Source organism: Brevibacterium aurantiacum (genome assembly GCF_007558825.1).
GTDB classification, from domain to species: Bacteria; Actinomycetota; Actinomycetes; order Actinomycetales; family Brevibacteriaceae; genus Brevibacterium; species Brevibacterium aurantiacum_A.
On sequence record NZ_VLTK01000005.1, the window covers coordinates 115344 to 172680 of the forward strand.

A 57337-nucleotide genomic window follows, 5' to 3' on the forward strand; every position below is an offset into this window, starting at 1 on the left:
GCAGCTGGCCGAGCACCGGTCCAGCCGCGGCGAGCAGGCGGTCCTCGCCGGCGGCCGAGGAGAGTTCGGCCAGACGTGGGCCGAGGACGAAGCGACCCTGCAGATCACGTCCGACGATGCGATGGAATTCGAGCGCAACGGCCAGACGGTGGGCAGTGGGTCGGGCGAGTCCGGTCAGTGAGACCAGCTCGGCCAGTGACGCGGGCCCAGCCTCAAGGGCGGAGAGAACCATTGCGGCCTTGTCGATGACTCCGACGCCGCTACCATTGCTTGTCATAGACACTATTGTGCGCGTCTCAGTGGGCGAGATGCAAGTTCGAAATGCGATACGGGCGAGTAGGTTTCCTATACGAACTCGTTGAGCGCACATCGCGCACTCGTCGAGCGCTCAAGTCGAATGTCACCCACGCCCGAACACGGGCCGTCACAGCAGTAAGCACGTACAGGCAATCCCTGTACCAGCGGGAGGAATCATGCCACGCACTTTGGCCGAGAAGGTCTGGGCCGACCACGTCGTATCCCTGGGCGAAGACGGTGCGCCCGACCTCATCTACATCGATCTCCACCTCGTCCACGAGGTCACCAGCCCGCAGGCATTCGATGGTCTCCGACTCGCCGGGCGCCAGGTGCGCCGCCCCGACCTGACGATCGCCACGGAGGATCACAACACTCCGACCTGGGACATCGACAAGCCCATCGCCGAGCCCACCTCTGCCACACAGATCGAAACCCTGCGGCAGAATACGAAGGAATTCGGGATCCGGCTGCACAGCCTCGGCGATGCCGACCAGGGAATCGTCCACGTCGTGGGCCCACAGTTGGGCCTGACCCAGCCGGGGACCACCGTCGTCTGCGGCGACTCGCACACATCCACTCACGGCGCCTTCGGTGCCCTGGCACTGGGCATCGGCACCTCAGAGGTCGAGCACGTGCTCGCTACTCAGACGTTGAGCCTCAAGGCCTTCAAGACGATGTCGATCACCGTCGACGGCGAACTGCCCGAAGGCTCGAGCGCCAAGGACATCATCCTTGCCATCATCGCGAAGATCGGCACCGGCGGCGGGCAGGGCTACGTGCTCGAATACCGCGGTTCGGCGATTCGCGCGCTGTCGATGGAAGCACGGATGACCATCTGCAACATGTCGATCGAGGCCGGAGCCCGCGCAGGCATGGTCGCCCCGGACGAGACCACCTTCGACTACGTCAAAGGCCGTCCGCACGCACCCGAGGGCGAAGACTGGGACGCCGCGGTCGACTACTGGAAGACCCTGTACACCGACGAAGGTGCCACCTTCGACCATGAGGTCGTCCTCGAGGCCAAGGACATCGAACCGTTCGTGACCTGGGGAACCAACCCGGGCCAGGGACTGCCGCTGTCGGCCTCAGTGCCCTCACCCGATGACTTCGCCGACGAGAACGACAAGGCATCGGCCGCCAACGCTCTGGCCTACATGGGTCTGACGCCGGGCACCCCGCTGCGTGAGATCGAAGTCGACACCGTGTTCCTCGGTTCGTGCACGAACTCACGCATCGAAGACCTGCGTGCCGCCGCCGAGGTGGTCCGCGGCCGGAAGAAGGCCGAGAACGTCCGCTTCATGGTCGTTCCCGGATCGGCGAAGGTTCGCCTGCAGGCCGAGGACGAGGGCCTCGACGTGATCTTCAAAGACTTCGGAGGTGAGTGGCGCTTCGCTGGCTGCTCGATGTGCCTGGGCATGAACCCGGACCAACTGGCCGACGGTGAGCGCTGTGCCTCGACCTCGAACCGCAACTTCGAGGGCCGTCAGGGCAAGGGCGGGCGCACCCACCTGGTGTCCCCGCTCGTGGCCGCGGCCACCGCCGTGCGCGGGACGCTGTCCTCGCCCGGTGACGTCAAGGACCTCCCACGCGACGCCGAACCGGTGGCGTGGACGGACAATAAGCCCACCTTGACACTGACACCGACCCCCACCTCGGCGAACGCTTAAGGACTGACGACTGATGGAAGCTTTCAGCACACATACCGGCATCGGCGTCCCGCTGCGTCGCGCCAACATCGACACCGACCAGATCATCCCGGCGAAGTTCCTCAAGCGGGTCACCCGCACCGGATTCGAAGACGCGCTGTTCTACCGGTGGCGGACGAATGACGACTTCGTCCTCAACGACCCCGACTTCTCGGCCGGCTCCGTCCTCGTGGCCGGACCTGATTTCGGCACCGGCTCATCGCGTGAACACGCCGTGTGGGCACTGAAGGACTACGGTTTCCGCGTCGTCCTCTCCTCGCGCTTCGGCGACATCTTCCGAGGCAACTCCGGCAAAGAGGGTCTCCTGGCAGCTCAGCTGGAACAGGACGACATCGAATTGATCTGGAAGATCCTGGAGAACCACCCGGGCACCCCGATCACCGTGGACCTGAACGCGAAGACCGTGACCTGCGATTCGGTCACAGTGACGTTCCAGATCGATGACTACACGCGCTGGCGCCTCCTCGAGGGCCATGACGACATCAGCCTGACCCTGGCCAAGGAATCCGAGATCTCCGATTTCGAGTCCAATCGGGCGACGTTCAAGCCGACGACTCTGCCCGCGAAGGTCTGAACTTTCCGCAGCGAAAGTCTGAGGCTTTCTCAGTGAGAGTCTGAACCCTTCTCAGTGAAGGCTCGAATCGTCGAACGCGACGGTCTGAGAGCCGTGACACAGAGGACCCACGCCGCGTCTGCGCTAGTCTTGGACGAGTCCGGACTAGTCTGGGCCACGTCCGGATCCTACCGGGTGCAAGTGTGACGCAGGGAGGAACATGCTCGAAGTTCGCGGCGGTAATCCGTTAGGTGGAACCGTCCAGGTCAGAGGTGCCAAGAACTTGGTTCCCAAGGCCATGGTCGCCTCATTGTTGGGAGAGACGCCCTCCGTCCTGCGCGGGGTGCCGCAGATCAGGGACGTTGAGATCGTCACCGGTCTGCTCGAGCTCCATGGGGTTCGGGTCACGCCCGGGGTCGATGGACAGCAGTCCGACGGTGAACTTCACTTGGATCCCTCCGATATGGCACAGGGATCGATCGTCGACATCGACGCACACGCCGGTTCCTCACGGATCCCGATCCTCTTCTGCGGACCTCTCCTGCACAGCCTGGGCCAAGCGTTCATCCCGGATCTTGGCGGCTGCCACATCGGCGATCGTCCCATCAACTTCCACCTCGATGTGCTGCGGCAGTTCGGTGCCGAGGTCGACAAGACCTCCGGCGGCATCATGCTCACCACCCGGGGACGACTCCAGGGCACGAAGGTCGAACTGCCCTTTCCCTCTGTGGGTGCCACAGAGCAGGTTCTGCTGACCGCGGTCCGCGCCGAAGGTGTGACCGAGCTGCGCAATGCGGCCATCGAACCCGAGATCATGGATCTCATCGCCCTGCTCCAGAAGATGGGCGCCATCATCACCGTCGACACCGACCGTGTGGTGCGCATCGAGGGCGTGGACACCCTGCGCGGCTTCATCCACCGCGCACTGCCGGACCGCAATGAGACCGCCTCGTGGGCCTCGGCTGCGCTGGCCACCGGCGGAGACATCTTCGTCGAAGGTGCCTCCCAACCCGAGCTCATCACCTTCCTCAACGTCTTCCGCCGCATCGGCGGCGAATTCGAGGTCGAGGAGACTGGGATCCGCTTCCGCCACCCAGGTGGCAGGCTCACGTCCTTCGCCCTGGAGACCGACGTGCACCCGGGCTTCATGACCGATTGGCAGCAGCCGCTCGTCGTTGCCATGACCCAGGCCGAGGGCTTGTCTATCATCCACGAGACCGTGTACGAGAACCGTTTCGGCTTCACCCACGCTCTCGGTGAGATGGGCGCCCAGATCCAGCTCTACCGCGAATGCCTCGGTGGTACACCCTGCCGCTTCGGGCGCCGCAACTACCAGCATTCGGCCGTGGTCTCCGGGCCTACCGAACTCACCGGAACACGCATCGACGTGCCCGATCTGCGCGGTGGGTTCAGCCACCTCATCGCAGCCCTGGCGGCACGCGGCACCAGCCAGGTCCACGGCATCGAGCTCATCAACCGCGGATACGAGAACTTCCTCGACAAGCTTCTCGGTCTCGGGGCCGAGGTGGCCGCATGAGTGCGGTGACCGAGCCGGACTCGAATGATCACGACCTCGTCTCCTTCGACCCCGCCTCAGTGCGTGCTCAGAACCGGGCCGGCACCATCGCCGCCACTGCTGCCTTCGGTCTCATGCGCACGGCCACGAAGATGACGGTGACGGGGGCTGAACATCTGCCGGCGCAGGGCAAGGCCGCCATCATCGCCGCCTACCATGCGAACCACCTCGACCCGATCCTCGTGGGCCTGGCTCTCAAACGTCACGGCCGGATGCCGCATTTCCTGGCGAAGTCATCTCTGTTCTCCGGCGTTCTCGGAACGATCCTCAAGACGATCGGCCAGATCCCCGTGCTGCGAGCCTCGGGACAGGCCGGGGACTCGCTCGAATACGCCAAAGATGCTTTGGCCAACGGCCAGACCGTGGTCATCTACCCCGAGGGAACCTTGACCAAGGACCCGGACTTCTGGCCCCAGCACTTCAAATCCGGCACTGCACGGCTCGCCCTTGAAACCGGGGCACCGATCATTCCCGTCGCCCACTGGGGGCTCAACGGAATCTATCCGCGCGGATCTCGGCTGCCGAGGTTCAAACCTCTGAGCCACAGCTGCGTCGTCAGGTTCGGGCCTTCCCTCGACTACGAGGACCTGTGGCCCCACCGCGAAGAGAAGAGGGCCAAGACGGTGCTCACCCACCGTCTGACGAACATCATTGCAGCGATGGTCGGCGAGCTTTCGAATCGTGAGCTGCCGGCGAGATTCCACAACAAGGAGGTCGGCGAATGAGCGTCGAGAAGACCGCAGTGCTGGGCGCCGGATCATGGGGGACAACCTATGCCGCCGTCGTCGCCGACGCTGGATTCCCCGTCACCCTCTGGGCTCGCCGGTCCGAGGTCGCCGAGGAGATCACCTCCTCACACACCAATGAACGGTACCTGGGCGACCGGGTCCTGCCTGAGCTGCTGAGCGCGACCGCCGATGACATCGCCGCCGTCGCAGACGCCGAGGTCATCATCCTCGCCGTTCCCGCGCAGACCCTGAGGGAGAACCTGAGCCGGTGGAAGCCGCACCTGCGCCCAGGCGTGAAGCTCGTGAGCCTGATGAAGGGCATCGAGGTCGACACGGGCAAACGCATGTCCGAGGTCATCGCTGAGGTCGCCGAGGTGGACTCGACCCAGATCGCGGTCGTCTCCGGCCCGAACCTGGCCCGTGAGATCGCCGATCGTCAGCCCACAGCCACCGTCGTGGCCTCGGAGAGCATCGAGACCGCCGAGGTGGTCGCTGAGATCAGCGCGAACGGCTACTTCCGGCCCTATACCAACACCGACGTCGTCGGCGTCGAGATGGGCGGTGCCGTGAAGAACGTCATCGCCCTGGCAGTCGGCATCGCCGACGGTCAGAAGCTCGGCGACAACTCGAAGGCCTCGATCATCACCCGCGGCTTGGCTGAGACCTCTCGTCTGGCCGCTGCCATGGGTGCCCAGCCGCACACACTCTCGGGGCTGGCCGGACTCGGCGACCTCGTCGCCACATGTGCCTCGCCACTGTCGCGCAACCGGACATTCGGGCGCCACCTCGGCGAGGGCATGAGCCTGGATGATGTCATCGCTCACACTTCTCAGACCGCTGAGGGAGTGAAATCGGCGCCCGCCATCCTGGCCTTGGGACGCAGGTACTCGGTCGACCTGCCGATCACCGAAGCCGTGTGTGCGGTCCTCGGAGGACAGCTGAGGGTTGACGAACTCGCCGGTTTGCTGTTGTCTCGGAAGCGTAAGCACGAGGGACCACCCGCCTGAGCAACTCAGGCTGTCCGGCACCACATCGCACGACCACTACATCGCACGACAAGGAGCAGACATGAGCGTCAACTCACCGTTTTACAACCTTTCCGAAGTTCCGACATTCACTCTCACCAGCACGGACATCGAGAACGGGGGCGAACTGAGCGGACCGCAGCTCTCGGGTGCGATGGGCGTCGACGGCGGCCAGGACGTCTCCCCGCAGCTGTCCTGGTCGGGATTCCCCGAAGAGACCAAGGCCTTCGCCGTGACCTGCTACGACCCGGATGCACCCACCGGCTCCGGTTTCTGGCACTGGGTCGTGACCGACCTCGACGCGTCGACGACCAGCCTGCCCGCCAACGCCGGCGATCCCTCGGCGGACCTTCTGCCTGCTGGAACAGTGACCCTGCGCAACGATGCAGGCGAACCTCGCTTCGTCGGTGCCGCCCCACCACAGGGCCACGGACCGCACCGTTACTTCTTCATCGTCACAGCACTGGCGGAGCCGCTTGGCCTCGACGAATCCGCCTCACCGGCCTTCGCCGGGTTCAACATGTTCTTCAAAGGCATCGCCCGTGCATCCCTGGAATGCACGTTCGAGCTCAAGTGAGTTAGAGTTTTCCAGTCCGTACAAACGGTCACGCGCGCTAACGACCAAGGATTTCTATGCCTGAATCTGATCACCGGCCACTCGTCGCAGTCCTCTTCGGCGGACGATCGAGCGAACACGCCGTCAGCTGCGTCACTGCAGCCGGGGTCATCCAGGCCATCGACACCGACGCCTACCGTGTTCTGCCGATCGGCATCACAAAGTCCGGCGTGTGGCGCATCGTCGAAGACTGGTCGACGATGGCCTTCGACCCGGCCGATATGCCCGAGGTCGTTGACAACGGAACCGAGGTCATCCCACCGGTCTCCGCGCAGGGCTCACCTCTGCTGCAGCGGGACGCCGAGGGGCGGTACACCGAACTCGGATCCGTCGATGTCTACTTCCCTCTCCTGCACGGTCAGTACGGGGAAGACGGAACCTTGCAAGGCCTGTTCGAACTCAGCGACACGGCCTACGTCGGCTCCGGGGTCTTCGCTTCGGCGGCGAGCATGGACAAGCACTACACGAAGTCCCTCATGGCCCACGCCGGAATTCCGACGTGCCCCTGGGAGCTCGTGACCGAAACCATGTGGGAATCAGAGCAGGCCGACGCCGAGGCTCGGATCACCGGACTTGGTCTGCCCGTATTCGTCAAACCTGCACGGGCAGGATCGTCCATGGGAGTCAGCCGCGTCGAGTCCGCCGCGGGTCTGGATCAGGCACTGCGCTCTGCCTTCGAGCATGACTCCAAGGTCATCGTCGAACCACAGGTCGTCGGCCGTGAGATCGAGTGCGCGGTGCTCGGCTCGGTTCACGACCGTGAGGTCCGCGTCTCGTTCCCCGGAGAGATCGAAGTCTCCGGCGAGCACTCCTTCTATGACTTCGAGGCCAAATACCTCAACCTCGCCGATGCGCAGCTGACCTGTCCGGCGCGCGTCGATGAGAAGACGACGGCCCGGATCCAGGAACTCTCAGCCCAGGTCTTCCGGCTCTTCGACTGCACAGGACTCTCACGAGTCGATACCTTCGTCACAGATGCCGGTGACGTCCTCATCAACGAGATCAACACGCTCCCGGGGTTCACCCCCACCTCGGCGTACCCGTTCATGTGGTCGAACTCGGGCATCGAGTACCCGGCGCTCATCTCAGAGCTCATCACCATCGCCCTGGTCGACCACGCCCGCACCCACTGAGTCCCGAGCCGCGAACGCGCTGAGTTCACCTGCAACCCTGAGCGCACCTGCTCAGCTGTCGAGGTCTTGGGCTCCCACACACTTGGCCTCAGACTTCACAGCAGTCAGCGCCGGTGAGATCGCTGCGAGTACATTATTGCCCGATTCCGCCTTGCGGTTGACGAGGACCTCGACTGCGGGGGTGCGACCGTAGCTGGTGAAGACCCATGTGTCCTCCTCCTCGGAAGCCTTGGAGATCCAGTCGACGCTGCTCACGCTCACGCACTGATCGGTGGTTGGTCCGGGTGGGGTGACCCCGCAGCGGACCACTGCGATGTTGGGATCTCCCCACGCCTTCGTACCTTGGGAGGATGTCGTGCGTGACTTCTCGCCGGCGATGTCATCGGGCATACGCAGCATGATGTCGGCGCAGTCGGGATTCTGTGCGTCCTGAGCAGGCTCGACGACGACCGTGCGCTCACACCCTGCCAGGCTGATACCGGCCACCACAGTGGCGATGGCGGCCAGGCCGATGGTGCGCGCCTTCCGAAGCGTAGGTCGAGGCGACGGGCGGAGGCGACGAGATCTCATACAACTACCGTATCTCCCGATAACCTTGAGCAATGACCCGACTGTCCGAACTTGGCGAATCACACGTGCTCGAACGCATCCTCTCTCACAATCACAGCGGCTCGCAGGTGATCATCGGACCCGGAGATGATGCCGCGGTGACCGCGGTGGACGGCAACCTGGTGTCGACCGCGGACATGCTCGTGGAGAACGAGGACTTCACCCGTGCCTGGCTCGACTGGGGCAGGCTCGGGATCAAAGCCGCAGCACAGAACCTCTCCGATGTGTGCGTCATGGGCGCCAGACCTCATGGGCTGCTGGTGTCGCTGGCCGTGCCGAACTCGACCGAGATTGAGGACCTCGAAGCGCTCTTCGCCGGGATCGTCGCCGAGGCGGGGCGTGCCGGTGAGGACCTGGGCTGCGAGATCCCGATCATCGGCGGAGACCTCTCGTCCTCGGGCCTCATCGTCATCGCGATCACCGCTTTGGGCACCGTCGCCGATCATGCAGCGATCACCCGCTCAGATGCGCGGCCGGGCGACTCGATCTACCTGGCAGGGACCATCGGACGCGCCGCAGCCGGATTGGATCTCCTCTTCGCCGGTGTCGACGGGGATGCTGAACTCGATGAGAGCCTCACGTCGCTCATCACCACCCAACTGGCTCCACAGCCGGACTATGCGGCTGTCCTGCAGATGGGAGCGGCCTCGGCGATGATCGATGTCTCCGATGGGCTGAGCACGGACGTGGGACGGATCGCGTCGGCCTCGGGAGTCCACGCTCGCATCGACCGCGCCTCACTCCAAGAGCTCATCGATGAGCTGCTGCCTGCCGCACGGCACCTGGCGGGCGCCATCGAGGGTGCCCAGTCAGGCGAAGGGACCGCACAGGCTGCCGCAGAGGCCGAGGAGTTGGCGTTGGCCTGGGTGCTCAACGGGGGAGAGGACCATGGCTTCGTCGCGTCGTCGGCGCAGTTCGACAGACCTCCGGTAGGCTGGCGGAGAATCGGAGAGATGAGAGTCGGCAACGGGGTCAGTCTCGACGGCGCACCGGTGCCGACGAGCGGCTTCAGCCATTTCGGGAAGTGACATGAGCGGACCCAATCAAGCCATCGGCCTCAACGGGCGTCTGGCCGCCAGGTGGGCTCGGCGGGCCGTTGATCGTCTGCGCAAGGAACGTGTCGAAATCGACGAACTCAACGTCTTCCCTGTCCCAGACGGCGACACCGGCACGAACATGTACCACACCCTGCGCGCCGCCTACCTGGCCGTCGAAGAACTCACCGGACCCGTCACGCTGCCCCAGGTCGTCGCGGCTCTCGCAGAGGGGGCAGGACGCGGTGCTCGCGGAAACTCCGGACTCATCCTCGCAGTCGCACTCCAAGGCGTCGCCGATGCGCTGGAGGGCGTGACCGTAGCGACGCCCGAAGCCATGGCCGCAGCCCTCGAACTCGCCTCCGCCAGGGCCCGGCAGTCCGTGGCCCGGCCTGTCGACGGCACCATGCTCACGGTCCTCGACGCCATGGCCACGGAGGCTGCAGAGAAGGCCGAGAATGGGGCGAACCTCATCGACCTCATCTCCGCGGTGCGCCTACGCTCCCGCTCGGCACTGCGTGAGACCACAGGGCAGCTCTCAGTGCTCCGCGAAGCCGAGGTCGTCGATGCCGGTTCGACGGGGATCGTGGAGCTCTTCGATCTCCTCTACGCCACGGTCACCGGTCGGACACCGCAGGATTCGATGCTCGTCGAAGTCACCAAGTCACCGCGCATCATCCATCAGGCCAGTGCCGATGAGCTCGAGATCGTTGCCATCCTGGCCACGTATCCGGCATCCACCGATTCCGAAAAGACCACGAACACCCTCGCCGAGGCGCTCGATGACCTCGGCGGGACATCGATCGTCATCAACGGACCCAAGGTTCACGTCCACGTCGCCGACGAGGCCACCGCCGTGACCATTCTCGACCACCTCGCCGGCTACGGCATCGCCCGTCTGGACATGGAAGACCTTCGTCTGCACGAGGAAGAGGGCGAAACCCACCTGGTAGCCATCGTCTCGGGCACCGGGCTCCTCATGCACTGCGCGCTCAACGGGGCAAGTGCCCTGACACCGGATTCCGGTGACGTGCGGGCCATGACCAGGGACATCATCGCAGAGGAAGAACGTGCGGTCATCGTCGTCCCCAGCTCGACGACCGTCCTGAAAGCACTGGGACACGTCTCCGGCGGACAGGTGGTCCGTTCCCGCAATGTCGCCACTCTGCTTTCGGCGCTCGCAGTCCATGATCCCTTCGCCCCGTCCGCGGAGATCTTCGCCGATATGACCGAGGCTGCTGCCGGCACCCGTGTGGGCACCATCGTCTCGGCCGAACAGCTTGCCCTCAATCCGCCTACAGGTGCCCTGCCGGTCATCGACGATGTTCCGGGAGCGAGTTCGGATCCTGGATCAATGCTCGACTCCAGCACGGTGGGCATGCGCAGGATTCCGCTCTCTCATCCCTCGCAGTTCTACCGGGTCTTCATCGACGGGAAGGTGAAGACCCAGAGTACCGAACTCACGACCCTGGTCGAGAAGCTCGCCGATCGCCTCCTGGGCGCTGGGGGAGAGCTCCTCACCGTCGTCCACGGTCCCGGGTGCGCACCCGATGTCCTCTCGCACCTGCGGGACTGGATCCGCAAATCACACTCTCAGGTGAGGTTCCAGGACATCGACTCGAGGGACCGGGCGACGCTCCTCATCATGGGAGTCGAATGAGCGCCCGCCTCGACGACTACTTCACCGCCCGAGACCGCGGTGCGCTCAAGAAGCGAGGGATCACCTCGGTGGCGGATCTCTTCCGCTTCTTCCCGCGCAGATTCCTCGTGCCCGGAGAGAAGACGCCTCTGGGTGGGCTCCCCTTGGGGGAGACCGCAATCCTCCAGGCCGAGGTCATCTCAGTAGACACCCGGCGCATGCAGAAGCGCCGCGGCACCATCACCGATGTGATCGTCCACGACGGACAGCAGTCGATGAAGATCGCCTTCTTCAACCAGCGCTGGCTGGACAGCCAGCTGGTGCCCGGACTCACCGTCGTCTTCGCCGGAAAAGTCGAAGAATACCGCGGTCAGCTGACCCTGAACTCGCCCACCTGGCTCAATCGGGACGAACACGATGAGAAGTGGACCCCGGAGGACCTCAACTCACCGTTCCCCGTCTATTCACGGGTCAAGGGCATCGCGCAGACTCGACTGTGGAAGGCCATCAAGGTTCTCCTCGACGTCGCCGATCCGGACGAGTTCGAGGACCCGCTGCCGACCGCCATGCGAGAGAACCTCGATCTGCCCGACCTGCGCACCGCATTCAACGACATGCATCGGCCCAGGTCAGCGGCGGCTACGGAGAAGGCCAAACAGCGTTGGAAATGGGAAGAGGCGCTCGCCCTGCAGGCAGAGTTCGTCTCCCGCAAGGCCGATTACGAAAAGCTCGAGGCCACCCCTCTGCTCAACGTCGGAGCCAGAAGCGAACGGTTCGACAACAGTCTGCCCTTCTACCTCACCGCCTCACAGCTGCGAGTCGGAGAGGAGATCGAAGCAGACATGGGCCGGAGGACGGCGATGCATCGCCTCCTCCACGGTGACGTCGGCTCCGGCAAGACCGTCGTGGCGTTGCGGGCGATGCTCACTGCCGTCGATTCGGGAGCTCAGGCCGCGATGCTCGCGCCCACTGAAGTGCTCGCCACTCAGCATTTCCGCTCAATTGAGAGCCTCCTCGGCGACCAGATGGCGCTCAGTCCTCTGCTCTCGGGCGATGATCAGGTGCGAGTGGCGCTGATGACGGGGTCGATGCCGGCCCGGGAACGTAAACAGCTCGCACTCGATCTCGCCACCGGTCAGATCGACATCGTCGTCGGCACGCATGCGCTGATGTCGGATACGACGATGTTCGACAAACTGGGCCTCATCGTCGTTGACGAGCAGCATCGGTTCGGCGTCGAACAACGTGAGGCATTGCGGGCGAAAGCCGGACTCAAGGTTCCGCACACGCTCGTGATGTCCGCGACGCCGATCCCGCGGACCGTGGCGATGACAGTCTTCGCCGATCTCGATGTCTCCACTCTCGACGAGATGCCCGCCGGCACCAAGGACATCACCACCCACGCTGTGTCACTGGGGGACCATCCGAATTGGTTGGGCCGGGTCCTCCAGCTCATCGGCGAGGCGGCCGAGGACGGCCGCGGCACATTCGTCGTCTTCCCGCGGATCGACCCCTCCGACATCGAAGATCCCGAAACGGGCGAGGTGGTCGGGAGCAGAGAGGGAATTGAGGACCTGCGGGACAAGCTTCAGAACTCCGATGAGCTCCGATCTCGTTCGATCGAACTTCTCCATGGGCGGATGTCTCCGGTGGAGAAGGACCGGACGATGGCTGCGTTCGTCTCCGGCGAGACCGACATCCTGGTCTCCACGACCGTCGTCGAGGTGGGAGTCGACGTGCCGCGGGCGACCATGATGGTCGTCTTCGAAGCGGAGCGATTCGGTGTCGCTCAGCTCCACCAGCTGCGCGGTCGTGTCGGACGAGACGGCAGTGCAGCCATGTGCTTCCTGCTCACCCAGGCTTCCGAAGCCGATGAGAGCTTCGAGCGCCTGAGTGAGGTCGCAGGCACCCTCGACGGCTTCGCCCTGGCCGAGTACGATCTCGGCACCAGGGGAGAAGGCGATGTGCTCGGAGCCTCGCAGTGGGGAGGATCGTCGCTGAAGCACCTGTCTATTCTGCGCGATGCGCCGATCGTCGAAGAGGCGAGAACCATTGCGGAGAAGATCATCTCCGTCGACCCCGATCTGAGTTCACTGCCGGCCCTGCGTACCTTCATCAATAGAGTCCTGCCCGCCGAATCGGCTCACTTCATCGAGGCGAGCTGATGTCGGACCACCCCACTGAGGAGGAAGCGCAATGAGAATCATCGCTGGTGCGTTCAAAGGATCCAAGCTCGTCGCACCGGGCGGGTCCAATACCCGCCCGACCTCAGACCGGGTCAAGGAATCCCTGTTCTCCATGCTCGACGGCTACGGGGTCCTCCAAGCGGCGAATGTCCTCGACCTCTTCGCCGGCTCCGGCGGACTGGGGTTCGAAGCAATGTCCCGGGGTGCGGCCGAAGTCGATTTCGTCGATTCGGCCATCGCTTCGGCTCGGGCGGTCGCGTCGAATGCCCAGAAGCTCGGCATCGATCACTCGACTCGGATCCATTCCTCGGATGTCGTCTCCTTCCTCAGCTCCCAGCGTGTTCTGGGACTGCATGCGTCGGTGCAGCGGCGACCCGAAGGACACGCAGGAGCGGACGACGGGGGGCGAACACAGCTGGGCAACGGCCTTGATGAGGTTCAGGACGGCCAGGTGTTGGAGGCGCGCAGCGATCGCGATGACGATGAGGGCCGCATCTTCGACCTGGTGTTCATGGATCCGCCCTACCCGCTGGGGGAGGACGCCGTGACCCAGATCCTGGGTCGACTCGCTGGGCTCCTCGACATGGAATCCATCGTTGTCGTCGAGCGGGCATCACGAGCGCCCGAACCGACGATGCCGGCCGCCCTTGAGGTCTTCCGTTCGAAGACCTTCGGTGAGACCGCACTGTACTTCGTCCAGCTCAAGGCCGAATCTGAAGAGGCAGCCGATGTCGCCAACGGAGTGGGTGCAACGGCAGCAGACGAGTCGGTGTGAGCTCTCACCGTCCCTGGCACCGCACACCCTTGGTGTTCGCAGCCTGCGGGGTGGGTCTGCTGCTCCTCTGTGTGGCCATGGTGCTCATCGCCAGTGCAGTCGTCGTGAGGATCTGGCGGCTCGTGCACCGCATCCGCAGCTGAGGTTCGTCGCAACGTTCGTGGGCCTCGGCTGATCGATCGTGAGGCTACTGCACGCTGGAGAGGAACGTACGCGTCCGCTCATGCTGCGGATTGTTGAAGATCTGATCCGGCGGGCCCTCTTCGAGTACCTGGCCGCCGTCGAACATCATCACCCGGTGTGAGACTTCTCGGGCGAACTGCATCTCGTGGGTGACCAGGAGCATCGTGATGTCGGTCGTCTCTGCGATATCGCGGAGGACTCCGAGGACATCTCCCACAAGCTCGGGGTCGAGAGCGGAGGTCACCTCGTCGAGGAGGAGGATCTCCGGACTCATCGCCAGTGCCCGTGCGATAGCCACACGCTGCTGCTGACCGCCCGAAAGGCGAGTGGGGTGCTCATCGGCCTTGTCTGCGAGTCCGACCTTGTCCAACAGCGACTTCGCCTCTGCCACGGCATCGGCCTTGGATCTGCCCAGCACGTGGATGGGCGCCTCGATGATGTTCTCGAGCACCGTCATGTTGGGGAAGAGGTTGAACTGCTGGAAGACCATTCCGATCCGCGTCGTCATGGCGCGGGTCGTCTTCGACGGCAGTTCGACTCGCTTGCCGTTCTTCTCGGTGTGGGTCAGCGGTTCGCCGTCGACGAAGATGTAGCCGCCGGTCAGCTCCTCCAAGGTCATGACGAGGCGGAGGATCGTCGTCTTTCCCGAACCGCTGGGCCCGATCAGGGTCACACGCTCCCCGGGCGCGACAGTGAAGTTGAGGTCCTTGAGGACGGTGGTCTTGCCGAAGGACTTCTCCACTTCTTTGAACTCGATCGCCGGTGTGGCTGAGCTTGCGGGGTCTGCCGTCGGAGTTGATGAGGTGCTCTCAGTAGGTGGCAAGGCGCTTGTCCAATCGTTGGATGAGCAGGGACGTCGGGTAGCTGGCGGCGAGGAAGATGATCCCGGCCAAGGTGAAGGCCTCCGTGTAGGCGAACGTGGAACCACCGAACTGCTTCGCCGAGGTGACGAGTTCGACGACCGAGATTGCGAACAGGAACGGGGTGTCCTTGAACATGGCCACGGCGTAGTTGCCCAATGACGGGATCGTGGCGCGCAGAGCCTGCGGGAGCACGACAGCGGTGAATGTGCGCACCGGCGGCAGAGACAGAGCCGTTGCGGCCTCGTGCTGCCCAGGCGGCACGGAGTCGATGCCCGCACGGTAGCTTTCGGACATGTACGTCGAATAGTGGATGCCGATGACGATGCAGCCGACGGCAAGCGCCGGAATGCTGACCAGGCCGGGGATGTCCGAGAACGCGAAGTAGACGAACATCAGCTGCACGATCAGCGGCGTATTGCGGACGAAGGCGACGAGCAGTCTGACCAGCCAGTTGATCCAACGGGGCAGCGTGCGGATCGCAACGGCGATGAGGAGGCCCAGAATTGCGGCGATGACGGTGCCGACGACGGTGGCGATGAGTGTGTTGACGAATCCTTGGAGGAGGATCGGCAGTGCTTCGACCGCGAATTCCCAGTTCCAGGTCACAGGGCACCTCCGTATCCGACGTTCCCGGAACTCGGGCCGGAAACGGTCGTGGCACCGGCCTCGCGCTTCGATTCCGCGCGAGCATCTCGACGGGCTTCACGTCGATCGGACCGGGAGTTCGGGCGTCGGCGTCCCAGCCGTTTGGTGGCTTGGCGTTCGAGAAGGTTCATGAGCTCCTGAATCAGCCAGGCGATGACGAAGTAGATGACGAGGCCGACGGTGAACGCGAAGACGGTGTCGCCCGTTGACTGCCGCAGTTGTTGGATCTTGTCCGTGAGGTCGCTGAGCGTGATGAAGAAGACCACTGCCGTGCCCTTGAGGAGCTGGATGAGCAGGGTCGCCAGGGACGGGATCATCAGGGCCCACGCCTGGGGGAAGATGACGCGGATCATGCGCCTGGTCGGTGAGAGGCTGAGGGCGATGGCTGCCTCCCACTGGCCGGGGTTCACGGTCTTGATCGAGGATCGGACCACCTCGGCGGAATAGGCACCGTAGTTGAGCGATAGGGCACCGATACCGCACATCAGGGGATCGAGTTCGACTCCGAGAAGCGGAAAGACGTAGAAGAGCCAGAAGATCTGGACGAGCAGAGATGTGCCGCGGAAGAACTCGACGATGATCCTGGCAGGGATGCGCATCCAGGCGTGAGGAGAGGTCATGGCGAGTCCGAGGATGATCGCAATGATGATGGTGCCGATCGAGCCGGCGATGGTGAGGATGAGCGTTGTCTGAATTCCCTCCCACAGCTGTGGGAGGGAATTCAGCAACGTTGTGACATTGTCAGTCATGATCGGGAGTGACCAAGGACCGGATCAGGACTTGGCTGTGGGCAATTCGCCCTTGCACAGCTGGTCGGTCGTGATCTCGCCGTCAGGGCGTTCTTCCTTCGTGAAGCCGAAGTCGCCGACGACATCGAGGTACTTCTTCTCGTCGCCGACGATCTCGTCGAGCTTCTCATTCCACTTGTCCCGAAGTTCGGTGTCATCTGTGCGGAAGACCGTGGCGCCAGCACCGATCTGGGGAACTCCATCGATCTCCTGGACGAAGGATTCGCTGACCTCGACCCCGGCGTCCTTGTTGTTCTGCGCCATCCAGTTGAGCGAGATGCCGGTCAGGGCGAAGACATCGGCGCGGCCCGTGGTCACAGCGTCCATGCCGTCCTGGGGAGTGCCGACTTCCTGTGTCTTGAGGTCAAGGGACTTGGCATAGTCGGACTCGACTGCTCCGGTCATCGTCGCGAGCTTGACGCCCTTCTTCTTGACATCGTCGAGGTTCTTCATTCCATCCTGCTTGCCCTCCTTGGTCATCAGGGCGGTGGTGTACATGAACTCAGGATTGCCGAAGGCCGCCTGTTCGCAACGGTCGGGCAGGATCGACATTCCGGCGGAGATCGCGCCGAAGCGATCGGCGTTGAGACCGGGGATCAGTGAGCCGAATTCGGTGTTGACACCCTCGACGTCGTCGACGCCGAGCTCCTTGAAGACAGCCTTCGCCATAGCCACGGAAGCTCCTTGGAGTTCGCCGTCCTTCTCGAAGCTGTATGGTGCCTCACCAGCGAAGCCGACGGAGATCTTCCCGTCATCGATGGCCTTCTGGAGTGCGCTCTTATCGGAATCGCCTCCACCGCATGCTCCCAGTGTGAGCGTCAGGGCGATGATCGAGGTCGCGGCGGCAAGCCCCTTGATGGCTTTCATAGCTGTCCCTTTCATTGAACGTCGACACATCTTCGTGACATGCGTCTCAGGAACACTATTCAATACTTTCGTTGTCCGGATGTCACACTGTCAGACAACGTTATATGATCGTGATATGCCTTCACCCCCGACTTCGGAGCTCCCTGTCCTGCGCAAGGTCATCAGATCCTCGACAATCGACCTCATCGCCGATCAGATTCGGAACGCCATCTACAGCGGCTCACTGGCGCCAGGGCAGTCCATCAACGAGGTGCGCACAGCAGAGCTCCTCGTCGTCTCCCGGCCCTCACTGCGGGAGGCTCTGCAGCGACTCGTCAGTGAAGGGGTGATGACACACGCGCCCGGCCGCGGTGTCTGGGTCAAGCGGATGACGTCCGACGACATCGATGACGTCTATGCCGTCCGCGAGGCCATCGAGGCGCAGGCCGTGAAGATCGTCATCCGATCGGGCAAGCCGATCGCCCGCATCCACCAGGCGCTGGCCGCACTCGAGCTGGCGATCGAAGAGAACGCCGCCCGCGCCATCGGCGACGCCGACCTCGACTTCCATCACTCGATCGTCGCCTGCTCCGGGTCGGTCAGGCTCAGCGATCTGATGAAGGTTTCGATGGTCCACACCCGGCTGCTCTCACTCTCCGACCCGCGTGGATACGAGGTCAGGTGCGACCTCATCGAGACACACAGGGAGCTGAACGAGGCGATCGCAGCCGGGAACGAAGCACGGTCCCTGGCGGTCGTGGGCAGGGTCATGGCCGGAGCCGCTGCCCGACTGCACAACCCGCTGACGGAACCCGAGGCTGTCATCGTCAGGGCCGACGATCAGGACAAGCTCGTCGACGACCAGTGGTCACAGCTGAGGGATACGATGAAGGCATGAAGGTTGTCTGCCCCGGTTCCTATGACCCGATCACCATGGGTCATCTCGATGTCATTGCTCGCAGCGCCCGACTCTTCGACGAGGTGGTCGTTGCCGTCGTGCACAATCCCAAGAAATCCGGACGTTTCGATCCCGAGGTCCGCGCCGATCTCATCCGCCGCTCGCTGGAGGAGGATGAGCGGACCCGAGAGACGAGGAACGTCACCATCGAGACCGTCGCCGGGGGCCTCCTCGTCGACTACTGCACCTCCATCGGAGCCCCTGCAGTGGTCAAGGGGCTGCGCTCGGGCACGGATTTCGCCTACGAACTGCCGATGGCTCTGATGAATAAGCATCTGAGCGAGTTGGAGACCATCTTCGTTCCAGGCAGCCCCGAGTACGAACACGTCTCGTCCTCGCTCATCAAGGAAGTTCACTCCGGCGGCGGGAACATCGAAGGTCTCGTCCCGGGCGCAGTGCTGTCGGCGCTGAACGCCAGCCGCTGACGCATGCCGATTCCCTCTTCCTCCTCTCGGGCGTGGTTCCTCGGCCTCATCTTCCACACCGTGGTCGCTCATGCCACCTACAACGGCGTGCGCGTCCTCATCTCCTACCGGACCCTGGAACTCGGCGGCAGCGGAGTCGTCCTCGGTCTCATGACCGCCTGCTATTCCCTCGTGCCGCTGCTCACGGCACTCCTCGTCGGCCGACTCGTCGACCGCGGATACGCCACCGCTGTGTTGTGGACGGGAACGATCCTGTCGATCGTGCCCGTCGGACTCGCAGCGATGGCACCCAACCTCGGCGTCCTCCTCATCGCCACGATGTGCCTGGGCCTGGGACAGCTGCTGACCACCGTTGCATCGCAGGCACTGATACCACAGAGCTTTCCCGCCTCGGCCCTGACCTCGAAGTTCGGCTACCTCACCCTCGGCGTCTCGATCGGGCAGACGATCGGTCTGCCCGTGGCAGGTGCCATCGCCGGCGCGACGGACGGTGCCCCGCAGATCGTCAACGCCCTGTGGTTCATGACGGGGATCTCCGCGCTGACGCTGGTTGCTGCGGTCATCGTCATGCTCCGCGGCCGGACACCTCACGTCTCCCGCGCCGATGCGGCCAAAGGTGCCCGTACGCCCTGGTCCCTCCTCTCAATCCGGGGGATGAAGCCCGCGATCCTCGCCTCGATGACCACCCTGGCCGCCGTCGACCTGATGACTGCTTACCTGCCGCTCATCGGCCAGCAGAACGGGCTGTCGGTGACGACTGTGACGTGGCTGCTCACCTTGCGCACACTGGCCTCGGTGGTTTCGCGGCTGATCATCGGGATGCTCACACGCAAGTGGCGCAGCCTCTCGCTGCTGTGGACCGCCTCGGCGGCGGCAGGTGTCTGCATCATTCTCATCCCGGTGTTCACACAGCCGTGGATGCTGGCGATCCTGCTGATCCTGGCCGGATTCTGCTTCGGACTCACCCAGCCGCTGACGATGACCTGGGTCTCGACTCTGTCGGACCCGGCCAACCGGGCGGCGGTTCTGTCGATCCGCCTTGCCGGCAACCGACTCAGCCAGGTGGCGATCCCCTCGGCAGCCTCCCTGCTCACCATCGTCGCCGGGTCCGGGATCGTGTTCACGATCTCCGGGGCACTGCTCTTGGCCGCCGGTGGGGTGACCTGGCGCAACCAGCACGAGAAATGGTGACCAGGAACACCTGCGCAACCTCGCAGGCTCGATTGGTAATGACCGCCGATGATGACTAGAATGGTGAGTCGCGTGTGAACGCAGGAGTAAGCATCCTCAATCACGTAAAGGAGGAGTGAGCATGAAGAAGCAGTCTGAGTTCGTCTACGATCTCAGGTCGATGGGATTGCTCGGTCATCCTGGTGAATGGGAACGGGTGAACACCACCCTGTCTGCTCCAGCGGATCTCAAGATCGAAGTGATCGGGGTCGCAGAAGGTTCACCACTGACACTCGAGCTGATGTTCGAAAGCGTGTCGGAGGGAATCTACGTGTCGGGCACAGTCTCGGCCACGGCCCGCGGCGAAGATGTGAGGACTCTCGACGAAATCGAGTTGCCTATAGATGTCGACATCCAAGAGATGTATGTCTATGAGCAGGCCGATGGCGACGAGGATTCCTACCTCATCGACCGCGATCAGCTCGACCTCGAGCCCGCGATCAGAGACGCTGTTGTCATGGCTCTGCCCTTCAGTCCGTCAACGGACCGGAGCGAAGAGTTCAGCTTCACCCTCGGTGAGGACCTTGAGGTCGACGACAGCGAATCGGATTCGCCGTTCGCATCATTGAAGAGTTTGTTGGATGAGAAGAAAGAGAGCTAGACGTGGCTGTTCCAAAGCGTAAATTGTCGCGCAGCAACACCCGCCACCGTCGTTCGCAGTGGAAGGCACAGGCTCCCAGCCTGGTCAAGACTGTGGAGAACGGTCGCGTTGTGTACTCGCGCCCTCACCAGGCCAAAGTTGTCGAAGACGCAGCCGGCACCCCGCTGTTCCTTGAATACAAGGGACGCAAGGTCGCTGACGTCTGACCTGTGGACACTGACACCACAGCAGAACTGCAGAAGAGTCTCGGGATCGATATCGATCCCGAGACTTTTCGTCTGGCCCTGACTCACCGCTCCTTCGCCTTCGAAGCCGGCGGAATACCCACGAACGAGCGTCTCGAATTCCTCGGCGACTCCGTCCTTGGCCTCGTGGCCACCGAGTCGCTGTACTACGACAACCCGGATCTGGCCGAAGGTTCACTGGCCAAGATGCGCTCCGCCGTGGTCAACACCAAAGCCTTGGCGTCGATCGCGCGCAGACACAAGATCGGCCCCCACATTCTTCTGGGCAAGGGCGAAGAGCTGACAGGCGGCCGCGACAAGGACTCGATCCTTGCCGACACCGTCGAGGCCCTCATCGGTGCGACCTTCGTTGCCCGCGGACGTGAAGAGGCCTTCGCCTTCGTCCACCGCCTCATTGATTCGATGCTCTCCGATGCGGTGAATCTGGGTGCCGGAATGGACTATAAGACGACACTGCAGGAAGCAGCGGCCGATCTTGATCTGGGCGCCGTGAGCTACGAGATCGTCTCCTCGGGACCCGATCACGCCATGGTCTTCACCGCCACCGCCCTGCTGGGGGACAACGGCTGGGGCACCGGCGACGGCTCTTCGAAGAAGAACGCCGAAGCAGCAGCCGCGGAAGTCGCCGTCAAGGCCATCCGCACCATCTATCCGGACTACACGCGCTGAGGCATTTCTGATGCCCGAGCTTCCCGAGGTAGAGAGCGTGCGCCTCGGCGTCCATGAATGGACTGCCGGCACCACCATCACCGGCGCCGAGGTGATCGACCCCCGGATTCTCGGCACCACGTCCCAGCGTCGCATCGATGCTTCCGCAGCCGTCGAGTTCGTCGCAGCGGTGTCCGGGCGGCGAATCATCGGTGCCGAACGTCGCGGGAAGTTCATGTGGCTGACCCTGGGTGAGGACCGTGGTGCTGGCCCGGCTGCCGAGCCGGCTGCCCCTGAACTCAGCCTGCTCGTTCACCTCGGCATGAGCGGACAGCTGCGCGTCCACGATGCCGCTGACGAGATCCACAAGCATACCCGGGCGATCCTCCGCCTCGAGCGGGGGAGCGAGAGCCTCCAGCTGCGTTTCATCGACCAACGGATCTTCGGCCATCTCGGCGTTCAGCCTCTGGTGCACGCCTATGGTCGGCTCGTGCCCGCCTCGGCGAATCACATTGCAGCCGATCCTCTGGAACCGGCTTTCGAACCCGGCCTGGCTCTCGAGCAGCTCTCTCATAAGCGCACGGTGGTCAAATCAGCGCTGCTCGACCAGTCCCTGGTCAGCGGCATCGGCAACATCTATGCCGATGAAGCACTCTTCAGGGCTGGTATCCACCCGCTTGCGATCCCCGCTCGCACTCGCAAGTCCCGCCTGGCCGCCGTCCTTGACTCTGCGTCGCGGGTGATGAGCGATGCGCTGGCCGTGGGTGGGACCAGCTTCGACGCCCTCTACGTCAACGTCAACGGGGAGTCCGGATACTTCGACCGTGCCCTGCTCGTATACGGGCGCGGCGGCCAAGAGTGCGTGCGCTGCGGCACCGAGATCGAGAAGATGACGATCGGGGGACGAGGCAGCCACTTCTGCCCGACCTGCCAGCGCCCGCCGCGGTACCGCTGAAGCCGCCGCCGAGACTGCGTCACGCTGTCGCCCGGGCCTGCGTCGGCATTCCTACCCCGGGCCCGCGTCGGCCCTCGTGTACCGATGCGACAGGCGAAAGGCGGCCGGCGAGACTCTCTCGAGTCGTACCGGCCGCCTCTGGCATTCACCGATGTCGCGCGGTCAGCGCCGCGACAATGGGTTACCTGATGGTGTCGCCGTGCTCGTGATCGGCATCGTTGAGATCAGACAACTCTGACGAACCTGACTCGGCGTCTTCATTGTCTGCTGCGATCACGTCGGCAGGCAGTTCGGAAGTCTCGAGTCCGAAGACCTCGCCGTTGTGCTCGTCGACGGCGGTGGCCACCGACTGCTCGAGGATGTGACTGGCCAACTGACCCTGAATGATCAGCGGATCTCTCGACAGGTCTCTCCACAGCGCCACACAGAGCAGCAGCATGACGAGGACGAACGGCAGCGCGGAGACGATCGTGACGTTCTTCAGCCCCTCGAGAGCCTCGGCTGGATCGGAGCCCCCGGCCAGAAGCATCACCGCTGCCACGGCGCCGGTGGCCGTACCCCAGAAGATCACGAGGCCCTTGCCTGGCTCCTGCACACCGTTGGCACTGAGTGTGCCCATGACAATGGACGCGGAGTCGGCACCAGTGACGAAGAAGATCGCGATGAGGATGACAGTGACGATCATCAGGATGATGGCGATGAGGTTGGGCAAAGGCAACGCGCCGAGGAGGTCGAACAGAATCGTGTCCATGTTGATATCGGGTTCGCCGTCGACGATCTTTGCGAGTGCCTTGACCGTGCCCTCGCCGCGTTCGGCCCGTTCCTGGATGCCGATCGCACCGCCGCCGAAGACCGCGAACCAGATGGTCGAGACGACTGAGGGGACGATGAGGACGCCGGTGACGAACTGACGCACCGTGCGGCCGCGCGAGATGCGGGCGATGAAGAGACCGACGAAGGGCGACCATGAGACCCACCAGGCCCAGTAGAAGACGGTCCATGAGGACAACCAGCCATTGACGTCCGGTCCGTTGGCTGCGGTTCGCGACGCCATCTGCGGCAGGTCCTGGATGAATGAGCCGATCGAAGACGGGATGACGTTGAGGATGAAGAGGGTGGGCCCCCCGATGAAGACGATGAGCGCGACGATGAGCGCGAGGACCATGTTGATGTTCGACAGCCATTGGATGCCCTTTTCGACACCTGAGACGGCCGAGGCGACGAACGCTGCGGTGAGTATGGCGATGATGATGACGAGCACAGGAGAAGTGACTGTGGACATCAGGCCCGCCGACTCGATGCCGCCGCCGATCTGAATCGCTCCCAGGCCCAATGAGCATGCGGAGCCGAAGAGCGTGGCGAGGATGGCCATGACGTTGATGACCTTGCCGCCGACGCCGTTGACGGCGCGTTCGCCGAACAGTGAGGTGAACATCGAGGAGAACAGCTGAGACCGTCCGAGGCGGAAGGAGCCGTATGCGATGCCGAGGCCGACGATGGCATACATCGCCCATGGGTAGAGGGTCCAATGGAACAGCGTCGTACCCATCGACGTTCCCATCGCCTCAGCGGACGATCCGTCAACCGTCGCCGGCGGAGGAGACATGTAGAAGAACAGGGGTTCGCCGACTGCGGAGAAGACCAGTCCGATTCCCATGCCGGTGGCGAACATCATCGCGATCCACGACGAGGTCTTGAACTCGGGAGTCTCATCGTCCTTGCCCAGCGGGATCCGCCCGAACTTCTTCAGGGCGACGACGATGACGAAGATGGTGAAGATCGTGGCCGCGATGACGAAGAGCCAGCCGAAGTTGTCCATGACGCCGGTCAGCAGGGTACCCGCGACAGTGCCGAGGCTGTCTGGAGAGATGAATCCCCAGGCGACGAAGGCAACGGCAAGGATGCCGGCTGTGAAGAACACCATCTTGTCGAGACCTTCGCGTTTGAAGGGTCTGAGCTTGGTGGTCGGATTCTTCAGGTGCTCGATCAGCTCCTGAGTCTTGGTGTTGTCACTGCTCATAGGGATGCTTGCCGAATATGTCGGCCGCAGTGATCCTGCAGGCGGACGTGATCGGCGCTCCTTCCTGTTCAGGTACTGCATGGTGATTCTTAGACGACATGACGGTGTAAGGACGGGACATAGGCAGGCGGTAGGAAACGCTGGATCCAAAATAGACCCGTTTCGACGGATTCCCATTAGGTGAGTGGAAAAATCTTCACTATTGAGACAAAATTCGGATCCAGAATCCGCTGCACCGACCTCTGACATGCCCAAGGCCCCGTCGTATACGACGGGGCCTTGATCAGCTCCCCCGGCTGGGCTCGAACCAGCGACCCTTCGATTAACAGTCGAATGCTCTGCCAACTGAGCTACGGAGGAACGGCACCGAAATCGGCGCACGAGGAGACACTCTATCAAACGTTTCGAGAACTGCGAGTACTCACCCGAGATATGCTGGGTGGACAATGCATCTCAAAAGCCTGACCCTGCGAGGATTCAAATCCTTTGCCTCGGCGACGACGCTCAAGTTCGAGCCGGGCATCACCTGCGTTGTCGGCCCCAACGGCTCCGGCAAGTCCAACGTCGTCGACGCCTTGTCCTGGGTGATGGGCGAGCAGGGTGCGAAGAATCTGCGCGGCGGGAAGATGGACGATGTCATCTTCGCCGGAACCTCGAAGCGACAGGCATTGGGCCGCGCCGAGGTGGCCCTGACGATCGACAACACCGACGGAGCCATCCCCGTCGACTACACCGAAGTCACGATCTCACGCACCCTGTTTCGTACAGGCGGCAGCGAGTACGCCGTCAACGGGACTCCGGCGCGACTCCTTGACATCCAGGAGCTGCTCAACGACTCGGGACTGGGCAAAGAGATGCATGTCATCGTGGGGCAAGGGCGTCTCGACGCGATTCTGCACGCCGATCCGATCGAACGTCGCAGCTTCATCGAAGAGGCCGCGGGCGTCCTCAAGCACCGCAGGCGCAAGGACAAGGCCGTGCGCAAACTCACCGGCCTGCAGACGAACCTTGATCGCCTCTCCGATCTGCGGACCGAACTCAACCGGCAGCTGGGGCCGCTGGGGCGCCAGGCCGAGGCCGCGCAGAAGGCCGCCACCGTCCAAGCCACCCTGCGCGACTCCGCTGCACGACTGCTGGCCGATGACACCGTTCGGCTGCAGGCCTCCTTGGCTTCCACCTCGGGCGCTGAGGGCGAAGACGGCAGAGACCGCATCGGCGACCTCGAGCATCGCCGATCCCGCACTGAGCAGCGACTGCAGGAGATCGAGGCACGTCTGGGCACTCTTGATGCTGAGCTCGAGGATCTGCGCACCGCCGAATCACGGACACAGACCCAGATCGTTCGTGCCAGAGGAATCGCCCAGCGTGCCGAGGACAAACGCTCACACCTGCTCTCCGAGGTCGCGAGCCTGGGCCGTCGGGAGACGAAGTCGCCGGAAGAGCTGAGGTCCCAAGCCGAGCACCACAAGGAGGAGCTTCGCACCGCGGAGGATGCGGTCAAGGAATCCGCGGCAGCACTGGATCGCAGTCAGATGCGCAAAGAAGAGCTCGCACTGGCATTGAAGAAGGCCGAGGACGAGGTCAAAGCCACACAGCTGGCCATCACCGAGGCGATCAAGAACAGGTCGGCACTGCAGTCGAAGAGCTCCCAGGCGCGTGAGCGCATCAGCGACCTCACGGCTCGGATCGAATCCAATCGGGCAGAGATCGACACCGCCTCGACTCGCATCGCCGAACGTCGCGAGGAACTGAGCACCGCTGAGGCGGCCGTCGAAGGGGTCGAAGCAGGAGAGAGCGAACTCGACACGGAGTACGAATCCGCCAAGGAGACCCAGACCACGTTGGAGACCGACCTCGAGGGACTCCGGGCGCAGAAGGCGAAGACAGCATCGGAACTGGCCTCGGCAGAGGCCCGAGCAGAGGCGCTGTCCCTCGGCACAGCCTTGGAAGCCGACCTCGAGGACATCGTGAACGCGGATCTGCCGGGAGTCGGCTCGGCCGTGACCGAGCGGTTGTCCGTGGTCAACGGGTTCGAGATGGCCGTGGCGGCAGCCCTGTCGACCACGGTCTCCGGTGTGCTCGTCGACTCCGGTCAGGTGGCATTGACAGTGCTCGACCACCTCGGCGAGGACACCAATGTCCACCTCACGATCCCGGCAGGGGCGAGTGCCAGGGTGGGCACTGCAGCAGGCACCGGTGCACGTGCCGGCAAGGGTGCTAACCAGGCGACCAGAACGATCTCTGCGACCACACTGCCCGAACTCAGCGGGATCGCCGACGGCCCACCGTCGATCCGGTGGCTCAGCGATGTCGTCAGCAGCGACGTGCCCGAACTGACCGAACTGCTGAACTCCGCGCTGGAGACGGTCGTGTGCGTTGACGATGCTGCCAGCGCGCTGTCCATCATCGATTCTCGCCCCGAGCTCACGGTGGTCACACTCGGCGGTGAGATCCTCACCGCGACACGTGTCACCCGGGCACGTACCGCTTCGGGCACCCGTTTGGCCTCACAGACCGCGCTCGAGGAGACTCGCTCCTCCATCACCGATCTGCAGCAGGTTCGGACCCGAATCGATGCCGACATCGTCCGGTTCGAGGAGAAGCTGGCCGAGGCGAAGGCAGCAGCCTCCGCGGCTCTTGAGAAACTGCACTCCTCGGACGCGGCGATCATGGCCGCCGGGGAAGAGGTCTCCCGAATCGCGGGCGACATCACTACAGCCCAGACCCGCCTGCAGCGGGCCAAGGACAACGAAGCGGAGCTCGCGACACGCCTGGAGACGGCCGAACGCGAGGCCCGCACCGCCGAATCCGCGCTCGCCGGGGCAGACGACGTCGAAGAGGTTGTCGACACCACCGAACGGGATGAACTGAGCCGGCGGGTGTCCCAGTCCTCCGAAGACGTCATCGAGACCCGAATCAGCCACAAGGCGGCCACGGATCGAGCACGATTCCTCTCCGACAGGGTCGACTCCCTGCTTCGCCAGGCCACGGCAGAGGAGACCGCACGCGAGCAGACCCAGCGGACGATCGCACGCAAGAACAGATCGGCTGCCTCGGCGGTGCTCATCGTCGAGATTGCACAGAACTCGACTTCAGCCGCAGAGACGACGGTGTCCGAACTGGGCTCCCAGATTCAGGTCCTCGTCGAAGAGCGCGGGCAGCTGCGGGAGGAGAAGGGCCGGCTCGGTGAGGAACTGGGCACCACGCGCACGCAGCTGCAGCGACTCAAGGACGCTGTCGCCGAAGCCGAACTCGCCAAGGAACGATTCCGACTCAAACTCGAAGAGATCGAGAACCGGGCGGGAGAGGAGACCGGACTCGGCCTCGAACGGCTGGTCGAGCTCTACGGCCCTCATGTTCCGGTTCCTGCTTTCGACGAAGGCGAGGAGGAGCGTCCCTATGTGCGGTCCGAGGTCGAGAAACGACACAAGAAGGCGACCGCCGCCCTCAAACGCATCGGAACGGTCAACCCCCTGGCACTCGAGGAATACGAGGCACTCAAGGAGAGGCACCAGTTCCTCGAAAAGCAGATCACCGATATCGAGTCCTCGAGGAAGGACCTGATGAAGCTCGTCGACGAGGTCGATCGGCACGTCGAACGAGTATTCGCCGAGGCCTATGCGGACACCGCGCGGGAATTCGAAGACATCTTCTCCCGCCTGTTCCCCGGCGGTGAGGGATCCCTGAGCCTGACCGACCCCGACGACATGCTGACCACAGGCGTCGACGTCCACGCCCGGCCCGCGGGCAAGAAGGTCAAGCGACTCTCCCTGCTCTCCGGCGGCGAACGGTCACTGGTCGCCGTCGCCATGCTGGTGGCGATCTTCAAGGCTCGGCCCAGCCCGTTCTATGTCATGGACGAGGTCGAAGCTGCACTCGACGATCTCAACCTGTCCCGCCTGCTGACCGTGTTCGAAGAGCTGCAGGATTCGTCTCAGCTCATCGTCATCACCCACCAGAAGCGAACGATGGAGATCGCCGATGCGCTCTACGGGGTGACGATGCACGGAGATGGCGTGTCGAAGGTCATCTCGCAGCGGATCCCATGAGCGGCAGCCGTTCGCGGGAGGCCGATTCGGCAGAGATGTCCAGGGGAGTCCCAGGGAATTCTCCAACAGGCTCACGGTCCCCGAATACGAATGTCGTGGATTTGGACGATAGACTTGAGCGCAGGGAAGCATTGTCGAAAAGCTTGAGGAGCGGGACGTCCATGGCCGAGTCGGCTGAATCACGAGGTGACTCGCGAGCATGAATGCAGTACTCGTCGTCATTGTCGGACTCGCCGTATCGTTCGCGCTGGCACTCATCGTCGTGCTCCTCGTCGCACTGCCGGGACTGAGGGCTGAAGGTCGCCTGAAGTACTCATCCGATGTGCAGCGGTTTCGACTTCCGGGGCAATGGACCGGGTACGACGACGAGGTCCACGAATTCTTCGGTCATGACGACGGCACCTCCCACCTGGCGACTCGGGAACAGGCTGCAGTCACCGCGATCCGGGACCATTCCTACGTGCTGCGGCCCCAGCCGCGCCGGCACGCCGCACCATCACTGCTGACGGTGAGGCCGCGCACCCGTCATTGGAAGATCCCGGAATCCGGCACAGGGTGGAGAACCACAGCCGGACTGCTCTTCGGCAGCAGAGGTTCCTGACCGGGCCACACGACATCATCACACGCGCCCCGAGACAGCGGGGCGCTGGGGTGCGGGCCACCGGAGCGCACAGCGGCCTCGCGCCGATGTGCGCAACACGACCGGCACAGCACCCTTGACCGGCGGCCACCGCGCGAGAACGTGGGGCCAGGGAAGGTAATCAAAGGAGGACGTACGTCAATGGATCAGCCGATCATATTGCTCATCGTCGCAGCCATCGTCTTCATTCTGGTCGTCGGGCTGGGCTTCACCCTGCGCGTCAACGCCAAGAAGAAGGGGCTGCGCGATGAGCGCAGCATCGACGCCGATGTCACCGGCGAACTCAAGATCGACGACATCTCCGAGGCGGTCGCCAAGGAGAAGGCTGCCACACGCGGATCCGAGGTTCCCACCGAACCTGGAAACCGGCTCGTTCGCCTGCGCGAACGCCTCGCGAAGTCCAACTCCGGGCTGGGCCGCGGTCTGCTCAGCCTGCTCTCGCGTGACAACCTCGACGAATCGACCTGGGAAGAGATCGAAGACACTCTCATCCTCGCCGATGTCGGAGTCGATCCGACCACGGAACTCGTCGACAGACTGCGCGAACGCGTCAAGGTCCTCGGCACCCGTGAACCGGAAGAGGTCAGGGGACTGCTTCGGGAAGAACTCATCAAACTCGTCGATCCCTCCATGGATCGTGAACTTGCCACCGCAGGCACCGACGGCGACCCAGCCGTGATGCTCGTCGTCGGAGTCAACGGTGCCGGCAAGACGACGACAGTGGGCAAGATCGCCCGTGTGCTCGTCGCTGAAGATCAGAGCGTGCTGCTGGGTGCTGCCGATACGTTCCGTGCCGCGGCCGCCGAGCAGCTGTCCACCTGGGGCGGTCGCGTCGGCGTGGAGACCGTCCGCGGCGAGGAGGGGGCCGACCCCGCCTCCGTGGCCTACTCCGCCGTCGAACGCGGCAAGGAAGACGGCACCGACGTCGTGCTCATCGATACGGCCGGACGCCTGCAGAACAAGATCGGCCTGATGGACGAACTCGGCAAGGTCAAGCGTGTGGCCACACGCCCTCTGGGCGAGGGCCACGAGATCGACGAGGTGCTCCTCGTCCTCGACGCCACGACCGGGCAGAACGGAATGCAGCAGGCCAAGGTCTTCGCCGAGGCGGTCAACATCACCGGCATCGTGCTGACCAAACTCGACGGCACCGCCAAGGGCGGAATCGTCGTGGCCGTCCAGCGTGAGCTCGGGGTTCCGGTCAAGCTCATCGGCCTCGGTGAGGGTGCCGATGATCTGGCGCCGTTCACTGCCGAAGGATTCGTCGACGCACTGCTCGACTGACCGTATTCTCCAGCCTGTGTCACATGCTGGAAACATGGTCGACTCGCTGGTGTGACATCCGTCATGGACACTGTCACTGTTCGGTTCTAAACGGAGCCGACAGAGACGTGAAAGAGACGACATGGAACTCGACGCAGTGAATGTTTGGATGATGGTCGCGGCCGGTCTGGTCCTGCTCATGACCCCCGGTGTGGCCTTCTTCTACGGCGGCATGACCCGAATCACCTCGAGCATCAACATGATGATGATGGTGTTCTCGGCAATGGCGATGGGCGGGCTCGTCTGGGTCCTCTTCGGATACGGACTGAGCTCCGGAGACTCCGTGCTGGGGATCTTCGGCAATCCGCTGTCCGAGATCGGCCTCGCCGACACAGTCGCCAACGAGCCCGAAGCTCTCATCTCCATCGGCTACGGCTCCACCTTCGCGATGATCGCGATCGCACTCATCGCCGGTGCCGTCGCTGATCGGGCGAAGTTCTCCACCTGGCTGGTCTTCGCCGGCCTGTGGGTGACCTTGGTGTACTGTCCTCTGGCCTTCATGGTCTGGGGCGACGGACTGCTCAGCGAGTCGGGTGTGATCGGCAGCGCCTTCGGGCCGGCGATCGACTTCGCCGGCGGAACGGTCGTGCATATCAACGCGGGAATCTCCGCTCTCGTGCTCGTCGTCGTCATGGGCCGCCGGGCCCGCTATTCGACACCGCACAAGCCCCACAACATTCCGATCACCGTTCTCGGTGCGGCGCTGCTGTGGTTCGGCTGGTTCGGATTCAACGGTGGAGCCGCCTCGACGATCGAGCAGGCCGGACTGATCTGGGTCAACACCCTGGCCGCCCCTGCCGCCGGAATGATCACCTGGATCGCAATCGAGCGGATACGGGCGACTCGCCCCAGCAGCATCGGCAGCGTCTCCGGGGCGATCGCCGGTCTTGTGGCCATCACCCCCGCCTGTGCGAACGTCGAACCGTATGCGGCGATCATCATCGGAATCGCGGCAGGCGCAGGAGCTGTGCTCGCTGTGGAAGCGAAGAACCGCCTGCGCTACGACGACGCTCTCGACGTCGTCGGCGTCCACCTCGTCGCCGGTGTCATCGGCACTGTGATGATCGGACTCTTCGCGGTCCCGAGTGCAGACTCGGCCGCCGGCCTCTTCCACGGTGGAGGACTCGGGCTCCTCGTGTCGCAGATCGTGGCCACGGTCGTTGCCCTGATCTACGCCGGAGGCGTGACCCTGGTGATCGCTCTCGCCCTGCGGAAGACCATGGGGCTGCGCATCGACCCCAGAGACGAGCTGTCGGGCATCGATGCCTTCGAACACGCGGAGCAGGCCTACTCGTTCCGCTGAACCCCGAAATCTCCCGCCAGGGGGCCGGTCGGTCTCACCGGCCGCCTCGGTGAGGGGGAGTGCGTGAGCGTACTCACCGATCGCCTCGGTGGGGTGGAAGCAGCCACCCCACCGAGGCGATCGGTCATTCAAGGCCCATCGACAGGTTCTGGGATGAGACGGTTGTGGGCGCTTTCCCAGCTATCTCGGTTTCAGTCCGAGACCGGTGAGTTGTTAGGCTAGGGAGTCGACCAATTATCGTGAAGAAGGCTTGTACGTGTTTAATTCTCTCTCCGACAGGCTCACCGCGACGTTCAAGAACCTGCGCGGCAAGGGCCGGCTGTCCGAAGCCGATGTGGATGGCACCATCCGCGAGATCCGGCGCGCCCTTCTGGACGCCGACGTCGCCCTGCCCGTCGTTCGCGCATTCACCGGGCGCATTCGCGAGCGGGCACTGTCCGAAGAGGTCTCGGGTGCGCTGAACCCGGGCCAGCAGGTCGTCAAGGTCGTCAACGATGAACTGGTCGGCATCCTCGGCGGGGAGACTCGTCGCCTGAACTACGCGAAGCGCCCGCCCACCGTCATCATGCTCGCCGGTCTGCAGGGTGCTGGTAAGACCACCCTTGCCGGTAAGCTCGCCTATTGGCTGAAATCCGAAGGTCACCGTCCGATGCTCGTCGCCGCCGATCTGCAGCGGCCGAACGCGGTCAACCAGCTCGAGATCGTCGGCGAGCGTGCAGGCGCGTTCGTCTACGCACCAGAGCCCGGCAACGGCGTCGGTGATCCGGTGCAGGTGGCCACCGACTCTCTCGAAGTCGCTAAGTCGAAGCTCCACGATGTCGTCATCGTCGACACCGCCGGTCGTCTCGGCATCGACGAAGAGCTCATGCAGCAGGCCGCCGACATCCGCTCGGCAGTCAACCCGGATGAGGTTCTGTTCGTCATCGACGCGATGATCGGTCAGGACGCGGTGAAGACCGCCGAGGCCTTCCTCGAAGGTGTCGACTTCACCGGTGTCGTGCTCTCGAAGCTCGATGGTGACTCACGCGGCGGTGCCGCGCTGTCTGTCGCCGAGGTGACCGGAAAGCCGATCATGTTCGCGTCGACCGGTGAGTCGATGAAGGAGTTCGAACAGTTCCATCCCGATCGGATGGCTGACCGGATCCTCGATATGGGCGACATCATGACCCTGATCGAGCAGGCCGAGAAGAACTTCGATGAGAAGGAGACCGCGAAGCTCCAGAAGAAGGTCGAAGCCGGTGAGGACTTCGATCTCAATGACTTCCTGACGCAGATGTCGGGTCTGAAGAAGATGGGCTCGATGAAGAAGATGCTGGGCATGATGCCCGGCATGAGCCAGTACAAAGATCAGCTCGAGAACTTCGACGAACGCGAAGTCGATCGCGTCGAAGCCATCGTTCGGTCGATGACTCCCGCAGAGCGTACCAACCCGAAGATCCTCAACGGATCACGCCGCTCGCGCATCGCCAAGGGTGCCGGCACCACAGTGAACGCGGTCAATCAGCTGATGGAACGATTCACTCAGGCGCAGAAGATGATGCGCGGGATGACTCGCGGCGGCGGTATGCCCGGAATGGGCGGAGGCGGCGGCATGCCGGGGATGGGTGGAATGCCTGGAATGGGCGGAATGCCCGGCGGCGGAGCGAATCGCAAGAAGAAGGCTGTGGGGAAGAAGAAGGGCCGCAAGGGCGGCCAGTCGGGCAACCCCGCCAAGCGTGCCCAGCAGGCTCAGGCGCTTGAGGACAAGAAGTCCGGCAAGACGAAGGATCCGGTCGGCTCGGCCTTCGGCGGCGTCGATCTCGACGGTGACGAAGAGTTCGATATGAAGAATCTGCCGAAGGGCTTCGGCGGGATGTTCCCAGGTGGAAAGTAATAGGGCTTTCTGGCACAATTGGGTCTTGTACTTTTGCTTCCGACGTGGGCCCTCTCTTCCACGTTGAGGTGATAGTCCAGGTCACAGACTCCAGCAGGTCAACCCCACGATTCTTCTGGAACCTCTGTGCAACAAAAACACAAAAGGAGACACCACTAAAGTGGCAGTCAAAATTCGCTTGACCCGCATGGGCAAAATCCGTGCACCGCACTACCGCGTCGTCGTGGCCGATTCGCGCACACGTCGCGATGGTAAGGCCATCGAACAGATCGGCATCTACCACCCGACACGCAACCCTTCGGTCATCGAGATCGATTCGGAGCGTGCGCAGCACTGGCTCTCCGTCGGCGCTCAGCCGACCGATCAGGTTCGCACCCTGCTCAAGCTCACCGGTGACTGGCAGAAGCACACCGGCGTCGGCGAAGCAGTGAACACTGTGAAGCCACAGCCGGAGAAGGAAGCCTACGTGGCTCCCACTGCCGGTTCGGTGATCAAGGAGGCTATCACTCCTAAGGGTTCGGACAAGGCTGCGGAAGCACCTGCTGAAGAAGCAGCACCTGCTGCTTCCGAAGAGAGCGCTGAAGCCTGACATGTTGGCTGATTCGCTCGAACACCTGGTCCGCGGCATCGTCGATCATCCCGACGATGTTGCTGTTCGATCCCGCTCGTCACAGCGCGGGACCACGCTCGAGGTCCGGGTTCACCCGGAAGACCTCGGCCGTGTCATTGGTCGCGCAGGGAGAACCGCAAAGGCTCTGCGCACCGTGATCAACTCTCTTGCCGGCCGCGAGTCGGTGCGAGTGGACCTCATCGAGGCGTAACACCTTCATCGGGAAAGGGGGACGCGGCGTGTCATCGCCGCGTCCCCCTTTCCTGTATTCACCGCACTGCTGTCGGCGACGATGGCTGCTGCAATCCGGATGCGGCGCAGATATGACGAAGCCAGCGGACTAAACTGTGTGCTGGAAGTGACTGCGTAGCGGCATCGCTGCGGTCACGCATCTTCACACGCACGAATCTTCACACGCACGAATCTGAGCGCTTTCATGAATGAGCGCTTTCATGGACACGAGGAGCAGTATGGACACGGTGATCGCCCGGTTGGGCAAACCGCACGGCATCAAAGGCGAATTCACCGTCGAGGTGCGCACCGACCGACCGGATGAGCGATTCGTCCCCGGTCAGACCTACTCCACCGATCCCGATATCGGTGAGCTGACTCTGACGTCGGCGAGGTGGCACCGGGACCGTCTGCTGCTGAGTTTCGACGAAGTCCCCGATCGGAATCGGGCGGAGGAGATCCGCAACACCCTCATCCTCAGCGATCAGGTCGAGGACGAGGTCGAGGATGACGCCTGGTACCTCGAAGACCTCATCGGACTTCGCGTCCTCGAAGGTGAGACACAGGTCGGGGAGATCGTCGACGTCACCAACGGCACCGCACAGGACCTGCTCCATATGAAGCACATCGACGGACACCAGGCGCTCATTCCCTTCGTCACTGAGATCGTCCCCGAGGTCGATGTTGAAGGCGGATGGGTCAGAGTCACGCCTCCGGCTGGTCTCTTCGACGCCTCGTGAGTCCAGCCATGAAGATCGACGTCGTCTCCATCTTCCCGGAGTATCTCGCCGGGCTTCAGCTCTCCCTCATCGGCAAGGCCGTGGATCAGGGGGTGCTCGACTTGAACGTGCACGACCTGCGTGACTTCACCTTCGACCGGCACAGCACCGTCGATGACTCACCGTACGGTGGGGGTGCCGGAATGGTGATGAAGGCCGAGCCGTGGGCGCTGGCACTCGAGCACATCCTCGGCGGGGGATCTCCTGGGGCAGCCAGCGTCGAGCAGACGGTCGGTGCAGACACCGGTGACGAAGAACCCGCCGCAGCGGGCAGGCCGATCCTCATCGTGCCCAGCCCGGCCGGCCCAGTGTTCAACCAGCGCATCGCAGAGGAACTCTCCGTTGCCGACCACCTCGTGTTCGCGTGCGGACGATATGAGGGGATCGACCAGCGAGTCATCGACTGGTCGGGCGAACATTTCGATCTTCGCCCCATGAGCATCGGAGACTATGTGCTCAACGGGGGAGAGGTCGCCTCAATGGTGATGATCGAGGCAGTCAGCCGCCTCATCCCCGGAGTCATCGGCAACCCCGAGTCGCTGACAGAGGAGAGCCATGAGGACGGACTCCTCGAATACCCGATCTACACGAAGCCCGCCAGCTGGAGAGACCGGGACGTGCCCGAGATCCTGCTCAGCGGAAACCACGGCGCGATCGCACGGTGGCGCAGAGACCGCAGACTCGAACGCACAGCCGACGTCAGGCCGGATCTGCTGGCCGGACTCGACGGTCTCGACAAGCATGATCGCGCCATTCTGGAACGGTTTGAGTCCGGGGATGATTCCGTGAAAGAATAGGTCGTCGCGTTTGTTGGCATTCACCTGCTTCAGGGGGATGGATGCCCAAGACCGTTCTCAGATGTCAGCATCGGAGAATTTCGGGGAGTGATCCCGACAGACGATCCAATCACCGGTTCAACCGGTCCGATATGCGTGTCCTCGACCTGAAGCTGGGGACACATGGAGAAACACAATGCAGAAGCTTGATGTTGTTGATGCAGCCTCGTTGAAGTCTGACGTTCCTGAGTTCCGCCCAGGCGATACCCTCAACGTTCACGTGCGCGTGATCGAAGGATCGCGTTCGCGTATCCAGGTGTTCAAGGGAATCGTCATCCGTCGCCAGGGCGACGGAATCCGCGAGACCTTCACCGCTCGTAAGATCAGCTTCGGCGTCGGAGTCGAGCGTACCTTCCCAGTGCACTCGCCCATCGTCGAGAAGCTCGAAGTCCTTGCCCGCGGTGACGTTCGTCGCGCCAAGCTGTACTACCTGCGCGAACTGCGCGGCAAGGCTGCACGCATCCGCGAAAAGGCCTGATTATTGCCTGGCACTGTGGGCAATGATCACGCGGTGCCGAATAACCGAGAAGACGCGACCTTCGGGTCGCGTCTTCTTTATTCGGGCCGCCTCTGGAAGATCGTGGCTGTCATCGCGATTCTCATCATCGTCATCGGCGGATCGGTTCGTGGGTTCGTCATCCAACGGTTCACGATCCCCAGCGAATCGATGGAGCCGACTCTCGACGTCGGCGATGACATCACCGTGTGGCGTCCCGATGCGTTGAGTTCAGACATCCAACGCGGAGACATCGTCGTCTTCGACGGCCGTGGCTCCTTCGTCGACGATGCTCTGCCGACCCCGCTGCAGAAGGTGGGTTCATGGGTTGGGCTCGGGAATCGAGACGTCTACTACGTCAAACGCGTCATCGCGGTCGGCGGTGACACGCTCCAATGCTGCGATGCACAGGGACGGCTGCTGCTCAACGACGAACCCCTGGAGGAGGACTACGCGCCCCATCCGGCCTCATCCACCGAATTCTCGATCGAGGTTCCCGCCGACACCATGTGGGTCCTGGGGGACAACCGGAACAAGTCTGCAGACTCGCGCGCACTGATGGGCAAGCCAGGAGGCGGATTCATTCCGCTCGACCGTGTCATCGGGCCCGTGATCGGGCATGGTTCCTCGGTCGACTGAGATGACCGCCGCCTGAAAGATGCCGCGGCGGGGTGCTGGTACGCTCATTTCAGTCCCATTGCGGAACCTGTGGTCCGATGCGAAAGCGAACGAATGTCAACCGAATCAGAAGCTTCCCCACCTTCAGCCTCGAAGAGATTCCTCCGTGGCCTGCTCGAGACCGCAGCGATCATTCTCGTCGCCATCCTCATCTCCACAGCACTCAAGACCTGGGTCGTCCGCTCGTTCTACATCCCTTCGGGATCGATGATGGAGACACTGCAGATCGATGACAGGGTCCTTGTCAATCAGCTGGCGCCGAATTTCGGCCCGGCCAACCGCGGCGACATCATCGTCTTCGACGACCCAGACCATTGGCTCAGTCCTGAAGAGATCTCGGAGTACGAGCCCAACCCTATCCTCGAGTTCGTCGGACTGGCTCCCGCTGACGGGGGCCAGCAGCTGATCAAACGCGTCATCGGCGTCGGCGGGGACACCGTCGAATGCTGCGATGCGCAGGGACGCATCCTCGTCAACGGCGAACCCATCGATGAGACATACCTCGACGACGGCACCGCCCCCTCGGAGGTGGACTTCAAAGTCACCGTCCCAGAGGGTCACTATTGGGTGATGGGTGACAATCGCAGCAACTCCGCAGACTCCCGGTACCACGTCGACACGCAGCCCTATGTGTCCGAGGACGACGTGGTGGGCACCGTCTTCCTCATCAATTGGCCCTTCAGTCATTTCAGTTGGATGTCCACCCCCGAGTCAGTCTTCGCCGACGTCCCCGACTCTGAAGGAATCACCGGCAGCTGATGGCACAGATCGGATTGCACGACCTCAGCTGTGAGCGCGCCCTGCTTGCAGAAGGCTACGAGTTCGTCATCGGCATCGACGAGGTCGGTCGTGGAGCACTGGCAGGGCCGGTCAGCGTGGGCGTGGCCCTCTTCGACCTCCGAGAGCTCACCGACGCCGAGGTGCCAGCGGGCATCCATGATTCGAAGCAGCTGAGCGCGTTGTCCCGTCAGACCGCGACCGATCGCGTCAATGGGTGGGCGCGAGCCACGGCAGTAGGGTCGACGACGCCGAGCGAACTCGACGAGCTCGGGATGACAATGGCACTGAATCTGGCCGGTCGTCGGGCACTGTCTGACATGCTGGTTCCTCTCGTCGGCTCAGCAGTTCTTCCACCATCGACGATGGTGCTCCTCGACGGCAAACACGACTGGCTTTCAGCTCCACTTACGCTCGACTGCCTGGGGATATTCGGGCCCGCAGCAGACCTGGAATTGCCCCAAGTGCGGACCGTGATCAAAGGTGACGGCAGCGTTCCCGTCATCGCCGCGGCAAGTATTGTGGCAAAAGTGCACCGAGATGAGGCGATGATCGCACTCGCCGAGGCTCATCCCCAGTATGGTTGGGAGTCGAATGTCGGGTACGGAACCAACAGACACCGTCGGGGCATCGCCGACTTCGGCCCCAGCATTCACCACCGGAGAAGCTTCCGCCTGCTAACGGCGCACGATGCGAAGGAGGGATCGTCATGAGCACCGATGATCTGGACGATTACGAAGCGCAACTGGAGCTTCAGCTCTATAAGGAGTATCGCGATGTCGTGGGACTCTTCGCCTACGTTGTCGAAACCGAACGTCGCTTCTACTTGGCCAACCACGTTGATCTCAAGGCCCACAACGACGCCGGAGACGTCTACTTCGAACTGACGCTGCGAGACGCCTGGGTGTGGGACAGCTATCGGTCGGCGCGCTTCATCAAGACAGTGCACGTGCTGACCTTCAAAGACGTCAACATCGAGGAGATCGCCAAGAGCGATCTGGAACCACCGACGTCGATCAGGAGCTGACGGCGGCCAGCGGCTGATTCAGGAGAGGCACTCGCACGCTTAGGCCTGTGGGCCGGACCTTGACTTGCACGTGATCGGCCTGTGGACGACGAAGCGCCGTCCACAGGCCGAACGTCTGCTCTTGTCACGTCTGCTTTGCCGGTGGTGGCCTGTCACTCATGGGACCAACATCTGGCAGACGCAGCACAACGACACCGGGAATGCGTCAGCGCGCTCTGGGACAGACAGGGGAGGACCTGGCAGCAGAGTTCCTGCAGCAGCAGGGCATGGTCATCATCGAACGCAACTTCAGATGCCCACGGGGAGAGATCGACATCATCGCCCGGGACGGTGAGACCATCGTCTTCGTCGAGGTGAAGACCCGCAGAACGCTCGCCCTCGGATCTCCCCTCGAAGCCGTGACCAAGGCGAAGCTGAAGCGGATCAGAATGCTGTCGGCACTCTGGCTGCGCGGGCAGCGCGACTACTTCGCCGCCATCCGCATCGATGCCCTCGGCATCGTCATGGAACCCGAACCCGACTACTCTCATCGCCGCAACCTGCAGGTCGACTCGTGAGCGAAGAGGCGCAGCTCAATGTGATCGGACGCGCCTCCGCCGTCGCTCTCTGGGGGCTGGCGGGGAAGATCGTGTCCATCGAAGCCTGCGTCAGCGCCGGTCTGCCGGGGATCGACATAGTCGGTCTGCCCGACGCTTCCGTAAGCGAATCCCGGAAACGACTTCGAGCCGCGCTCGCCTATCTGGGGATCCCCGTGGCCACGCAGCATCTGACGATCAACCTCACCCCAGGCACGGTGCCGAAGATCGGCACCGGATTCGACCTGGGAATCGCTGTGGCCGTGCTGAAAGCGCAAGGCATCATCGACGAAGCCGACACAGAATCGATCATCCACTGTGGTGAACTGGGCCTTGACGGGCGCATCCGCCCCGTCAACGGTGTGCTGCCGAGCCTGCACAGCGGCCTGCAGGCCGGCTTCGAACGATTCGTCGTGCCCGTGGGCAACAGTCAGGAATCAGCACTGCTCGGGGGAACCAGGGTCCGAGCCATCGCCTCGCTGGCCGAACTGATCAACATCTACGGCGGAGATCTCAACGTCCCGATGCTCCCACCGGTCCTTGCCGCCGAAACTGCCGACCCGGAAATTTCCGAACGCCACGACCTCTCCGAAGTCCAAGGGCAGGCTGAAGCACGATTCGGGCTCGAAGTCGCAGCGGCCGGTGGGCATAATCTGCTGATGCGAGGCACACCGGGGGCCGGGAAGACGCTGCTGGCCCAGTGTCTGCCGGGGATCCTTCCACCATTGGACGACCCGCAGGCGGTCGAAGTGGCGGCGGTGCGCTCGCTGCGAGGAGAGCTGCACGGAGGCGATGGGCTCGACCATCGACCTCCTTTCGAAGCGCCCCACCACCGCAGCACCGCCTCGGCGCTCATCGGTGGGCGCAGACCCGGGTCGATAGGAATTCTCAGCAGGGCCCACCGCGGCGTCCTCTTCATGGATGAGGCGCCCGAGTTCTCACGTGACGTACTCGAAGCGCTGCGTCAGCCGATGGAGGCTCGACAGGTTCACATCCATCGTGCCTGGGGCTCCATGGTGCTTCCAGCGTCGTTCCAGTTGGTGATGGCGGCGAACCCATGCCCCTGTGGAGCTGGAATGCGCGGAGCCGACTCCACGTGCCGATGCACTCCGATGGACAAGCGCCGCTACCGCAACAGACTCTCCGGTCCTCTGTTGGATCGCGTTGATCTGCAACTCGAACTGTTTCCAGTCTCACCGGCCGACATCCTCCTCGGTGGGGCACAGGAGGACAGCGCTGCCGTCGCCGCACGGGTCAGACTCGCCCGGCAGCGACAAGCTGATCGATACGTCGACTGTGAGTGGACGCTGAACTCGAACGCACCCGGAGCTTGGCTGCGTGAGCATTTCTCTCTGAGTCCGAACAGTCTGCGCGACCTGGACCGCGCACTCGAGACAGGAAGGATCACCATGCGTGGATACGACCGAGTGCTGAGGGTGGCAACGACCTTGGCCGACCTAGAAGGGACCGAGGTGCCGACACCGGACAAGATCACCACGGCGCTGGCTCTGAGGACACAGGACTCATGAATGACGACAGTATGAACGAGGAGAGTGGAGACATCCGAGCTGCTGTGGCCGCCCTGTTGAGGATCGGCGAACCCGGCGACGGGCTGCTCACAGGGCTCGTTGACGAGGTCGGTCCGATTGCAGTGCTCGAACTGATCCGGGCAGTGGCAGCAGGAACATCATCAGCAGCCGAGGCCGCCGACAGCCTGACGCCGATCGTGAACGCGGTCGCGGGCAGCGGACAGCTCGGAGACGCCCTCGACCGCTGGGCGGTGCGAGGCGAGGATGCGCAGGGACAACGTGACCTCGAGGCAGTGCAGAGACTGGGCGGGCGGCTCGTCATCCCCAGCGACGACGAATGGCCACCTGCTCTGAGGGACCTCGGACCGGCGGCACCACTGGGCCTGTGGGTCAGGGGTAAGGCGAGACTGAACGCGGCGCTGCAACGGGCAGCCGCTATCGTCGGAGCACGAGCGGCCAGCAACTACGGCACCAAATGTGCCTCAGACCTGGCCTGGGATCTGGCAGCGAGGGGACTGACCATCGTCTCCGGCGGAGCTTTCGGGATCGATGCGGCCGCCCATCGGGCAGCTATCGCCCGCGACGGCACCACGATTGCCTTCATGGCTGGGGGAGTCGACCGCTTCTATCCAGCTGCCAACACCGACCTGTTCCACCAAGTACTTGAGTGTGGCGCGATCGTGTCCGAAACCGCTCCCGGGATGACTCCGATGCGACACCGCTTCCTGCTCCGCAACCGTCTGATCGCTGCTTCGTCCCAAGTCACCGTCATCGTCGAGGCCGGTTGGCGCAGCGGAGCACTCAATACCGCCCGACACGCACTCGAGCTTTCACGTGAAGTCGCGGCATTCCCTGGATCCGTGTATTCGGCGTCATCGACGGGGACCCACAGACTCATCCGACACCATGAAGCGGAGTTGGTGACCAGCTGCCAAGACGTCATCGAACTCATCGGTGGTGCCCAGCCGATGCTGTTCAACGACGGCAGCCTCCCATCCCAAGGCCCGCGCCTGCGTTCCGAGGGCCCGAGCGTCCGTTCCGAGGGGCCGCGCCTGCGTTCTGAGGGGCCGCGCCAGTCGCCGGCAGACCCGATCGATGACCTGGCCGAACGAGAGAAGATCTGTGTCAATGTGCTCTCGGCGACCAAGGCCCTGGATGTCGGAACCGTGGCGGCTCGGGCCGGACTGACAGTGCCGAACACACTCTCCGCGCTCGCCCTCCTTGAACTTGCCGGCCTGAGCGCTCGTCGCGATTCCGGCTGGGTCAAACTGCGCAGACAGAAGTGACTCTTTGAGGCAGACAGAGATGAGACGTCGGAGCAGACAGCGATATTAGGTCGAAGCCGACAGAGCTGAGTCCTCGATAAATAGCCGCCGCTGTGTGAAGGTCCACCGCGTGGCCCGAGCGATCGCGTAGCCTGGGGCTGTGACCCAACCGATGACCATCGCCGAGGTGGTGTCCGGCTATGCCGACCACCTGAGATCACGCGACGTCTCCGCCCACACCTCGCGGGCCTACATTTCGGATGTCACAGACTTCTTCGACCACGCGGCCCACTCACCGGCTGCCCGCACCCGAGCGGACACCTCCGAACCCAGTGTTGGCGACATCGATCTCAACGACCTGCGTTCGTGGCTGATCACCCTCGACGATGCCGGAGCGGCGAAGTCGACCGTGGCCCGGAAGATCGCAGCCGTGAAGTCCTTCTTCGCCTACTGCGTGAACCACCAGGGACTGACGAACAATCCGGCGGCGCGGCTGCGGACTCCTAAGAAGGACTCTCGTCTTCCCACCGTCCTCAAACCTCAGCAGGCTGCCGATCTTGTGTCCCGGGAGCGTACTGCTCACAGCGAGGCCGACGGCAGCGATCCCATTGACGCAGCCAAGTGGGCCAGGGATGCAGCCATCCTGGAGATGCTCTACGCCACGGCAGTGCGAGTATCGGAACTGACCGGGCTGAACCGCAGCGACGTTGACCATCAGCGCTCGATGATCACTGTCCTGGGCAAGGGGAACAAGGAACGACGCGTCCCCTTCGGCAAACCCGCCCAGTCGGCATTGCAGCGATGGCTGGCACTGCGGGAGACCTTGGTCTCGAACGCCAGCGGTGATGCGCTCTTCCTTGGCGTGAGAGGCGGACGAATCGGAGCCAGACAGGTCAGGGAACTCGTTCATCGGTACGGCTCCGATGATCCCAGCGCACCCGATATCGGCCCGCACGGGCTGCGGCACTCGGCGGCTACGCACATGCTCGACGGGGGAGCGGACCTGCGACAGATCCAGGAGCTGCTGGGGCACTCGACGATGAGCAGCACGCAGATCTACACCCACGTCTCGATGCAGCGATTGCAGGAGACCTATCGGCAGGCACACCCCCGGGCCTGATCACACTCCCTGGGGGCTTCACTTTCGGAATTCCCAGTGCCACGGCTCAGGCAGCGAACCGCTCTGGCGGGCCCAACCGGGATGGATCCATCCGAACTTCGGTGCGTTGGCACGCATCCACTGGTGCTCGGCGGTGCCGAACGAATTGATTCCGCCTCCTAAGTCGACGGCCAGCGCCCAACCGTGATTCGAGGTTCCGGGAGTCGCTGCCATCCGACCCTTGCGCCTCTTCAGGATGACCTGCGTGTCATAGTCACGGTAGGCATCCGTCACGGAGATCGGAGTCGAGAATCTGGCTTCATAGGCGTGGGACATCCGGTCGAACGCCGCTTGGGCATCGCAGCGCAGCATCTGTCCGAGTGCCGACTCCAATACGCACATTGCAGCGGCGGGGATTCGACCATTGCGATGTCCACCCCAGGCACCTGCTCCTGATGTCGTGGAATCTCCGGTGTGTTCCTCTGCCGGTCTGCGTGACAGCGGCAGGAGGATCGACTGCTCCTGCCCGAAGAAGCCTGTCGGGTCGATGTATTTCTTCACACCTGCGGACTTCCAGACACCGATGTGCAGGCAGGATTCGTCGCAGTGACCGCCTTCGGCAACCGTTGCTATCTCCGCACCGGCGGGAAACGCCTCACCCATCTCAAGCGCCGAATCAGCCGGTTGGAAAGAGATGACGTATCCGGAGTCCGTCTCGATGCTCATGGTCGCGGTGCCAGCCACAGAGCCACGGAAGCGAATGGTGCCTGCAGCGGGCGCACGCACCGGCTCACCCCTGACCGTGAGCACATCGATGCCACGGTGTCCCTTCAGCCATGCCTCTGAAGGTGGATCGAAAGCCTCGGTGATCTCCATCGCAGGGACTGGTGAGACCCACGTCGGCTGAGCGTCGGACGCTGGTTCGGCAGCTGCCGTCCGGACCGGTGCCCCCGCCTCGGCGAAGGTGAGGGCCACGACCATCAGAGTCATTGCCGCAATGAGACGCAGCCGCGACGATGCCGGTCGTGCTCGAGCCGAGGTGGAACGGACGGTGTGAGGCGAATCGACGAAGAAGTCCATGAACCCATGGAAGCCCGGTCGCTACGAGATGTCAGGCGCACGGACAGCGCCTGTGGATGACCCGCTGACGTGCACAGGTGAAACGAACACAAGTGGAGTGTCGATCCACAGAAGACAACGAAAGAGTGACCAAGCGCAGCCCTTGATCAGACAGGTGCGGAGGTGCTGAACCTGAACCGCCGGGCGTACCTTCAGCACAGATGAACCAAGGTGGGCCCAAGTTATCCACACCTCAGCGGACACGAGTCGTGCGAAATCTCCTCCGCAGAGCGAGTCAAATGCCGCGCAGTCTGTGATGCAGCCCATTCCTCAGGTGCAGGATCGATTGGAAAAGCCTTGGGGAACAGGGATAGGATGGCCTCAGCAGAAGCGTGTCTTCTGACTACGCGTATTCGATTTCTTCTCCATCCCATGGTGCAAATAGTCCGCGAGGGCGAATTTGTGGGGCGGATGAACCGAATACCAGGAATCAACCGAAAAGGTCACTGTTGCCGACGGCTCAAAGCCGGCGGAAAACACTGACGTAAAAGCGCCTTCGGGCGCGAGAGAAAGGAGGGCGTCGGCATGGCCGTCGTCACCATCCGCCAGCTGCTCGACAGCGGCGTTCACTTTGGACACCAGACCCGTCGTTGGAACCCGAAGATGAAGCGATTCATCTTCACCGAGCGCAACGGCATCTACATCATCGACCTGCAGAAGTCGCTGGGCTACATCGATTCTGCATTCGAATTCGTCAAGGAGACCGTGACCCACGGTGGGTCGATCCTCTTCGTCGGCACCAAGAAGCAGGCACAGGAATCGATCGCCGAACAGGCCAAGCGCGTGGGACAGCCCTACGTCAACCAGCGTTGGCTCGGCGGTATGCTCACCAACTTCCAGACCATCTCGCTGCGCCTGCGCCGCCTGAAGGAACTCGAAGAGATCGACTTCGATGACGTTGCAGGTTCTTCGCACACCAAGAAGGAACTGCTCATTCTCCGTCGCGAGAAGGACAAGCTGGAGAAGACCCTCGGCGGTATCCGCGACATGCAGCGGACCCCTTCGGCTGTCTGGATCGTTGACACCAAGAAGGAACACCTTGCTGTCGACGAAGCACGCAAGCTGGGCATCCCGGTCATCGCGATCCTCGACACCAACTGCGACCCTGACGACGTCAACTACCCGATCCCGGGCAACGACGACGCCATCCGCTCGGTGTCCCTGCTGACCCGCGTGATCGCCGACGCAGTGGCAGAGGGCCTCATCGCCCGCCACTCCTCGGACGACGACAGCGGAGAGAAGAACGTCTCGGCCGTCGAACCGATGCCTGAGTGGGAACGCGAGCTGCTCGAGGGCAACGCTCCAGCCTCAGAGGAAGCCGCTGCTCCAGCTGCCGACGCTGCCGCTCCGGCCGCAGACGCCGCTGCTGAGAAGCCTGCTGCCGAAGAAGCCTCTGCACCTGCTGCCGAAGCAACGGAAGAGCCCGCCGCAGAAGCTGCAGCGGACTCCACCGAGTCGACAGAGTCCTGATTTCCTTTAACTCCACCAACTTTTAGGAGAAAGAATGGCAAACTACACTGCCGCTGATATCAAGGCATTGCGCGAGAAGACCGGCGCCGGAATGATGGATGTCAAGAAGGCTCTTGACGAAGCTGACGGCGATCAGTCGAAGGCCATTGAATTCCTCCGTGTGAAGGGCCTCAAGGGCGCCACCAAGCGTGAAGGTCGCTCCACCTCCGACGGTCTCGTGGCCACACAGATCGACGGTGGCGTCGGAACGATGATCGAGCTCAACTCGGAGACCGACTTCGTTGCGAAGTCCGATCCCTTCGTTGCACTCGCCGAGGAAGTTCTGGCCCTGGCCGTTGCTGAGAACGCTGATTCGGCCGAAGCTGTTCTCGCGTCCACGAAGGACGGCAAGCCCGTCTCGGAGTTCATCACCGAAAGCGGTGCGACTCTGGGCGAGAAGGTTGCCCTTCGTCGCGTCGGACGTCTCGAAGGCGCAAGCGTCGAGTCCTACCTGCACCGCACGAACAAGGACCTGCCCCCTCAGGTGGGCGTCCTGCTGGCATACGAAGGTGACGACGCATCTGTCGCACACGATGTCGCCGTGCACATCGCAGCGATGAGCCCGAAGTACTTCTCCCGTGACGAGGTCCCCGCCGAGCTCGTGGAGAACGAACGTCGCATCGCGGAAGACACCGCGAAGAACGAAGGCAAGCCTGAGAAGGCTCTGCCCAAGATCATCGAAGGCCGCGTCAACGGCTTCTTCAAGGAGAACTGCCTGCTCGACCAGGGATTCGCCAAGGATCCCAAGCAGTCCGTGAGCAAGGTCCTCGAAGCTGCCGGTGTCAAGGCCACCGGATTCCTGCGTTTCCGCGTCGGAGCCTGAAGCACCATTGACTGTTGGGCGAGTCGTTTCCGACCCGCCCAACAGTCGTCTCGCTTGAGAGTGAACTCATAAGCGGCTGACGGGGTCGGACCAATCGGTCCGGCCCCGTTTTCGCTACACTGACACCGACGACACATCCGGGCTCTTACCTGCCCAGACGGAAGAAGGACTAAATGACATCCACCCCGGTTCACGAATCCAGCTACGCCAGCAGACCAGTCCGCACTCATCGCCGCCGTGTGCTCCTCAAACTCTCGGGTGAGGTGTTCGGTGGAGGCAAGATCGGAGTCGATCCCGATGTCGTCGCCGCTGTCGCCAGGGAAGTCGCCCCCACCGTCGATGAGGTGGAGGTCAGCATCGTCGTCGGCGGCGGAAACTTCTTCCGCGGAGCAGAGCTGTCCCAGCGGGGCATGGACCGCACGCGCGCCGACTACATGGGCATGCTCGGCACCGTGATGAACTGTCTGGCCCTGCAGGACTTCCTCGAACAGACCGGCGTCGATACCCGGGTTCAGACCGCGATCCCCATGTCCCAGGTCGCCGAGTCCTACATTCCGCGCCGGGCCATGCGCCACATGGAGAAGAACAGAGTCGTCATCTTCGGCGCCGGAGCCGGACTGCCGTACTTCTCCACCGACACCGTTGCCGCGCAGCGTGCGCTGGAAATCCACGCCGACGAAGTCCTCATCGCCAAGAACGGCGTCGACGGCGTCTACACCGCGGACCCGAACATCGACCCCACCGCAGAGAAGATCAGCGAGATCACCTACCAGGAGGCGCTGCAGAAGGGCCTCAAGGTCGTTGACGCAACCGCATTCTCCCTGTGCATGGACAACAAGCTGCCGATGCACGTCTTCGGCATGGAAGGCGAAGGCAATCTGCGCAAGGCAATTGTCGGCGACAAGATCGGCACCGTAGTCAAATAAAGCCCCAGGGCGCATTGCCCTGGGTACTCAGCGCCTCGAAACACCTCCTCAGACGAAATCCAGGACTCTCCCTGGACCAATCGAGTGCGGCATTCGTGAGCTATGACCCATAGAATGAACCCAAAGCTCCCATCGACGGAAAGAGTGAGTCGTGATTGAAGAAACACTGGCAGAGGCCAGAGAGAAGATGGACAAGGCCGTGGAATTCACACAGGAGGACTTCTCGTCCATCCGCACCGGCCGCGCCAATCCCGCGCTGTTCGCTTCCATCGAGATCGAATACTATGGTGCGCCGACACCGTTGCAGCAGCTGGCCTCGTTCCAGACTCCGGAAGCCCGCACTATCCTCGTGACTCCCTACGACCGTGGAGCGCTGGGCGACATTGAGACTGCTCTGCGCAACTCGGACATCGGCGCCAACCCCGCCAACGACGGCAACGTCATCCGAGTGGTGCTCCCGGAACTGACCGAGGAACGCCGCAAGGAATACGTGAAGATCGTCAAGGGCAAGGCCGAAGACGGCAAAGTGTCGATTCGCAACATTCGTCGTCACGCCAAGGAAACCCTGGAGCGGATCAAGAAGGACGGCGACGCCGGTGAAGACGAAGTCGCACGCGGAATCTCCGAACTCGACGATCTGACGAAGAGCAAGGTCGACAGTGTCGACAAGCTTCTCTCTCAGAAGGAAGCTGAGCTCCTCGAGGTCTGATGATTTCGTTGACTGGGCCAGACAATCCAGCATCAGATCCGGCTCCCCTCGGGGAGCCGGATCCGGTTCCGCATCCGTCAGGGCCTGACACCCCGTTCCCGAAGCGCAGGGACCTGCGCAACTCCGGCAAGGACTACTCACCGGAAGATCCGGAGACCAACCCGGCCGCGGAGACCGGGCAGGATATCCCCGAGGTGGCAGAGAAGGACTACGGCAAGGCCGGACGGAACCTGCCGGCTGCGATCGGCATCGGGCTGCTCATCGGCGGAGTCGTCCTGGTCTCCCTCATCGTCTTCCCGATCTCCTTCCTCTTCATCATCCTCATCGCCATCGTCGCCGCGATGTGGGAGCTGGCCAACGCGCTGTCGCGTTCTGGATCACTCGTGTCGCGGATACCGACCATGGTCTCAGCCGCCTGCATGGTGCTCGCGACCTTCGTCGGCGGCCGTGAGGCACTGTGGGTGACCTTCGCCGCCAGCGCCGGGGCGGTCATGCTCTTCACCATGGTCGAGCGACGCAAGAACGCGGTCAAAGATGTTTCGCTGTCCCTGTTCGCGCTGACCTATGTCGGACTCATGGCCTGCTTCGTCGTGTATCTGCTGACCCAACCCGACGGCAATCTCTACGTCATCCTGTTCCTCGCCAGCGTGGTGGCCTCGGACACCGGCGGCTACGTCTTCGGCGTCCTCTGGGGCAAACATCCAATCGCCCCGAGGATCTCCCCGAAGAAGTCGTGGGAGGGCTACATCGGCTCGGTGGTCTTCGCCGCAGCAGTCGCGACGACCCTGGCTGTGACTCTCTTCGATGCTCCATTCTGGACCGGACTGGTCTTCGGCGTCGTCATCCCAGCCTTCGCCACGCTCGGCGACTTCAGCGAATCGATGATCAAACGCGACCTCGACCTCAAGGACATGGGAACTCTGCTGCCAGGACACGGCGGCGTGATGGACCGACTCGATTCGATCCTGCCCACCGCCCCGGTTGCTCTGGTGATGTTCTCGGTTCTGCCCGGCTATCTCTGATCCGCCTCGGTCCGACTCGTACTGGCGCCTCTCACACGCCGATGGCTCTCACTCATCCGCCGTGGCGGCGCACACACCCCATGAGAATTGCTCTCATGAGACAATGGACGAGTGAGTTCTCAAGCAGGTAACAGGCAGACCCGGCCCGTCGTCGAACACGCAGACGGCACGACGTCGAAGACACCGACGCGTGATGGCCGTCCGCTGCTCAATTTCAAATCTCCGCGAGCCAGTCAGCCGAAGCAGCATCTGGCCGACATGACGATGGACGAACGCATCGACGCGGTCAAGGAGATGGGACTGCCCGCCTTTCGCGCGAAGCAGATCTCGACCCACTACTTCTCGCACTACCAGACCGACGTCGAGTCCATGACGGACCTGCCCAAAGATCTGCGGGCGGACCTGCAGGAACGGTTCTTCCCCCACCTCCTGACCGAGGTTCGTCGACTGCGAACCGAGAACGGCGACACGATCAAATTCCTGTGGCGCCTCTACGACGGCGCGCTCGTCGAGTCGGTGCTGATGCGCTATCGCAACCGCGTCACCCTGTGCGTCTCCAGCCAGTGTGGCTGCGGCATGAACTGTCCCTTCTGCGCGACAGGGCAGCAGGGTCTGACACGCAATATGTCCGCGGCCGAGATCGTCGAACAGGTCATCCGCGCCAACCAGGTCATCGCCGCCGGCGAACTCGCACCGGCACCCTCAGGCGACATGCCGGCGGAGGGGGAGACAGCGCTCGGTGCCGAATCTGATGAGGACCAAGGTGAGACCTCTGAGGCCACGGTCGACGCATCGGGCACGACCACCTCGGCGACGGGACCCGAGCGGGTCTCCAATATCGTGTTCATGGGAATGGGCGAGCCCCTGGCCAACTACAAGCGAGTGATGAACGCGGTGCGTCGGTTCGTCGAGCCCGCACCGCAGGGATTGGGAATGTCGGCCCGCCGAATCACCATCTCCACCGTCGGTCTGGTCCCGGGCATCAACAAGCTCGCGGCCGAGGACATCCCCGTCACCTTCGCCCTCAGCCTCCACGCACCCGATGATGAGCTGCGCGATGAGATGATCCCGGTCAACACCAGGTGGAAGGCCGATGAGGCCATCGACGCCGCGTACAACTACTATCAGGTGACGGGACGTCGGGTGAGCATCGAATACGCGCTCATCAAGGACATGAACGATCACCCCTGGCGTGCAGAGCTGCTGGCGAAGAAGCTCAACGCTCGCGGTCGCGGCTGGGTCCACGTCAATCCGATCCCGCTCAACCCGACTCCCGGCTCCGTGTGGACCGCGTCGGAGCCGGAGGTGGCAGACGAATTCGTGCGCAGACTCATCGACCAGGGGATCCCGACGACCATCCGTGATACCCGCGGATCGGACATCGACGGAGCCTGCGGACAGCTCGCTGCCGCCGACTGAGAACTCGCGAACACGCATTTTCCGCGTCCGCCATTTATTATGGTGGAAATGACCATTACGGCGATTCGCTTCTGGAGGCAACATGGCGGACACGACTTTCCCCCGAATGTCCGGATGGAAGAACGGCTACGACCCGAAACAGGTCGACAGCTTCTTCAAACGTGCGCGTGAATCCTTCGAACGTCCCACCCCACAGCCCGGCGACCTCGACTCCAGGGCGGTGCGCACAGTCGGTTTCGATCTGGTGCGCAAGGGATACCACGTCGCCGTCGTCGATGCCGCACTCGACCGACTCGAAGACGCCTTCGCCAAACAGGCACGTGACCGCCTCATCGCACAGTCGGGCCAAGATGCCTGGGTATCCGAACTGACACGTGTGGCCTCGTCGCTGCGGGGCCGCCTGGTCCGCGAACCCGGCGAGCATTTCGACAATCCGGCCCCCGGCGTCATCGGCTACGACATCGAACAGGTCGATGACATGTGCGAGAAGGTCAATGCCTACTTCACGCAGGGTGTCGCGATGAGCGTCGACCAGGTTCGCCGTGTCCTGTTCAAGACGGCCAAGGGCAACAAGGCCTACGACGAGGACCAAGTCGATGCCTTCATCGACCGAGTCGTCGAAGTGATGGCCTCCGTTGACTGATTTCCACTACTTCGAACAGCCAAGTGACACGTCCTCGGGCACTCTCAACCCTGTGTTCGAGCTGCTCGACTACCCGATCGTCATGGGCGGCGCCGATGACATCGTCCTGACCGGTCCGACTCCGGACAGACCGATGGTCGATGGCCGCGAGGTCACCGATCCGCGGCTGATCAAAGCACTGTCGAAACCCGATGAGCTCGACCGTGCCGAGGTGCTCGACCGGAGCGCGAAGTTCGCCGGAGTCCTCCGTGCCATGGGGATCACCGGCGGCGAAGGTGAACGGATCCTCATCGCCGAGGATGTGCCGCCGATCTCGCGGGCGCTGAGCATCCTCGGTGCCGTTCGCATCGGACTGAGAATAGATACGCGCTCGGAACCCGCCGACGGCGACAGCACTTCAGTGTTCGTCCACCCGATCGAAGCACCACCCGTCGAATCAGGACGGGCGTCGGTCAAGGCCGTCCGCTCACGCTTCGAAGGCGTGGGAATCGCGATCGCGGGGGAAACCGCGAACCTCGACCAGGCGATGAGAGACTCACGAGTCGAACCGACAGAAGTGGTCGCATTGAATCCGGACCAGACTCTCATCCACACCGACGAGAAGTCCCTCGACGCACGATCAAGCCTCGAGTGGCTGTCCCGGGAGATCCTCGCTGAGGCCTGACGCCTCTGATCCAGACGAATCTGCGCAGCTGGACCAGCCCACGTTGGTGGCCCGACTGCGCGCGGCAGGGTGCGTCTTCGCCGAGGACGAAGCCCGCATCCTCATCGATGCTGTGACGTCCTGTGCGCACGAGGCGAGTTCGTCCGGCCTCGCACCTGAGAGGAGCAACAGCCTCCTGGCCGAGTTCGTCGCCCGCCGAGTTGCCGGCGAACCTCTCGAGCAGATAGTCGGATGGGTCGAATTCGCGGGGCAGCGACTACACGTCGCACCCGGTGTGTTCGTGCCCCGGCAGAGAACCGCGCTGTTGGCGAAGGCGACGATGCGCGCCGTGGAGTCAGCCGGGCCTGGGGCGCGATTCCTCGAAGCCTTCTGCGGGGTCGGGCCGGTGGCCACCACGGTGTCCCGGGCACTCCCGGAAACGCAGATCCACCTGGGCGATCATGACGAAACGGCACTTGAGCGTGCACGCAAGAACGTCGGACCAAGTGTCAACTGCCACCGACTCACATGTCTGAAGGGTCTGCCGCAGACTCTGCTGGGCAGCTTCGACGTCATCTCCGCAGTCCCGCCCTATGTTCCCGACGCTGCCGCGGAGTTCCTTCCCAGAGAGGCGATCGAGCACGAGGCACCGACAGCGCTGTTCGGGGGAGCGGACGGTTTGGATCTTGTGCGCTGCCTCATCCGGGAATCAGGCGAGTGGTTGGCCCCGGGAGGGGTGCTGCTCATCGAACTCGGCCGCGAACAGCGGCACACGGCCGCTGACTTCGCAGGAGCCCGGGGATTTCGCGCCAGTTGCATCCTCGGCGATGACGAGCAGACAACGGTGCTCGAGCTGCGACGACCGTGGCAAGCGGGCCACACGACGCCAACTGACGCCTGACGCCCGGCAGTTGTACCCGCGCAACGACGACAACCGCTTGCCAAAAGTGTGGGAGTACAGCATTTGTGCTGTACGTACACACTTCCGGCAAGCGGTTGCTGTTTCGGTGCTAAGAGTACGCGCTGCAGCCGCTGCCGCAGCTGCGGGCGCCCGGCGCGTGAGCGTCAGTTCGCGAAGGCGTTGATTCCGGTGAGGCTGCGGCCCAGCGTGAGCTGATGGACCTCGTGAGTGCCCTCATAGGTGAGCACTGTCTCAAGGTTGACGGCATGGCGCAGCGGCGGGTATTCGCTGGTGATGCCCGAGCCGCCGAAGAGTGCGCGCAGGTCACGGCACACGTTCATCGCGGTGTCGACGTTGACCATCTTGCCCAGGCTGATCTGCTCGGGACGCACGCCCTTCTCCGAGTCCTTGAGCTTACCCAGGTGAGCGGCGAGCAGGGTGATCTGCGAGTACTGGCCGAAGGCCTTTGCGAGCTTCTGCTGGCTGATCTGGAACGAAGACAGCGGACGGTCGAACTGGATGCGGGTCCCGGTGTATTCCAGCGCAGACTGCAGCGCGTCGCGGGCAGCGCCGGTGACGCCGAAGACGATTCCGTAGCGTGCCTCGGACAGGCACGACAGCGGACCTTTCAGGCCTTTGGCCTTGGGCAGCATGGCATCTTCGGGCAAGCGCACGTTGTCGAGGACGATCTCGCCGGTGATCGAGGCTCGCAGTGAGATCTTGCGGTGGATCTCTGGCGTCTGGACGCCCTCGGTGTCGCTTGGGACGACGAATCCTCGGACAACGGGCTTGCCTTTGGAATCAGTTTCCTCGGTCTTGGCCCAGACGACCATGACATCGGAGACGGGGGAATTCGTGATCCACATCTTCGCGCCGTTGAGGATCCAATCGGATCCGTCCTTCTTCGCAGTCGTCTTCATGCCCGAGGGGTCGGAGCCGACATCCGGTTCGGTCAGACCGAAGCAGCCGATGGCTTTGCCTGCCGCCATCTTCGGCAGCCATTCTTCCTTCTGCGCCTCGGAGCCGAAGTGGTGGATGGCGAACATGGCCAGTGATCCCTGGACCGATACGAGCGAGCGCAGACCCGAGTCCACGGCTTCGAGCTCCCGGCAGGCCAGACCGTACTGGGTGGCGGTGGATCCGCCGCAGCCGTAACCGTCGAGGTGCATGCCGAGGAGCCCGAGTTCGCCCAGGCCCTCTGCGAGTTCCCGGGCAGGAATCGTGGCATCGAGGAAGTAGTCGCCGATCTTGTCGCGAACGTTCTCATCAAGCCACTTCTTCACGATCGACGCGAACTCGAGGTCATCTTCCTCGAAGACCGAATCCAATCCCAGAATGTCGTCGGGGCTCAGCGTTGCACTCATAAAAACCTCTCTCGCCATTGATTCGCATTGCATATCTCACGTCGCCGATGACATCGATGTCGAGTCATTTCCCAGAGAACTTTGGCATCATCGGTAGGCGTGAGCAAACGTAGAATCATTGTAGTCGGCTCGACCGGTTCGGTCGGCACCCAGGCCCTCGATGTCCTGACAGAGAACGCATCGGACTTCGAGGTCATCGGCCTCGCTGCCGGAACCCAACTCGATGCGCTGGTCGTCCAAGCTCTCGATTTCTCGGTCCCCGTCATCGGTCTCACCAGCCCACCTGAGGGTGGTTCGAGCGAGATCCGGCGGCGTCTGGAGCAGACCGCAGGTGAACGCGGAATCAGTGATCCCGTCCGTGAGATCCACGTGGGCCCCGATGCCGCCGAGGTGGTCGCCGGGGCAGCTGCCGACATCGTCCTCAACGCTGTGACCGGAGCCGCCGGACTCGGTGCGACCCTGGCTGCCCTCGACCGCGGCACCGACGTCGCGCTGGCGAACAAGGAGTCCCTCATCATCGGCGGCTCGATCGTCCTCGATGCTGCAGCCCGCACCGGAGCCGCCCTGATCCCCGTCGACAGTGAGCACTCCGCGATCGCCCAGGCCCTGCGCTCGGGCACCCACGGCGAGGTGAGCAAGCTCGTCATCACAGCCTCCGGCGGACCGTTCCGCGGAATGACCCGCGATGCGCTGCGCCGTGTCACCCCGGCGCAAGCACTCAAACACCCCACCTGGTCGATGGGATCGATGATCACCATCAACTCCGCGACCCTGGTCAACAAGGGCCTTGAAGTCATCGAGGCCCATCTGCTCTTCGACATCGACTTCGACCACATCGAAGTCGTCGTCCACCCGCAGTCCCAGATCCACTCGATGGTCGAATTCAGCGACGCCTCGACGATTGCACAGATCTCCCCGCCGGACATGCGTCTGCCCATCGCCTATGCCCTCGGCACTCAGAGTGACGGTCAGACTCGGCGGCTGGCCTCCGGGGCGGTGGCCAACAACTGGGGACAGCCGATGCACTGGTCCTTCGAACCCGTCAACCACATCGCTTTCCCGGCACTGGGCCTGGCCGTTGAAGCAGGACGGAAGCGAAAGAGCTTCCCCGCGGTGTTCAATGCCGCCAACGAGGTCCTCGTCGAGGCCTTCATCGGCGGTGAGATCCCATTCACCGGAATCGACCAGGGAATCGAACGGGCGCTGCAGGCGCACGAACCCGCGGCCGAGCACACGGTCGAGACCGTCCTCGCCGCCGACGCCTGGGCTCGCGAGTTCGCCCGCCAGGACCTGAGAGCCCAGTCCGCGTCCGCACAGGGCAAGACCCTCGGCGGCTCCTGATATGACAGTCGTCCTCTACATCATCGGGATCATCCTGTTCCTGATCGGGATCTCGATCTCGATCGGACTCCACGAGCTCGGCCACCTGACACCTGCGAAGAAGTTCGGAGTCAAGGTCACCCATTACATGGTCGGCTTCGGCCCCACGGTCTTCTCCTTCCGTCGCGGCGAGACGGAATACGGCATCAAGGCACTTCCTTTGGGCGGATTCATCGCCATGCCGGGAATGTACCCCCCGCTCAAGGCGACGACGCGCCGGGCCGGCTCGACCTCAGGCGGCGCTGCCCAGCACGCTGATGACGCGTTCGGCGATGACCACCTCGGCGATGGTGCGGCTGAAGGAACCGCCAGCACCGACGTCGCCACCGATGCTCCCAGCCGCCCCCGGAGGCAGCGGCGCGGGCGCCTGTTCGAGAACACGATGGCCGATGCTCGGGATTTCTCGAACCAGGAGATCGAACCGGGAGAGGAGCACCGGACCTTCTACGCACTGAACGTGCCCAAACGGCTCGTCGTGATGTTCGCAGGCCCCCTGGTCAACCTCGTCCTCGGGATCATCATCATGGCGATCTCACTCATCGGCATCGGGATCATGACTCCGACGACCACGGTGCAGACCGTCGTCGAATGCGCGGTTCCCGCCTCTGAAGCAGCGGAGCGTCCTGCGGACCAGAAGAAGACCTGTCAGGACGATGATCCGCTCACCCCCGCATGGGAAGCCGGAGTCAAACCAGGCGATGACATCACCTCTGTCGCCGGTGTCTCCACCGACAGTTGGGACGAACTCTCCACCGTCATCAAGGACCATGCCGGCCAGCGGGTCGACGTGGAGTTCACCCGCGATGGTCACACTCAGAACGTCAACGTCCCGATCATCGCCCATGAGCAGGCCCGCGTCGATGACAGCGGACAGCCCGTGGTGAACGCCGACGGCACACCAAAGACCGTGACCGAGGGATTCTTCGGCGTGGGTCCCGTCCAAGAGCGTCAGGGGCTGCCGCTGAACGAGTTCCCCGGTGCAGTCTGGGACCAGGTCAGCGGCGTCTTCCATGCCATCGTGACCCTGCCGGTCAAGCTGGTCGACATCGCCGAGGTGGCCACAGGTTCGAAGGAACGTGACGCCGAGGGGCTGGTCGGGATGGTCGGAGTCGGTCGGATAGCCGGCGAGATCGTGTCCACGGACCAGCTCCAGATCGTCGACAAAGCCCAAGTGGGGCTGGGCATGTTGGGATCACTCAACATCTTCCTGTTCGCCTTCAACATGATCCCGCTCCTGCCGCTCGACGGCGGGCACATCGCAGTGGGCCTCTACGAGGGCGCCCGCCGGCAGATCAACAAGATCCGCGGGCGCGGCAAGATCGGCCCATTCGACACGGCCCGGCTGCTGCCTCTGACGTACGTCGTCATCGGTCTGATGCTGTGCATGACGGCGCTGCTCGTCTACGTCGATCTCGTCAAACCCGTCACGCTCGACGCGATCTTCAACTCAGGGTAGAAAGATTCCGGATAGGCAGCCTCAGCTGCTCAGCGAGATCGTCTGCACC

At 63.1% G+C, this 57337-nt stretch carries 58 protein-coding genes and 1 tRNA gene (2 of these 59 only partly in view); 48 read left to right on the forward strand and 11 right to left on the reverse strand.

Annotated features, from left to right (window positions below; all coding sequences use genetic code 11):
* On the reverse strand, nucleotides 1–277 hold the beginning of the coding sequence (locus FO013_RS10285; RefSeq protein ID WP_009882470.1) for an IclR family transcriptional regulator. 440 nt of this gene lie to the left of the window's left edge; only the first 277 of its 717 coding nucleotides appear in the window; its start codon is at nucleotides 275–277; its stop codon lies off the left edge, out of view.
* Between the two features lie 196 nt (nucleotides 278–473).
* Between FO013_RS10285 and leuC the strand changes: the two genes are divergently transcribed.
* From leuC to FO013_RS10320, 7 genes are all read left to right on the forward strand, one after another.
* A complete protein-coding gene (gene leuC, locus FO013_RS10290) occupies nucleotides 474–1964 on the forward strand; it encodes a 3-isopropylmalate dehydratase large subunit (protein ID WP_143922465.1) in 1491 nt (496 codons plus the stop codon).
* 13 nt (nucleotides 1965–1977) lie between these two features.
* Nucleotides 1978–2577, forward strand: coding sequence for a 3-isopropylmalate dehydratase small subunit (gene leuD, locus FO013_RS10295; RefSeq protein ID WP_143922466.1), 600 nt, complete (start codon nucleotides 1978–1980; stop codon nucleotides 2575–2577).
* 199 nt (nucleotides 2578–2776) lie between these two features.
* Nucleotides 2777–4093: a UDP-N-acetylglucosamine 1-carboxyvinyltransferase gene (murA, locus tag FO013_RS10300; RefSeq protein WP_143922467.1), complete on the forward strand. Its 1317-nt coding sequence runs from the start codon at nucleotides 2777–2779 to the stop codon at nucleotides 4091–4093.
* Nucleotides 4090–4857 carry a lysophospholipid acyltransferase family protein gene (locus tag FO013_RS10305; RefSeq protein ID WP_143922468.1) on the forward strand — a complete coding sequence of 256 codons (768 nt, stop codon included), beginning with the start codon at nucleotides 4090–4092 and terminating at the stop codon, nucleotides 4855–4857. The genes murA and FO013_RS10305 overlap by 4 nt, the downstream gene beginning before the upstream one ends.
* Nucleotides 4854–5867: an NAD(P)H-dependent glycerol-3-phosphate dehydrogenase gene (locus FO013_RS10310; protein WP_143922469.1), complete on the forward strand. Its 1014-nt coding sequence runs from the start codon at nucleotides 4854–4856 to the stop codon at nucleotides 5865–5867. Before FO013_RS10305 ends, FO013_RS10310 begins: the two co-directional genes overlap by 4 nt.
* Nucleotides 5868–5928: 61 nt before the next feature.
* Nucleotides 5929–6462: a YbhB/YbcL family Raf kinase inhibitor-like protein gene (locus tag FO013_RS10315; RefSeq protein WP_143922470.1), complete on the forward strand. Its 534-nt coding sequence runs from the start codon at nucleotides 5929–5931 to the stop codon at nucleotides 6460–6462.
* Nucleotides 6463–6518: 56 nt separating this feature from the next.
* Nucleotides 6519–7634 (forward strand): D-alanine--D-alanine ligase family protein, encoded by a 1116-nt coding sequence (locus FO013_RS10320; RefSeq protein WP_143922471.1) that lies wholly within the window; start codon nucleotides 6519–6521, stop codon nucleotides 7632–7634.
* Between the two features lie 51 nt (nucleotides 7635–7685).
* On the opposite strand, the gene FO013_RS10325 is transcribed toward FO013_RS10320, so the two are convergent.
* Entirely contained in the window at nucleotides 7686–8204 is a 519-nt protein-coding gene (locus FO013_RS10325; protein ID WP_260848088.1) for a DUF3515 domain-containing protein, read from the reverse strand.
* A gap of 32 nt (nucleotides 8205–8236) precedes the next feature.
* Between FO013_RS10325 and thiL the strand changes: the two genes are divergently transcribed.
* The 5 genes from thiL to FO013_RS22370 are packed head-to-tail and all read left to right on the forward strand — an operon-like array spanning nucleotide 8237 to nucleotide 14020.
* Nucleotides 8237–9271, forward strand: coding sequence for a thiamine-phosphate kinase (gene thiL / locus FO013_RS10330; RefSeq protein WP_143922472.1), 1035 nt, complete (start codon nucleotides 8237–8239; stop codon nucleotides 9269–9271).
* Between the two features lies 1 nt (nucleotide 9272).
* Nucleotides 9273–10937: a DAK2 domain-containing protein gene (locus FO013_RS10335; protein ID WP_143922473.1), complete on the forward strand. Its 1665-nt coding sequence runs from the start codon at nucleotides 9273–9275 to the stop codon at nucleotides 10935–10937.
* Nucleotides 10934–13081: an ATP-dependent DNA helicase RecG gene (locus tag FO013_RS10340; RefSeq protein ID WP_143922474.1), complete on the forward strand. Its 2148-nt coding sequence runs from the start codon at nucleotides 10934–10936 to the stop codon at nucleotides 13079–13081. The genes FO013_RS10335 and FO013_RS10340 overlap by 4 nt, the downstream gene beginning before the upstream one ends.
* Nucleotides 13082–13112: 31 nt before the next feature.
* Nucleotides 13113–13877: an RsmD family RNA methyltransferase gene (locus FO013_RS10345; RefSeq protein ID WP_143922475.1), complete on the forward strand. Its 765-nt coding sequence runs from the start codon at nucleotides 13113–13115 to the stop codon at nucleotides 13875–13877.
* Complete coding sequence (locus tag FO013_RS22370; RefSeq protein WP_186293048.1) at nucleotides 13874–14020, forward strand: hypothetical protein; 147 nt, start codon at nucleotides 13874–13876, stop codon at nucleotides 14018–14020. The genes FO013_RS10345 and FO013_RS22370 overlap by 4 nt, the downstream gene beginning before the upstream one ends.
* 44 nt (nucleotides 14021–14064) lie before the next feature.
* Here the strand turns inward: FO013_RS22370 and ehuA are convergent, their stop codons facing one another.
* From ehuA to FO013_RS10365, 4 genes are read right to left on the reverse strand one after another with little or no spacing between them, the layout of a single operon-like run.
* Nucleotides 14065–14883: an ectoine/hydroxyectoine ABC transporter ATP-binding protein EhuA gene (gene ehuA / locus FO013_RS10350; protein ID WP_101571294.1), complete on the reverse strand. Its 819-nt coding sequence runs from the start codon at nucleotides 14881–14883 to the stop codon at nucleotides 14065–14067.
* A complete protein-coding gene (ehuD, locus tag FO013_RS10355; RefSeq protein ID WP_143922476.1) occupies nucleotides 14870–15529 on the reverse strand; it encodes an ectoine/hydroxyectoine ABC transporter permease subunit EhuD in 660 nt (219 codons plus the stop codon). The genes ehuA and ehuD overlap by 14 nt, the downstream gene beginning before the upstream one ends.
* Nucleotides 15526–16317: an ectoine/hydroxyectoine ABC transporter permease subunit EhuC gene (gene ehuC / locus FO013_RS10360; RefSeq protein WP_143922477.1), complete on the reverse strand. Its 792-nt coding sequence runs from the start codon at nucleotides 16315–16317 to the stop codon at nucleotides 15526–15528. The genes ehuD and ehuC overlap by 4 nt, the downstream gene beginning before the upstream one ends.
* A 24-nt stretch (nucleotides 16318–16341) precedes the next feature.
* Complete coding sequence (locus FO013_RS10365; protein ID WP_143922478.1) at nucleotides 16342–17223, reverse strand: transporter substrate-binding domain-containing protein; 882 nt, start codon at nucleotides 17221–17223, stop codon at nucleotides 16342–16344.
* 115 nt (nucleotides 17224–17338) lie between these two features.
* Between FO013_RS10365 and FO013_RS10370 the strand changes: the two genes are divergently transcribed.
* The 7 genes from FO013_RS10370 to mutM all read left to right on the forward strand — a co-directional run bounded on the left by FO013_RS10370 (nucleotide 17339) and on the right by mutM (nucleotide 22264).
* Nucleotides 17339–18100 (forward strand): GntR family transcriptional regulator, encoded by a 762-nt coding sequence (locus FO013_RS10370; protein WP_143922479.1) that lies wholly within the window; start codon nucleotides 17339–17341, stop codon nucleotides 18098–18100.
* A complete protein-coding gene (gene coaD / locus FO013_RS10375; RefSeq protein WP_143922480.1) occupies nucleotides 18097–18585 on the forward strand; it encodes a pantetheine-phosphate adenylyltransferase in 489 nt (162 codons plus the stop codon). Before FO013_RS10370 ends, coaD begins: the two co-directional genes overlap by 4 nt.
* A gap of 3 nt (nucleotides 18586–18588) precedes the next feature.
* Nucleotides 18589–19776, forward strand: coding sequence for an MFS transporter (locus FO013_RS10380; protein ID WP_143922481.1), 1188 nt, complete (start codon nucleotides 18589–18591; stop codon nucleotides 19774–19776).
* Nucleotides 19777–19897: 121 nt separating this feature from the next.
* Nucleotides 19898–20416 carry a YceD family protein gene (locus tag FO013_RS10385; protein WP_143922482.1) on the forward strand — a complete coding sequence of 173 codons (519 nt, stop codon included), beginning with the start codon at nucleotides 19898–19900 and terminating at the stop codon, nucleotides 20414–20416.
* A 2-nt stretch (nucleotides 20417–20418) separates the two neighbouring features.
* On the forward strand, nucleotides 20419–20622 hold the full coding sequence (rpmF, locus tag FO013_RS10390; protein ID WP_009885115.1) for a 50S ribosomal protein L32: 204 nt from the start codon (nucleotides 20419–20421) through the stop codon (nucleotides 20620–20622).
* A gap of 3 nt (nucleotides 20623–20625) precedes the next feature.
* Nucleotides 20626–21330, forward strand: coding sequence for a ribonuclease III (rnc, locus tag FO013_RS10395; RefSeq protein ID WP_143922483.1), 705 nt, complete (start codon nucleotides 20626–20628; stop codon nucleotides 21328–21330).
* A 10-nt stretch (nucleotides 21331–21340) separates the two neighbouring features.
* Entirely contained in the window at nucleotides 21341–22264 is a 924-nt protein-coding gene (mutM, locus tag FO013_RS10400) for a bifunctional DNA-formamidopyrimidine glycosylase/DNA-(apurinic or apyrimidinic site) lyase (protein WP_143922484.1), read from the forward strand.
* Between the two features lie 181 nt (nucleotides 22265–22445).
* On the opposite strand, the gene FO013_RS10405 is transcribed toward mutM, so the two are convergent.
* Both FO013_RS10405 and FO013_RS10410 read right to left on the reverse strand, forming a co-directional pair.
* Nucleotides 22446–24284 (reverse strand): BCCT family transporter, encoded by a 1839-nt coding sequence (locus tag FO013_RS10405; protein WP_186293049.1) that lies wholly within the window; start codon nucleotides 24282–24284, stop codon nucleotides 22446–22448.
* Between the two features lie 287 nt (nucleotides 24285–24571).
* A tRNA-Asn gene (locus FO013_RS10410) sits at nucleotides 24572–24644 on the reverse strand.
* An 86-nt stretch (nucleotides 24645–24730) separates the two neighbouring features.
* Here FO013_RS10410 and smc point away from each other — a divergent pair.
* From smc to FO013_RS10500, 18 genes are all read left to right on the forward strand, one after another.
* Complete coding sequence (smc, locus tag FO013_RS10415) at nucleotides 24731–28333, forward strand: chromosome segregation protein SMC (protein WP_143922486.1); 3603 nt, start codon at nucleotides 24731–24733, stop codon at nucleotides 28331–28333.
* 199 nt (nucleotides 28334–28532) lie between these two features.
* Complete coding sequence (locus FO013_RS10420; protein WP_009885107.1) at nucleotides 28533–28934, forward strand: hypothetical protein; 402 nt, start codon at nucleotides 28533–28535, stop codon at nucleotides 28932–28934.
* Between the two features lie 180 nt (nucleotides 28935–29114).
* Complete coding sequence (gene ftsY / locus FO013_RS10425; protein WP_143922487.1) at nucleotides 29115–30257, forward strand: signal recognition particle-docking protein FtsY; 1143 nt, start codon at nucleotides 29115–29117, stop codon at nucleotides 30255–30257.
* A gap of 121 nt (nucleotides 30258–30378) precedes the next feature.
* Nucleotides 30379–31599 carry an ammonium transporter gene (locus tag FO013_RS10430; protein WP_143922488.1) on the forward strand — a complete coding sequence of 407 codons (1221 nt, stop codon included), beginning with the start codon at nucleotides 30379–30381 and terminating at the stop codon, nucleotides 31597–31599.
* A gap of 256 nt (nucleotides 31600–31855) precedes the next feature.
* Nucleotides 31856–33472 (forward strand): signal recognition particle protein, encoded by a 1617-nt coding sequence (ffh, locus tag FO013_RS10435; RefSeq protein WP_143922489.1) that lies wholly within the window; start codon nucleotides 31856–31858, stop codon nucleotides 33470–33472.
* A gap of 160 nt (nucleotides 33473–33632) precedes the next feature.
* Nucleotides 33633–34061 (forward strand): 30S ribosomal protein S16, encoded by a 429-nt coding sequence (gene rpsP / locus FO013_RS10440; RefSeq protein WP_143922490.1) that lies wholly within the window; start codon nucleotides 33633–33635, stop codon nucleotides 34059–34061.
* A gap of 1 nt (nucleotide 34062) precedes the next feature.
* The gene (locus FO013_RS10445; protein WP_009885102.1) at nucleotides 34063–34293 is read left to right on the forward strand and encodes an RNA-binding protein; all 231 of its coding nucleotides are present in this window, start codon (nucleotides 34063–34065) and stop codon (nucleotides 34291–34293) included.
* A 259-nt stretch (nucleotides 34294–34552) separates the two neighbouring features.
* Nucleotides 34553–35053 carry a ribosome maturation factor RimM gene (rimM, locus tag FO013_RS10450; RefSeq protein WP_143922491.1) on the forward strand — a complete coding sequence of 167 codons (501 nt, stop codon included), beginning with the start codon at nucleotides 34553–34555 and terminating at the stop codon, nucleotides 35051–35053.
* A gap of 8 nt (nucleotides 35054–35061) precedes the next feature.
* Nucleotides 35062–35889, forward strand: a complete 828-nt coding sequence (gene trmD, locus FO013_RS10455) for a tRNA (guanosine(37)-N1)-methyltransferase TrmD (RefSeq protein ID WP_143922492.1) — start codon at nucleotides 35062–35064, stop codon at nucleotides 35887–35889.
* Nucleotides 35890–36064: 175 nt separating this feature from the next.
* The gene (gene rplS, locus FO013_RS10460; RefSeq protein WP_143922493.1) at nucleotides 36065–36406 is read left to right on the forward strand and encodes a 50S ribosomal protein L19; all 342 of its coding nucleotides are present in this window, start codon (nucleotides 36065–36067) and stop codon (nucleotides 36404–36406) included.
* A 33-nt stretch (nucleotides 36407–36439) separates the two neighbouring features.
* Nucleotides 36440–37063: a signal peptidase I gene (lepB, locus tag FO013_RS10465; protein ID WP_143922494.1), complete on the forward strand. Its 624-nt coding sequence runs from the start codon at nucleotides 36440–36442 to the stop codon at nucleotides 37061–37063.
* 93 nt (nucleotides 37064–37156) lie between these two features.
* On the forward strand, nucleotides 37157–37861 hold the full coding sequence (gene lepB, locus FO013_RS10470) for a signal peptidase I (RefSeq protein ID WP_143922495.1): 705 nt from the start codon (nucleotides 37157–37159) through the stop codon (nucleotides 37859–37861).
* Nucleotides 37861–38592 (forward strand): ribonuclease HII, encoded by a 732-nt coding sequence (locus tag FO013_RS10475; RefSeq protein WP_143922496.1) that lies wholly within the window; start codon nucleotides 37861–37863, stop codon nucleotides 38590–38592. Before lepB (FO013_RS10470) ends, FO013_RS10475 begins: the two co-directional genes overlap by 1 nt.
* Nucleotides 38589–38906, forward strand: a complete 318-nt coding sequence (locus FO013_RS10480) for a DUF2469 domain-containing protein (protein ID WP_143922497.1) — start codon at nucleotides 38589–38591, stop codon at nucleotides 38904–38906. The genes FO013_RS10475 and FO013_RS10480 overlap by 4 nt, the downstream gene beginning before the upstream one ends.
* 158 nt (nucleotides 38907–39064) lie before the next feature.
* Nucleotides 39065–39463: a YraN family protein gene (locus FO013_RS10485; protein ID WP_143922498.1), complete on the forward strand. Its 399-nt coding sequence runs from the start codon at nucleotides 39065–39067 to the stop codon at nucleotides 39461–39463.
* Complete coding sequence (locus tag FO013_RS10490) at nucleotides 39460–41010, forward strand: YifB family Mg chelatase-like AAA ATPase (protein ID WP_143922499.1); 1551 nt, start codon at nucleotides 39460–39462, stop codon at nucleotides 41008–41010. Before FO013_RS10485 ends, FO013_RS10490 begins: the two co-directional genes overlap by 4 nt.
* A complete protein-coding gene (gene dprA / locus FO013_RS10495) occupies nucleotides 41007–42296 on the forward strand; it encodes a DNA-processing protein DprA (RefSeq protein ID WP_143922500.1) in 1290 nt (429 codons plus the stop codon). Before FO013_RS10490 ends, dprA begins: the two co-directional genes overlap by 4 nt.
* Before the next feature lie 139 nt (nucleotides 42297–42435).
* The gene (locus FO013_RS10500; protein WP_222103602.1) at nucleotides 42436–43395 is read left to right on the forward strand and encodes a tyrosine recombinase XerC; all 960 of its coding nucleotides are present in this window, start codon (nucleotides 42436–42438) and stop codon (nucleotides 43393–43395) included.
* A gap of 18 nt (nucleotides 43396–43413) precedes the next feature.
* Here the strand turns inward: FO013_RS10500 and FO013_RS10505 are convergent, their stop codons facing one another.
* A complete protein-coding gene (locus tag FO013_RS10505) occupies nucleotides 43414–44454 on the reverse strand; it encodes a D-alanyl-D-alanine carboxypeptidase family protein (protein WP_143922501.1) in 1041 nt (346 codons plus the stop codon).
* Between the two features lie 564 nt (nucleotides 44455–45018).
* Here FO013_RS10505 and rpsB point away from each other — a divergent pair.
* From rpsB to FO013_RS10550, 9 genes are all read left to right on the forward strand, one after another.
* Nucleotides 45019–45963: a 30S ribosomal protein S2 gene (gene rpsB / locus FO013_RS10510; RefSeq protein WP_143922502.1), complete on the forward strand. Its 945-nt coding sequence runs from the start codon at nucleotides 45019–45021 to the stop codon at nucleotides 45961–45963.
* A 34-nt stretch (nucleotides 45964–45997) separates the two neighbouring features.
* On the forward strand, nucleotides 45998–46825 hold the full coding sequence (tsf, locus tag FO013_RS10515) for a translation elongation factor Ts (RefSeq protein WP_143922503.1): 828 nt from the start codon (nucleotides 45998–46000) through the stop codon (nucleotides 46823–46825).
* A 173-nt stretch (nucleotides 46826–46998) separates the two neighbouring features.
* A complete protein-coding gene (gene pyrH, locus FO013_RS10520; protein ID WP_143922504.1) occupies nucleotides 46999–47751 on the forward strand; it encodes a UMP kinase in 753 nt (250 codons plus the stop codon).
* A 151-nt stretch (nucleotides 47752–47902) separates the two neighbouring features.
* Complete coding sequence (gene frr, locus FO013_RS10525; protein ID WP_143922505.1) at nucleotides 47903–48460, forward strand: ribosome recycling factor; 558 nt, start codon at nucleotides 47903–47905, stop codon at nucleotides 48458–48460.
* On the forward strand, nucleotides 48460–49482 hold the full coding sequence (locus tag FO013_RS10530; protein ID WP_143922506.1) for a phosphatidate cytidylyltransferase: 1023 nt from the start codon (nucleotides 48460–48462) through the stop codon (nucleotides 49480–49482). Before frr ends, FO013_RS10530 begins: the two co-directional genes overlap by 1 nt.
* 111 nt (nucleotides 49483–49593) lie before the next feature.
* On the forward strand, nucleotides 49594–50901 hold the full coding sequence (rlmN, locus tag FO013_RS10535) for a 23S rRNA (adenine(2503)-C(2))-methyltransferase RlmN (protein ID WP_143922507.1): 1308 nt from the start codon (nucleotides 49594–49596) through the stop codon (nucleotides 50899–50901).
* Nucleotides 50902–50983: 82 nt separating this feature from the next.
* Nucleotides 50984–51544 (forward strand): DivIVA domain-containing protein, encoded by a 561-nt coding sequence (locus tag FO013_RS10540; protein ID WP_143922508.1) that lies wholly within the window; start codon nucleotides 50984–50986, stop codon nucleotides 51542–51544.
* Complete coding sequence (locus FO013_RS10545; protein ID WP_143922509.1) at nucleotides 51537–52208, forward strand: hypothetical protein; 672 nt, start codon at nucleotides 51537–51539, stop codon at nucleotides 52206–52208. Before FO013_RS10540 ends, FO013_RS10545 begins: the two co-directional genes overlap by 8 nt.
* A gap of 46 nt (nucleotides 52209–52254) precedes the next feature.
* On the forward strand, nucleotides 52255–53088 hold the full coding sequence (locus tag FO013_RS10550; RefSeq protein WP_222103603.1) for a N5-glutamine methyltransferase family protein: 834 nt from the start codon (nucleotides 52255–52257) through the stop codon (nucleotides 53086–53088).
* Nucleotides 53089–53252: 164 nt separating this feature from the next.
* On the opposite strand, the gene FO013_RS10555 is transcribed toward FO013_RS10550, so the two are convergent.
* Nucleotides 53253–54452 (reverse strand): acyl-CoA dehydrogenase family protein, encoded by a 1200-nt coding sequence (locus tag FO013_RS10555; protein WP_143922511.1) that lies wholly within the window; start codon nucleotides 54450–54452, stop codon nucleotides 53253–53255.
* Between the two features lie 99 nt (nucleotides 54453–54551).
* Here FO013_RS10555 and dxr point away from each other — a divergent pair, with 99 nt between their 5' ends.
* Nucleotides 54552–55793, forward strand: coding sequence for a 1-deoxy-D-xylulose-5-phosphate reductoisomerase (gene dxr, locus FO013_RS10560; protein WP_143922512.1), 1242 nt, complete (start codon nucleotides 54552–54554; stop codon nucleotides 55791–55793).
* A 1-nt stretch (nucleotide 55794) separates the two neighbouring features.
* Entirely contained in the window at nucleotides 55795–57288 is a 1494-nt protein-coding gene (locus FO013_RS10565; protein WP_143922513.1) for a M50 family metallopeptidase, read from the forward strand.
* Between the two features lie 21 nt (nucleotides 57289–57309).
* On the opposite strand, the gene FO013_RS10570 is transcribed toward FO013_RS10565, so the two are convergent.
* Nucleotides 57310–57337: the 3' portion of a serine hydrolase domain-containing protein gene (locus tag FO013_RS10570; protein ID WP_186293050.1), read on the reverse strand. It continues 1406 nt past the right edge of the window; 28 of the gene's 1434 nt are visible here — the last part of the coding sequence; its start codon lies off the right edge, out of view — the gene reads right to left on this strand; its stop codon occupies nucleotides 57310–57312.

Bases quoted from the DNA above. Each gene is read 5' to 3' on its own strand.
- trmD (WP_143922492.1), top strand. From the start codon at position 35,062: ATGAAGATCGACGTCGTCTCCATCTTCCCGGAGTATCTCGCCGGGCTT.
- smc (WP_143922486.1), top strand. From the start codon at position 24,731: ATGCATCTCAAAAGCCTGACCCTGCGAGGATTCAAATCCTTTGCCTCG.
- lepB (WP_143922495.1), top strand. From the start codon at position 37,157: ATGTCAACCGAATCAGAAGCTTCCCCACCTTCAGCCTCGAAGAGATTC.
- FO013_RS10420 (WP_009885107.1), top strand. From the start codon at position 28,533: ATGAATGCAGTACTCGTCGTCATTGTCGGACTCGCCGTATCGTTCGCG.
- FO013_RS10305 (WP_143922468.1), top strand. From the start codon at position 4,090: ATGAGTGCGGTGACCGAGCCGGACTCGAATGATCACGACCTCGTCTCC.
- FO013_RS10335 (WP_143922473.1), top strand. From the start codon at position 9,273: ATGAGCGGACCCAATCAAGCCATCGGCCTCAACGGGCGTCTGGCCGCC.
- FO013_RS10505 (WP_143922501.1), bottom strand. From the start codon at position 44,454: ATGGACTTCTTCGTCGATTCGCCTCACACCGTCCGTTCCACCTCGGCT.
- rimM (WP_143922491.1), top strand. From the start codon at position 34,553: ATGGACACGGTGATCGCCCGGTTGGGCAAACCGCACGGCATCAAAGGC.
- FO013_RS10320 (WP_143922471.1), top strand. From the start codon at position 6,519: ATGCCTGAATCTGATCACCGGCCACTCGTCGCAGTCCTCTTCGGCGGA.
- dprA (WP_143922500.1), top strand. From the start codon at position 41,007: ATGAATGACGACAGTATGAACGAGGAGAGTGGAGACATCCGAGCTGCT.
- FO013_RS10430 (WP_143922488.1), top strand. From the start codon at position 30,379: ATGGAACTCGACGCAGTGAATGTTTGGATGATGGTCGCGGCCGGTCTG.
- murA (WP_143922467.1), top strand. From the start codon at position 2,777: ATGCTCGAAGTTCGCGGCGGTAATCCGTTAGGTGGAACCGTCCAGGTC.
- FO013_RS10565 (WP_143922513.1), top strand. From the start codon at position 55,795: ATGACAGTCGTCCTCTACATCATCGGGATCATCCTGTTCCTGATCGGG.
- leuD (WP_143922466.1), top strand. From the start codon at position 1,978: ATGGAAGCTTTCAGCACACATACCGGCATCGGCGTCCCGCTGCGTCGC.
- FO013_RS10445 (WP_009885102.1), top strand. From the start codon at position 34,063: ATGTTGGCTGATTCGCTCGAACACCTGGTCCGCGGCATCGTCGATCAT.
- leuC (WP_143922465.1), top strand. From the start codon at position 474: ATGCCACGCACTTTGGCCGAGAAGGTCTGGGCCGACCACGTCGTATCC.
- FO013_RS10555 (WP_143922511.1), bottom strand. From the start codon at position 54,452: ATGAGTGCAACGCTGAGCCCCGACGACATTCTGGGATTGGATTCGGTC.
- FO013_RS10485 (WP_143922498.1), top strand. From the start codon at position 39,065: ATGGGACCAACATCTGGCAGACGCAGCACAACGACACCGGGAATGCGT.
- FO013_RS10530 (WP_143922506.1), top strand. From the start codon at position 48,460: ATGATTTCGTTGACTGGGCCAGACAATCCAGCATCAGATCCGGCTCCC.
- FO013_RS10480 (WP_143922497.1), top strand. From the start codon at position 38,589: ATGAGCACCGATGATCTGGACGATTACGAAGCGCAACTGGAGCTTCAG.
- thiL (WP_143922472.1), top strand. From the start codon at position 8,237: ATGACCCGACTGTCCGAACTTGGCGAATCACACGTGCTCGAACGCATC.
- FO013_RS10385 (WP_143922482.1), top strand. From the start codon at position 19,898: ATGAAGAAGCAGTCTGAGTTCGTCTACGATCTCAGGTCGATGGGATTG.
- FO013_RS10325 (WP_260848088.1), bottom strand. From the start codon at position 8,204: ATGAGATCTCGTCGCCTCCGCCCGTCGCCTCGACCTACGCTTCGGAAG.
- FO013_RS10475 (WP_143922496.1), top strand. From the start codon at position 37,861: ATGGCACAGATCGGATTGCACGACCTCAGCTGTGAGCGCGCCCTGCTT.
- FO013_RS10345 (WP_143922475.1), top strand. From the start codon at position 13,113: ATGAGAATCATCGCTGGTGCGTTCAAAGGATCCAAGCTCGTCGCACCG.
- FO013_RS10310 (WP_143922469.1), top strand. From the start codon at position 4,854: ATGAGCGTCGAGAAGACCGCAGTGCTGGGCGCCGGATCATGGGGGACA.
- tsf (WP_143922503.1), top strand. From the start codon at position 45,998: ATGGCAAACTACACTGCCGCTGATATCAAGGCATTGCGCGAGAAGACC.
- ftsY (WP_143922487.1), top strand. From the start codon at position 29,115: ATGGATCAGCCGATCATATTGCTCATCGTCGCAGCCATCGTCTTCATT.
- FO013_RS10315 (WP_143922470.1), top strand. From the start codon at position 5,929: ATGAGCGTCAACTCACCGTTTTACAACCTTTCCGAAGTTCCGACATTC.
- coaD (WP_143922480.1), top strand. From the start codon at position 18,097: ATGAAGGTTGTCTGCCCCGGTTCCTATGACCCGATCACCATGGGTCAT.
- FO013_RS10370 (WP_143922479.1), top strand. From the start codon at position 17,339: ATGCCTTCACCCCCGACTTCGGAGCTCCCTGTCCTGCGCAAGGTCATC.
- ehuC (WP_143922477.1), bottom strand. From the start codon at position 16,317: ATGACTGACAATGTCACAACGTTGCTGAATTCCCTCCCACAGCTGTGG.
- pyrH (WP_143922504.1), top strand. From the start codon at position 46,999: ATGACATCCACCCCGGTTCACGAATCCAGCTACGCCAGCAGACCAGTC.
- rpsB (WP_143922502.1), top strand. From the start codon at position 45,019: ATGGCCGTCGTCACCATCCGCCAGCTGCTCGACAGCGGCGTTCACTTT.
- FO013_RS10380 (WP_143922481.1), top strand. From the start codon at position 18,589: ATGCCGATTCCCTCTTCCTCCTCTCGGGCGTGGTTCCTCGGCCTCATC.
- mutM (WP_143922484.1), top strand. From the start codon at position 21,341: ATGCCCGAGCTTCCCGAGGTAGAGAGCGTGCGCCTCGGCGTCCATGAA.
- FO013_RS10540 (WP_143922508.1), top strand. From the start codon at position 50,984: ATGGCGGACACGACTTTCCCCCGAATGTCCGGATGGAAGAACGGCTAC.
- rplS (WP_143922493.1), top strand. From the start codon at position 36,065: ATGCAGAAGCTTGATGTTGTTGATGCAGCCTCGTTGAAGTCTGACGTT.
- FO013_RS10340 (WP_143922474.1), top strand. From the start codon at position 10,934: ATGAGCGCCCGCCTCGACGACTACTTCACCGCCCGAGACCGCGGTGCG.
- FO013_RS10365 (WP_143922478.1), bottom strand. From the start codon at position 17,223: ATGAAAGCCATCAAGGGGCTTGCCGCCGCGACCTCGATCATCGCCCTG.
- FO013_RS10405 (WP_186293049.1), bottom strand. From the start codon at position 24,284: ATGAGCAGTGACAACACCAAGACTCAGGAGCTGATCGAGCACCTGAAG.